Genomic DNA, 54339 nt, shown 5'->3' on the forward strand with positions numbered 1-54339 from the left:
AAATCTGATGTAAAATGATTCATAGGGAAGACCTCTTTCTTGTGAGTTGGTTGTGGTGACTTAATTCTACAAGAAAGGTCTTCCTTTTTGCTATTTATCTATTTACACAAGATATTTTACGCTCTCAGTTTAATATGGCATTCTTCATCTTAATAATGTCATCTTGCCATACACCTGTATCTTCTAAAATTAAAGAGTATAATGCACGAATTAATCTCTTAGAGTAACCTTTAATATATCTAGTTTTCATTGTGTTATCACTAGCATTAGAAAGTGAACTACGTACACGATCTACTTCCTCCTTGGTCTCTGTATTTAAGTCTAAAATGAACTCTGGAGAAATAATTATCGGTGGTACTTTTTCACCAACGTCATGACCATATATGCAAGCACAAATTATCTTAATCCAAAAACCCCACTCATTTGGTTTGCTTAATACATCGTCAATCGAGCAAATTATCGTATCAATCTTAGTTAGTAATGGATATTCTTCCAACAGCCTGTCTTTAATATTTGACAATCTTTCGTAATCAATATCATTGGGATTTACACATACAATAGTAAAGTCTGCATCTGACTTAAAAGGTTTGGCGATTGTTTCGCACACATGCGAAGTTCTTCTTGATTCTCTAAGAACTTCTGGCATGCCTCCGTTATCGTGGAGTGGGTTCCCAGCACATACGATCTCCAAGCCTCTCCACGACTTTCAATATATCTGGACTCAACAGCATCTTGAGACAAGGTTAAATGTACACAAAGTGCATTCAACCTTGATAGACGATTTTCCAGCACCTCAATTTCTGCAGAATTTATAAATGCCGCTCGATGATTTACATGGAATCTCTCTAAAAGATAAAATATACCATTTGGTGGTTTCACATGACCAAGAGAATCCATCCAATTATATTGCTGCTCAAGGTAATCAATATGACGATTTAATAGCTGAATATGTTCATCCTTGTCCATCGATCTTAAGACGCCTTGATATGAATGCAAAACTTGCGAATAGTGCTCACTTATTGCAATTATCGTTTTCTCACCATTGTATGTTTGACTATGTAGTCTCTTTATTGCAGAAAAAACTGATGTTTTCCCTGCGGTAGACACCCCTTCGATTATAACCCCTCGAATCATACTTCACCTCATCAGCTCAATTCTGTGAACATTCGTACCTAGGTGCCTAAGTACTTAGATTGCTTGCCACGCTAGCCGTAAGAACGCTTGATCGCATATCAGATATAGGGTAAGATATTCCCATACAATTGAATCTTGGGTGGGCATGGTTTCCCTTCGGAAAGGAGGGGGCCATGGAAATAGTAGATGCAATCACTATTATGATTCTTTTCGGCACATTTATCATTGCACTATTAACATACATCGCGATTAACTACAAAAGAAAGTAAAAACCCACCCCAAGGTTGCTCGCCGAAGGTGGGTTTTTGTCGCTTATTAACTTGAAGGGACATCCCATCCAAGCCAATTGTACTGGCCGAGTGTTCGCGCACTCGGTCTTTCTAATGTCATTGTAACATATGGAGCTTGGATTCAACAATATTATCGTTAAATATATTAGCGATAACTTGCGTTGGTTCCTCCGGAGGGATATTATCCTCAAACTTGTTTGCAAGTTGTTTGCAAAACGGCACAGAAAAGGCCGCAACAGCCCACCTCTCGGCAACCTGTCACAGCCCCCAAACCCGCGTCCGACGCGGTCTCTCGGCTCTTAATCTTCCCCCGTAGCCACCGGGTTCCCTTCATACGATATCCAATCGCTCCAGCTTCCCGCGTACAGCTTGACGTTGTCGTATCCGGCTTCGCTTAATGCCAGCACGTTAGGGCAGGCCGTGACGCCTGATCCACAGTAGACGATCACAGGCTGATCCTTCGGCACATCTTGAAAATGCTCCTGGAGCAGTTCGGGCTTCTTCATTCGCAGATCATCATCCAGCAGCTCCTTCCAAAACTTGTTGCGCGCCCCTGGAATATGGCCAGCCACACGATCGATCGGCTCCTCCCTGCCTTCGAAGCGCGCAGGTTCTCTGGAATCGACCAGCTGAGCAGAGCCTTCTTGGATCGCTTGCCTTACATTCTCCACCGTTGCCAGCATGTCTGGCTGCAGCTCGGGGACAAAACGCCTCGGCACCCGAATCGGGTTGTCCGTGCTAACGGGGAAACCGGCTTGCTGCCAATGGCTGAAGCCTTGATCCATCACATAGACCCGTTCATGTCCCATATACCGCAGCAGCCACCACAGCCTGGAAGCCATCGCACCTCCCTGATCGTCATAGGCAATTACTGTAACTGTTCGGTCAATTCCGGCTTTACTGAGCACAGCGCCGAGCTTGTCCGGATCCGGGAGCGGATGGCGCCCGCCATGCACTCCGACGGGAGCAGATAAATCCTGCTCCAGATCGAAATATACCGCGCCAGAAATGTGTCCCTGCTCAAAAGCCGTCCTTCCGGCGTCCGGCTGGCCCAGCTGAAAACGGCAGTCCGCAATAACGAGATCCGGTTCATACAACCTCGCTAGCAGCCACTTCATGGATACGATATGCTTCATCTTCAATCACACCTTTTATGAAATTTTGAACAAGTTTACTGATCCTGTGAAACGGCCGAAGCCGGTGAGCCGGTATTCGTCGGTTTTTCCTGCGGAGGGTCTCCTTTACCGTAGCGAATAAACAGCCAGACGCCGAGCAATATAATGCCCCCGGCGATCAGCTGCAGTACAGTCAAACGTTCGTGCAGCAGGAAGTACGCAAGGATCGAAGAAAACACCGGCTCGCCTAAGACGGCCATCGATACTGCCGTCGCATTGACGTACTTTAGCAGCCAATTGAACAAATAATGTCCGAATAATGTGGGGACGATGGCCAGCAGCAGAAATATGCCCCATTCCTGTGGGGCGTATCCGGTAAAGGGGATGCTTGCTGCGGCATTATATACGGCTAGTGCGCTGGCCGCAAACGCGAACACCCAGAAATTATAGACAAAAGCGCCGATCTGTTCTCTTAAATGCTTGCCAATAAGCATGTGGATGGCTACGGCGACGGTTCCAAGAAAGGAGAGAATATCGCCGAGAAGCGCATCATCCGATACACCGAAATCACCCCATCCAATGAGGATGGACCCGATCATCGCCATACTCATGCCGGTGATCATGACCCGATTCGTACGGGTTCGGAACAGCAAATAAGAACCCAGCATGACCAATACCGGCTCCAGTGTGAGAATGACGGTGGAGCTGGCCACTGTAGTTAGGCGCAGAGATCCCATCCACAGTAAAAAGTGCAGTCCCAGTGTTACACCGGACCACACAAGCAAATTCCATTGCTTTCCCGATAAGGAAAACAGCTCTGAGCGATATTTCCAGACCAGCGGAAGCATAAGCAAGTTCGTTAAATACAGTCGGTACATGGCGATAACCGATACGTCTGCTGATGACCAGCGGACAAAAATAGAAGAGAACGATATCGCGATGATACCGATCAAGTAGAGCAGTTCGAATGGAATGAAAGTCTTGTTGTTCAGTCTCATGTTGCATCTCCACAGATGATCAAATTTGTACGTATGAATCGTGTACCAGTGTATTATACCGAAGCCGTTGCGATCAGGAAATAGGATATTCGCCGAGACGATGAATGCTTCGGAAACACGATATCTTTTGCACTTGTATTAGAGCTCATGTGACTGCAGCACTTCCCTGATACTCTCATGTTCCTCCAGCTGCTGCTGCCGTTCAGGGGGTTGGCTGCCTTTATATACCCATTTGCCGTCTTCTTTCTCCCACGTTTCGATCGATCTCTCATACGTGGCGTCCTCGCTTGCGCGAAAGCCCACACCCGCCGTCACAATATTCGGTCTGCGATCACTCACCCAATAAACCCGTTTCAACATAACGGAAGCCTCCTTTGCATCATGCAGCTCATGCCTGCATTTCCTGTTTATATATATTAAGGAGGGTTTGGAATATGTCAGCAGACGGTCAAGGCGCTAAACAACGTCAACGATGGAAATAGAAAACGCCAGGCAAGGATTCGTTCGGGTCCGCTGCACTGGCGCCTATGTTAGAAGACGATGACTGCATTACATATGATAGCTGCCTGTCGGTTCATTCAGTACCCATTCCAGAAGCATGATTTGATCCTCCAGCTGGCCTAGCACCGGATGGCTGGACGCTTCCACTTCCGGTAAGGAATCTTTAAGCGTATTGCGCCGAACGATAAGCTCGTTTAGCTTTCGTTTGATTTGATTTTCCGTTCTCATGTATTGATGCCCCTTTCAGTCCACGTTACGGCGTAATCATAGCAAATACACGGTAGCTGAACAAGCCCTGCGTATGAACGTACCACGTTTACTGCTATTTTTATCTAATTTTCATTTTTTCTTTAAATAAATATCATACAAATTTCATGTAACAACATGGACGATATCGTATAATATATGAATTGATTAGGACTCGTCCCACAGGGACAAGATGCGGCACCTCAAATGCTGATGTACAGCTACCGGGAGGATATCCGTCAGTGTCTGGCGGAAACAGCCGTACTACAACTTTAGATATGAAGGAGAATGTGTGATGTCCGCAAAGGCTATTGTTTATTCCAGCACGCACTGCAATTACTGCGCTCAGGTTAAAAAGTATCTTGCTGATCAAGGCGTGGAGTACGAAGAAAGAAACATCGATTTGGATGACAAATTCGCTGAAGAATTGTGGAATACAGGAATGAGATCGGTGCCTGTAACCGTCATCGGCGAAAAGAAAATTCTTGGATTTAACCAGACCCAGCTGAACAAAGCGATTGCTGAACTGCAAGCTTAAGAGGGCCTTCCATATAGGAATACATGTAAGCATAGTTGTTTGGACTATGCTTTTTCATATGGTCAAGGAATAGCGGCGTTCACCACCTCTTGATAGGTATGGATGGCCTGCTGTTCTTTGGCTGCAAGCTCCGATAATTTCCGCTTCGTGCTGACGATCAGCTGCTTTTGGCCAGTAATTTCGTATTTGAGGAAGAGGTTTCGGATGATCAAGGCATCTTGATGCAGCTCCTTTAACCGTTTAAGCAAATCATCATTTTCCCCGATTCGAGAATGGCTCATAAGGTAGCTGCAGGAAGCATGCCACACCTTTTTATGTTCACTTAATATGTGCAGTGCACGTGTGAGTGTATATACTTGTTGATTTTCGAGCAGCAAGTCGAAAGCGTGATCCAAGTCCGAATAGATGTTGAAGCCAAACTTTCTTCTTGGATACGTTATCCCCAGCGATGACGCTTGCAGAGTATTTTTGGATTGGAGATAGTCCCCGATCAAGTTGGAAAATTGCCTCAAATCCAGAATGAAGGAAGCATTCGGATTGAGCTGCATCAGCGCGATACCGTTCTCGTCTTTGAAGGAAGAAATGTGCTGCAGGTCAAAGGCTTGAATGAGTTCACTTCTTGTAATGACGGCGGAGCTGTATTTTCTAAACGAAAAGAAATCTTGTATGTACAAACCTTCCGTTTCGTCATAGCCGTAAATCAATATCGGATGAAGCTTATGCTGCTTATGATAGTTTTCAAAGGCGGGTATACCATACTCATCGATTTGCAGAACCATATAATATCCCTGATCCAGCATTTGCTTCACAAAGCTGAAAATATCAGCCGAATCCTTCAATTGTTGGATCAGAAACCTTGGAATCTTCCAAGATTGTAATAGCGGTGAAGGCAGAATGAATGGATGCGGACAAAATTCGATTAGAATAACGTTTCCGGGTGTAATCGTACTCATGAGCTGGACGTGCTGACTGTAGAACCATTCCCAGAAACATTTGTGATCTGCACTGATCGATAACACATGTGTGCTGTAAGAATACGTCGTAACGAACGGTTTTTGCAAGGGTAAAATGTTTCTCATGGGTCTCCTCCGTGATCTTATAATGATGACATTGTAACGTTAAGCGCTGCTTCTGAATTCTACAAGGCATACATAAATACCTTTAACCCCGAATCGATGATATTCGATAACATCAAGCCCTGCATGCTCGGAATAGCTGTATAAGTGAATCTGCAAGAAGAAGAGCTTGCCGATTGAAAAAAACTACTGCTACAATGAAGCCATGATTAGGACCCGGGAGTTGATGCATTGTGAATCAGATCAGCATTGGATTGATTGGTCCGCAAATGATCGTGGACAAGCTCATGAACGTTGTGCAGAACTTTCCTTCATTCACACCCGTGCCGCTTGTCTATCGCAATGAGGAGGAGGTTCCTGCTCTGGCACAGCAGTTGATGGAAAGGGTCGATGTCCTGCTGCTGTCGGATCCTTTCTCTCATCGCAAGGTGAAGGAGAGCATGAATTCAAGTATCCCAGTGCATCATATTCCGATCACGGATGCGGGGATGTATAAGGCGCTGTTTCGCGCAATGAAGGCCGACAGGTTGACCGGAGGATTCTCCGTAGATACGCTGACCAAAACGATGGTCGTGCGTACACTGAAGGATTTGGGCATCAGCGAAACTTTCTTCGCGATGTATGATGGACCTGCCTACGATTTGCGGGAGAAGCTTGTACAATTTCACCAAACCCAGCATGAACGAAAGAAATGCTCCATCGCCCTGACCGGCATGGAATCGGTAGCAATCAGGCTGACAGAGCTCGGTATACCGAATGAATGGCTGCTGCCATCCGACCAAGACATGATCGTAACGTTGGAGCGTGCTTTATTGTCCACAGGTGCGCGGCAAAGCAGGGAAGCGCAAATCGTCGTCGGTTTGGTCAACGTTGACGATTTTGGAACTGTCGCTTCGAAGCGAAACAGTGAGCATGAGGTTCAGAAGCTGAAGCTGGATATTCACCGCATGATTTTGGATTACGTCGAATCGCTGGACGGGTATTTGACCCATCTGGGCGGAGATGAATATTTATTTTTTACGACACGGGGGATCTTCGAACGTGAAACCGGAGGATATAAGACGATACCGCTTGCCAAGGACATGAGCAAGACATATGGCGTCTCCCTCAGTATCGGGATGGGATTCGGAAGGTCGGCCAATGAAGCGGGCACACACGCCAGAACGGCGCTTAGAAAATCGAAGGAAGCGGGCGGAAACGCTTGTTTTATTGTACGTGAAGATCGGACGCTCATCGGTCCGCTGGAGATGGCCGAGCCGGTGCAGGGAGTACTGGCGATAACGAACGGAGAGTTGATTAAGAAGGCGGAAGATGCGGGGATGACGAGCGCTTATTTGAGCAAGCTGCTCAATCAAATGGCGCGTTTCGGCAAGAACGAGTACATGGTGCATGAGCTTGCCGCTCTGTTGGATATTACCGTGCGAAGCGCACATCGGCTGCTGCTGATGTGGATGGATCATGGATTGGTCGATGTATCGGGGATGGAAAAGGTACCGAGAGGAAGACCAAGGCAAATATTCAGATTTGCCTTCTTAGAAGATAGTGTAAGCAAATAAAAAGCTCCCAAGCGAACCTATGCGTCAGTAGGAAAGGCTTGGGAGCTTTTTATTTTGGTTTTGCTTGGTTTTGGATACCGCACGCTTCAATTGGAGGGGGAGCGTTCATCATTAGCACTTGCAGGAAGTACCCATATGCGCTCGTCCCGCGGAATGACTTCGACCGGGGTTTCGAAAAAGTCGGTCAGCTGCCCGCTCGTCAGTACATCTTGAACCTTGCCCTGCAGGAATACTTCCCCTCTTCTTAATAAGAGCGCATGGCGAAAGATGGGGAGAATCTCCTCCGTATGATGCGTCACGTAAAAGATCGTGGGCGCATCACCGCTTTTCGCAAGGCGGTCTATGGACTCCAACAATCGCTCGCGCGAAAATAGATCGAGTCCATTGCACGGTTCATCGAGAATGAGCAGCTTCGGCTTAGCCATCAGCGCCCTGGCAATAAGCAGTTTTTGCTTCTCTCCTTGGGAGCACGTTTGGAACGTTCTTCCCTTCAGGTGTGAGCAGCCAAGCTGTTCCATGAAGGAGTAGGCCAGCTCCCAATCGGACTCGCTGGGTTCCTCATATAAGCCGATCGTTGCGAATTTTCCGCTGGCTACAATGTATTCGGCCTTATCGCTCGCATAAAGCTTCTCCTGAAGCGATGAGCTGACCCAGCCAATCATTTTTCGTAATTCCCGCAAATCTATGGTACCGAAGGCATGGCCTAGCACCGAAACCGAGCCTTTCGTCGGCCAGATGTAGCCGTTAATGACATTCAGCAGGGTCGTTTTGCCAGAACCATTGAGGCCAAGGATCGCCCAATGCTCTCCTTTGTTAACCGTCCAGTTCATCTTCTTGAGCGGCTCGTTGTCTCCTCGTCGATAAGAGACCTGCTCGATACGGATCATTTCTTCCATCCTGCAAATCGCTCCTTTCCATGTTTTGTTATTTCAGCAGGAAGACGATTTTTGAATTGGATGATTTTACTATTTTAGCGGATGATATCCACGGCGCATAGATTTGGATATTTAAAGACGATTAATAGATTTGTCTTTAAATAGAATTGGTCGTTATCATAAAGATAAGACCAGAAGAAGAGAGGAGTTCTATGATGAAAACGGTAGCTAAACTGGAAGCAAAACTGGCAGAACCATCGGAGAGATTAATCGCTGATTTGAGTTCTGTAGAAGGTGACATTCTTTTATTGGGTGTAGGCGGCAAGATGGGACCGAGCTTGGCAAGACTCGCGGTGAATGCGATTGCCCAAGGCGGTTTGAACAAAAAGGTGATTGGGGTATCTCGTTTTTCGAATGATGCGGCGAGAAAAGAATTAGAGGAAGCAGGAGTTCAGACGATTTCGTGTGATTTATTGGACGACAAGGCGCTTCAAGAGCTGCCGGGTGCGGAGAATGTCATATATATGGCAGGCAATAAGTTCGGTACGACAGGCAAGGAGCATTTCACTTGGGCGATGAACGCCTATTTACCGGGACGAGTCGCTGAGAAATACAAGGATTCCCGGATTGTCGTATTTTCCTCCGGTAATGTGTATCCATTCACTCCTGTCGGCGGAGGAGGGGTGGACGAATCTCGTCCGCCGGAGCCGCTTGGTGAATATGCACAGTCCTGCCTGGGTCGTGAGCGTGTGTTCGAGCATTACTCACATAAATATGAAACTCCAATGACGATTTACCGTCTCAATTATGCGATTGACATGCGATATGGCGTGCTGCTCGAAATTGCCAAATCGATCAATGAAGGCCGTCCGATCAATTTAACGATGGGGCATGCGAATGTGATTTGGCAGGGAGACGCCAATGAGATGGCGCTGCGCTGCTTAACCGTATGCTCTTCTCCGCCGAATGTGGTGAATATTACAGGTCCAGAGACGATGTCTGTACGCTGGGCCGCGGAGCAGTTCGCTCAAAGGCTGGGCAAGGAAGCACAGTTTACAGGAAGCGAATCCGAGACGGCACTGCTCAGCAATGCGTCTAAATCCCATCAGCTGTTCGGATATCCCCGCGTTTCTTTGCTGCAAATGATCGATTGGGTTGCCGAGTGGGTGGCGGCAGGCGGAGATACATGGAATAAACCGACACACTTTCAAGAAAGGGATGGAAAATTCTAATGAGTGGACGAGGAAAAAGCTTATCAGCTGAACTGCTTCAGGCGCTTCATGAAGGTTTAGTCATTCCTGCTCACCCGCTGGCTCTGGATGAACAACGCCAGCTGGATGAGCGGCATCAGAGGGCGCTTACCCGTTACTATATGGCTTCGGGCGCAGGCGGGGTAGCCGTTGGCGTGCACTCGACGCAGTTTGAAATTCGCGATAAAGATGTGAACTTGTTCGAGCCCGTACTTCGTTTGGCTGCTGAAGAAGTGGATCGTGCCAAGCTGGAACGGCCTTTCATCAAAGTGGCTGGCATCTGCGGGCCAACGGAACAAGCGCTGGAAGAAGTGGAGATCGCGCTGCGTTATGGATATGACGCCGGGCTGCTCAGCATGGGCGGATTAACGGGCTGGAGCGAAGAGGCTATTTTGGAGCGGACACGGAAGGTAGCCGAGCGGATTCCTGTCATCGGTTTTTATCTGCAGCCATCGGTTGGAGGGAGGATCTTCAGCTTTGAGTTTTGGCGTGAATTTGCAGAGATTCCGAACGTCGTTGCGATCAAGATGGCTCCGTTCAATCGCTATCAGACCATCGATGTCGCGCGAGCCGTATGCTATTCGAGTCGCCGGGACGAAATTGCACTGTATACCGGTAATGACGACAATATCGTGAACGATCTGCTGACGACCTATCGTTTCAATGTGAACGGCCAGCCTGTAGAAAAGCAAGTGGTCGGCGGACTTCTTGGCCATTGGGCCGTATGGACACATAAGGCTGTGCAGCTGCTGGAGGAAATTAAAAAGGAGAGATCCCGCGGGGAGATTTCGCCTGAATGGCTGACACGCAACATTGAGGTGACCGATTCCAATGCCGCTTTCTTCGACCCGGCCCATCATTTTGAGGGCTGTATTCCAGGCATTCATGAAGTGCTTCGCAGACAAGGCTTGCTCCAGGGGATTTGGTGCTTGAATCCGAACGAAACGCTCTCCCCAGGTCAAGCTGAAGAAATCGATCGGGTGTATCGTGATTATCCGCATCTAAACGATGACGAATTCGTAAAAGCCCATCTGCAGCAGTGGCTGTCCGATTCATCGTTACTGTCCAGCGAGTAACATCATGGATACGCAGTGAAGTCGTGTGAGGAGGAGGTGCGGCATGCGTTTTAAAGATGTCTTTTCGATTATCGGCCCCAGTATGGTCGGACCTTCCAGTTCGCATACAGCGGGTGCTGTGCGCATAGGTCGGACGGCACGTCATATTTTCGGAGAGCAGCCGACTCAAGCTGAAATCGTGTTCTATGGATCTTTTGCCGATACGTACCGAGGGCATGGGACGGATTTAGCGGTGACCGCAGGTTTGCTGGATATGGATACAGACGACTTGCGTATTCGCGATGCACTGCAGGAAGCGAAGGCAGCTGGCATCGAGATCGTGTTCCAAACAGGCCGAAAGCCTACCCTCCATCCGAACACCGCGAAGATTACACTTCGTACCGATCTTCGTCAAGATGTGGTCATAGGCTCATCCATTGGCGGCGGGAACATTGTGATCCAAAGTGTGAATGATTTTGATGTAGGCTTTTCCGTAGTGTATCCTACCTTGCTTGTGTTCCATGATGATCGCCCAGGCATCGTGGCGAACATTACGTCGCTGTTTAGCAGCGAGGGATTGAATATCGGCTATATGGACGTCGATCGAAAGGGGAGAAGCGGAGATGCATTGACGGTAGTAGAAACCGATGAAGCCATTCCGACTTCGCTCATGGACCGTCTTCGTTCCCTGCCCTATGTTCATCGGATAAGCTTAGCGGATTTAACGTCTAGAGAGGTGAGGGAATGAGATTCTCATCATTAAATCAGATTGCCGAGCTGTGCAGGAATGAAAATGTAACGATTGCCAGTCTGATGCTGAAGGAGCAGGTGAAGGAGACGGGGCGATCGGAGAAGCAGACCTTTGATCAGATGGCAGATTATTACGGCGTAATGAAAGAGGCGGTGCGCAAAGGTTTGACGGACAATACGGTATCTCGCAGCGGTCTAACGGGAGGCGATGCACAAAGAGTGCAGTCCTATATTGGATCCGGCGTACCTTCTCTCGGAGTAGAGGCATGTACAGCGATGGCCTATGCGTTATCTGTCTCCGAAGTGAACGCTTCGATGGGACGCATTATTGCTACACCGACGGCCGGATCGTGCGGCATTATTCCGGGTGTATTTGTCAGCGCTCAGGAACGCTTCGGCTTTGAAGATGACCATATGGTGAATGGACTGTTCGCAGCTGGTGCGATCGGTTATGTCATCGCCAACAATTCCTTCGTTTCCGGTGCGGAAGGCGGCTGTCAGGCAGAAGTCGGCTCAGCGATTGGGATGGCAGCTGGAGCGCTGACGGAGCTGCGAGGGGGGAGTCCCGAGCAGGCCGTTCACGCCGTGGGCCTCGCCCTGAAGAATTCGCTCGGCTTAATTTGCGATCCGGTCGGCGGATTAGTAGAGGTTCCATGTATCGTTCGCAACGGATTCGGGGCTGTAACAGCGCTTGCGGCATCCGACATGGCACTGGCGGGTGTACGGAGTGTCATTCCGTCCGACGAAGTGATTCAGGTCATGCTGGAGGTCGGCTCGGAAATGCCCGAGAAGCATCGGGAAACAGCCAAGGGCGGCCTTGCCAGGACGCCAACTGGCAAGCAAATCATGCGCAGGCTGTATGGCAAGAGCCATGAAGAGAATCAGAAAAGCGAGGGATCGAATGCATGAGCAAACCGTCTTTGCAGCTGAATGAGAAGCAGGTCGCAGAGTGGATTGAATTCCGCAGAGATCTTCATCGTTATCCGGAGCTGAGCTTTCAAGAATCAGAAACGGCGGCGAAAGTGGCGGAGCGGTTATCCGAGATGGGAATACGATACGAAACAGGGGTCGGCGGTCACGGAATCGTAGCAGACATACCCGGAACAGAGCCGGGTCCCACGATCGCCCTTCGTGCCGATATGGACGCGCTGCCGATACAAGAAGAATCGGGACTGCCTTTTGCCTCCGCGCGTCCTGGCGTAATGCATGCGTGCGGACATGATGCGCATACGACGATACTGCTGGCCGCCGCACAGCTGCTGACGCAGCAGTCTTTTCCAGGAACGGTTCGTTTGCTGTTCCAATCGGCGGAAGAGATCAATGCCGGTGCCAAGGCGATGATCGAGGAAGGCGCATTATCAGGTGTATCGGAAATTTACGGACTTCACAATCTGCCTACATTGTCCGCTGGGAAGATCGCCGTCTGCTCCGGTGCGATGATGGGCTCCGTCGATCGGATTGAGATCACACTGGAAGGAAGAGGGGGGCATGGAGCGATTCCTGATCAGAGCATTGATCCGATCGTCTGCGCCTCTGCTGTCGTGATGGCGCTACAAACCGCAGTGAGCAGGGAAATTTCTCCGTTCCAGCCAGCGGTCATTACGATCGGCAGTCTTCAAGCCGGTGATGCCAATAACGTCATTCCACATCGAGCGGTCATGACCGGGACGATACGGACCTTTCGCCCGGATGTTCAAAGGCGCATGCCGGACATCATCCAGCGAATCGTCTCCCGGGTGGCAGACGGCTACCGCTGCAGCGCAGATATTCAGTATATTCATCAAGTGCCTGTGTTGGAGAACCATGACGAATGTGCCACACACGTTGAAGCGGCGGCGAAGCAGGTGGTTGGATCTGATGGCCTGCAGCAGGCGGAACCGACGATGGCGGGGGAAGATTTCTCTGTTTACTTGAAGCAAGTTCCCGGCTGCTTTTTTTGGATCGGTTCAGGACCGAAGGAAAATGCCGATCAAGCCTTCGGACTGCATCATCCTCGGTTTGATTTGAATGAGGAGTGTATTCCTGTTGGTGCTTCCATGCTGGCGGAAATCGCCATGCAGCGGTTATTTGCTATAACAACCCCTGAGTAAAGGAGCTGGCGTCAATGACAGATTTGAAGATAGGGATGATCGGCCTCGACACCTCTCATGCCCCCGCATTCACGGAACTGCTTCATGATCCGGGACATCGGTATCATATTCGAGGCGGGCGGGTGACTTATGGTTATTCCGGAGGATCGCCTGATTTTCCGTTAAGTATCAGCAGAGTGGAAGGGTACACAGCACAACTGCAATCGTCCTTCGGAGTGAAAATCGTTGATACGCCCGAAGAAGTAGCTGAGAACTGTGATGCTATATTGCTGGAAGCTGCGGACGGACGGGTCCATCTCGATTTGTTCAAGCGAATTGCTCCCTACCGTAAGCCGGTATTTATCGACAAGCCGCTGTCGCTGACGATGGAAGACGCAGAAGAGATCGAACGCATCGCAGCCTCCTATGGCATTCCAGTGTTCAGTTCCTCTGCGCTTAGGTATGCCGAAAGCTTGCAGCTTGGCCTGCAGCAGGGGGAAGGCGGGCGTGTATTCGGAGCTGATGTTTATGGTCCGATGGACGTTCAATCAACGCAGAGGCACTATTTTTGGTACGGTATTCATAGCGTGGAGATGCTCGTAACCATCATGGGAAGAGGCTGCGAGGAAGTCTTCGCCTTCAGCAGCGAGGAGCATGAGCTGATCACCTGCCGCTGGAACGATGGGCGGATCGGAACCGTACGGGGCAATCGCTGCGGAAATTACGGATTTGGCGCCACGATTCACCGTGAATCGGGTGATCATCTGATCGATATTGGATCCTCCAAGAAGCCGTTCTACGCTAGTTTGCTGGAGCAGGTGATGAACATGTTTACGACCGGAATAGCTCCGCTCGAGTTCTCTGAAACGATGGAGGTCATCCGAATATTGGATGCTGCGGAACAAAGCCGTCAGCAGCGTGCACCTGTTCATATGTCAAAGTGACGTAAGCTCCCCATGATCATTACACGAAAGGAGGCCGCACTCTTGAAAGCATCCATATTGCAGCTGCGGCAGCATGAAGTTTTGGATTTTGCATGTGAGGAATTGTATGAGACCGCCGCGTCTCGCGGTGTCCAACTTGCCGCCATACCTAATTCAGCAGATGAGAGATGGTTTGTAGGTACATGGCAGGATTGTATGAACGCCACGGCACTTCGCGAAATCGAAGCATGGCCTTGGCAGAATGAAGACCGTGTGTACGGCGATGATGCGTTCACGATTGTGCTTACGAGCCGAGGGACGATTGTTACAGGAAAGTCCGAACGAGCGACACTGTATGCCGTCTATCATTTTTGTAAATCACGCTGGAACTTGGAATGGATCTACCCGGGGCAGCCTCCGGTTGAAGTCATGAAAAGAAGTGATTTGTTAAAACCGGGTTATATTCATGAACCGATGATGAACAGAAGAGGCTTTGTGTTTGAAAATATTTACGATGAAGATTACATGCGTGCAATGGTCGATTGGCTCGCTAAAAACCGCGTGAATGAGCTGTTCCTTACGTTCATGCTGTATGACGCGTTGAAGGAGATGTTCCAAAGCGAGCTGAGCAAAAGAGGTTTGGATTTAACACTGGGCGGCCACAGCATGAAATTTTTTCTGAACCCATCGGAAAGCAGTTCTCAACCATCGAAGCAGCTCGATTATGAAGACGAGTCATGGCAGATTCAAGTGACAAGCGACATTGTGCGATACTGCCAAGCGGTGCCCGGATTGAAACGAGTTTCCTTATGGCCTGAGGATACAGCTGTAAGTGAAGAAGGTTCAGCCAGCAGCGAACCTTTTCTAAACCTGTACATTCGTTTCACGGAAAACTTGCAGAAGAAGCTGCATGAAGCAAAGCTGCACGTGGATGCAGAACATATCGCCTATAACGCCGGGTTATCGTGGGATATGCTTGAGCGAACAGAACGTATTTCAGGATCAAGTCTCATTCATACGCTTTATGCCTATTGGGGAAGAGATTACAGCCAAGGATGGGACGGGTACGAACGGATCGAAGAACAGCGTGCGAAGCAAGCGCTAGAAGGGTGGGGGGAGATTACGCAAGCTCATTATAAGAAGCTCACTGTATTTGAATATTACAGCGATCATTTTATGCTGAGTTGTTTGTTCCCAAGCATGCCCGAGCGAATCTGTGAAGATATGAAGTATTACCGTTCTTTAGGGATTGAGAGCATCACGAATTTGGTCGTCCCATATCCGCAGGCTGGAGCGCATTATTCTTGGAAATGGGCCCACGGGTACAACAGCTATGTGTTTGCTAGATCAGCCTGGGGGGATGAACTGGATGTGATTCGCGGCGACTACGCTCATAATGCAGACGCGTCTAACAGAGAAGAAACAATAAAGCGATTGGAACAGGTCGGATCGAAGCTGGCGAGGTTGTCCTATTACAACGTACCGCTGTTTCCAGCTAGAGTGATTGATGTTCCGAAAGGTGAGACGGCTCATAAGGAGTCTATTTTACAGCTGCTGGGTGAATTGGAGAAGGAACTAGGTGCTTATGAAGATTCGTTCATCGATGCCGTCCACAGATCTCCTTATGACTTGTATTTTTGTCATCTGCAGAAAACGCTGAACGAAATTCGAAGCCAGTGGGAAGCCGTATAAATTTTGATATAAAGACGATTTAGAGATTTGTTTTAAAAGGTTTAGATTACGTATCATGAAGTAAGAGCAAGTACATTATGAAGGAGGAAAATGAACATGTCCAAATTAAAGATTGGTGTCATTGGAGCGGGTTCGATCTCTGAAGTCCATTTGAATGCGTATAAAAGCAACCCCGAGGTAGAAATTTATGCGATTTGTGACTTGAACGAGCAGAGAGCAAAGGAAAAGGCGGAAGCTTTTGGCGCTTCACACGTGTTCACGAATTATCATGATCTCCTCGCTCTGCCGGAAATACATAGCGTGAGCATCTGCACTTGGAACAATTCGCATGCGGAAATCAGTATAGCAGCTCTAGAAGCCGGCAAGCATGTACTCGTAGAAAAACCATTATGCAAAACAGTCGAAGAAGCACTGCAGGTCGAAGAAGCTGTTCAAAAAAGCGGAAAGCTGCTGCAGGTCGGGTTTGTCAGACGATACGGAAGCAATACAAAAATACTAAAGCAGTTTTTGGATAACGGTGAATTAGGAGAAATCTATTATGCGAAAGCATCCTGTCTGCGGAGACTTGGAAACCCGGGAGGATGGTTCTCCGATAAGGAACGTTCTGGAGGCGGCCCGCTCATTGATTTGGGTGTGCACGTCATAGATATTTGCTGGTATTTGATGGGCAGACCGAAGGTGAAATCGGTAACGGGCAACGCATACAATCGATTGGGCAATCGCTCCAACATAAAGAACTTGTCTTTTTACAGAGCAGCGGATTATAACGGAGCGGTCAATACAGTTGAGGATTTGGCCAATGCGCTGATTCGCTTTGAAAACGGAGCTTCGATCATGGTTGACGTCAGCTTTACGCTGCATGCCCAAAAGGATGAGTTGTCGGTAAAAATATATGGGGATAAAGGCGGTGCTGAATTAGAACCGGAATTGGCAATCGTTACGGAAAAGCATGATACGATTCTCAATGTGCTTCCGCAGGTCGACAACCTGTCGTTTGATTTTGTAGATGCATTCAAAAACGAAATTGCTCATTTTATCGACGCAACGATGGGACGTAAAGAAACGCTTAGCCCAGTCCAGGATGGCGTAGAAATGATGAAAATGCTGTGTGCGATCTATGAATCTTCCGAGACAGGGAAGGAAATTGTTTTTGAATAAAAAATGACCTGTACAGATGTTGGTTTGCGAGGAGGTTGGATATGAACAAGAAGATCCTTCATATTACAGAAAAACCGCCTGTCATTTGCTATGATCCGCATCCTCATTCTGTCATACCGATCCATGCGGATTATATGAATTGGATATATCAGAACTATATTCAAATCAGTTCCTTCAAGAACATAACGGACAGGGTTAATTTGACGTGGATTGAATATATTTTTCTAAATGATTATTATCAGAACAATCCTTTTGTAGAGGTTGAAGTGCTGTCTGAAGGAACTGTGACAGAATCCATAGAGGAATGGATCATTGACCGTATCAACCAACATCAATATATCGGAATCTGTGTGGACCGATTTTATATTCAAGAGCATGTGAACTACCAACTTATTCATCTTCCGCACGGATTGCTAATCTATGGCTATGATTTAGAGCAAAAAGTATTCTATGCAGCAGATTTCTTCAAGCGGATTTATTCATGTAAAGCCATACCTATGAACCAAATCGTAGAAGGATATACAGCCGCTGCGAATGAACCGAAAGTCATGCAGTTTACTTATAAAGATCATGTAACCTATACACTGGATATACAGCATGTGTTCAGAGCATTGGAAGATTATTATACGTCGAGTGATCGCCATTTGAAGGTGAAATATTCATTACAGCCGAATGTTCCAAAAACATTCGGCTTAGACACGTACAGGGTGCTGAAGCAACTCTACGAGGTTACGGCTATAGAATTGATGCGATTGGATATAAGGCCGCTTCATACGTTGTATGAGCATAAGAAAAGAATGATCGGCTTATTAGAGCATCTGTCTAGATCCCAGTTGGTAGAGATTGATCCAGGCTGGATCGAGGGTTATAAAGAGATATGGAGAACGTCTGAAAGTATAAGAAATTTATTCATCAAGTATGAAATTACGAGAGACCCGCAGTATTTATCCCGAATTATTCAATTACTTGGCGTGCTTCCAGATCGGGAAAAAAGGTTGTTGGATCCTATCGTTAACCGATATGCGGGCACCTTCTAAGCAGGTCAGCATCACTCGATATATGACAAGCAATACATTGTTTATTGGATTCTTCGTGAGGCTCTCCCTCATTCGAAGAATCTTTTTTTTGTTTTCTATATCAAATCAATGTTAATTGTATGTCACATCTGTACGAGATGTCGAATGAATAAATAAACGCTGAATTGAGACGAAAGTATGGTATGATGTGAGGAATAGAAAATGAAAAAGAGATGAAATATTCGCTGGGGGCCGTAAGGTGATTGATACACAAACTGGAATTGTCATTTTATGGAACAAGGAGATGCCTATCTATTTGTGAAATTCCTTTAAAATATGATGAAATTCCACCGCTTTATGATTTTCCACACGCCGAAAACCCTTGATACATAAGGGTTTATGATCTTTGTTCATGATTTTCCGTCAGAATGAACATAGTGTTGAAAACGCTTTATTTACTTCATTTGTAACCGCTTTTATACTGTGGGAGAAATCAAGTTCAGTCACAACACAAAGGATGAAAGGGAGGTTAAGAGAAAGGCAGGTGAATCGAACGGATCACTTGATATCGATTGCAAGTATAAGGTTGGAAATGGCGATCACCCTTGAGCAACCTTCCGGATCGATCGGGGGTGAGTCGTAAGAACGAGGTAGACTATTCGTGCAAGCTATACACCAATGGAATTGTGTTATATAATTTAACATTATATGTACACTAAAATAACTTGGGGTTTTCGGTTTTCTACTTCTTTTACAATTTCCACCAAGGTAAAAACGCAATGATATCAAAGGAATATCTCTGAATTTTCAAGGGGTAAAAGGAATATACAAGGGTGAAGAAAACGCCTTGTTTACGAACAAAGACAACGTTTCTACAATTGTAATTGAATATTTCCGTGTGATGTAAAGTGACATTCGGGTCGGAAGTGTTCAAATTACAAACTTTCAGAATTAGAGGGAGGAAAAGAAATGTCAAAAAAGCTTTTGAGTCTGGTCGTAGTATTCACGATGGTCTTCACTGTACTGGCAGCATGCGGAGGCAACAATAATAATAATGGAGGCTCGAATGGCGGTAGTAATGACGGGGGCACCAACACGGGCGGAAACAAACCGACCGAAGATGTATCCGCCGATTATGGCGATACGGGTGGATTACAGCTTCCGATCGTGGATGAGCCGGTTACATTGACTTGGATGCATGCGGGGAATGTAACAATTACGGATGAGATGCTGGTTGTGAAAGAAATCGAGAAGCGTACAGGTATTAAAGTGGAGTTTCAAACTTATTCTCCACAAACTTATGAAGATAAGCTGAGAGTGACGGTCGCTTCGGGCAAACTTCCAGATATCTTCAATGGTCTGAAAGCTGCTGAATTGAAAGATATCGGTAAGCAGGGCGGGGTCGTAGCCATCAATGAATATGCGGATATGCTGCCGAACTTCTCCAAGCTTTATTTGGAAGAGAACCCATGGGTGATCAAGTCCTTTGGGGATCAGGAAGGTAATCTGTATACATGGCCTATCTATCAGTTGAATCGTGAAGTGAACCATGGATTTATGTATCGTAAAGATATTTTCGACAAGCATGGCATTGAGCCTTGGACGAATACAGAAGAATTCTATGAAGCGCTCAAGAAGCTGAAGGAGCTTTATCCAGACAGCTATCCATATGCGTCCAAGAACACGGAGTATATTTTCAGAGATTGGGCATATGGTTGGGGAATCGGCGGAGCGAATTATCCGGCTTACTATGATGAAAACGAAGGAACTTGGAAATTCGCCGCTGTGCAGGACGCTCATAAAGAGATGCTCGATTTCATGAAGAAGCTTTACAATGAAGGTTTGCTCGATCCTGAATTTTTGACCGATACGCAGGATTCCTGGACGACGAAGATGACGACGGATAAAGCGTTCGTTACATGGGATTGGATTGGTAGATTGGAATTGTTTCCGAATCAAGTGAAGGAAACGATGCCGGATTATGATCTTAGATATGCACTTCCGATTGGCCCTACAGGGAACGTAAGATCTTTGCCGGAAGTCAGCGACTACAGCCTTGCTGTTGCGAACAATAAGAACAAAGAAGTAGCTCTGAAGCTGCTCGATTACTTGACGAGTCCATCCGGAGCAGACCTGATGACGCTGGGCGTTGAAGGCGTCAACTTTGAATGGGGTGAAGATGGATATCCGGTATATCCTGAATTGTCCGATCTGCCTATTGTAGATATCAGCATTCTCGAAGATCGTTATGGAATGTGGCAGGAAGGTGCTTATTTAAGACCGAACCGCAAGAGCGTTTATTTCAAATATTCCGAAAGAGAGCAGGAAGCTCAGGATATGATCATGAGCGAGGATCGCAGGGAAGTGGAAGATCCGATTCTGAACTTTACGGATGAAGAGATTTCCTCCTTGTCGGAACTGCAAACCTCTCTGCAAAAAGCGGCAGAAGAATTCAATTCTAAGTATGTACTAGATAAGAGCTATGGCGATAAGCAGTGGGAAGAGTGGAAAGCACAGGCTGCTAAAGCGGGTGTAGATGAAATGCTGGAAATCTTCAATGCGGCGCAAGCAAGATATGATGCCGAATAATTAGGGACAATTTTGTTACGGTGCATAGGCGCCCAGAGTCTTTATTTTCTGGGTGCCTATCATTAAATAGGAGGGAAGAATGTGCAACAACCAAGTGTAGAGGCTGGCAAAGTGCGCACAAAGAAACCGTTGAAGACCCGTTTCATCGCTACACTTAAACATATCAGGCGGGATCGTCAGCTGCTCTTGCTCTTCATTCCATGTATTGTGTTCTATGCTATATTCCGTTATGGCCCTCTGTACGGGTTGGTCATTGCCTTTAAGGATTATAGTGTATATCAGGGTGTATGGGGGAGCGAATGGGTAGGACTGGAGCATTTTCAGAAATTTTTTAGCAATCAAGACTTTTGGATGCTGTTTAGGAATACGTTCCTGCTCGGATTTTTTACATTGATATTCGGCTTTCCATTTCCAATTATTTTAGCCGTATTGCTCAACGAAGTAAGGGTGAAATGGTTTAAAAAGTCCATTCAAACCTTCAGTTACTTGCCTGCATTTTTGTCAGTTGTCATTATTGCGAGTATGATCATCGATTTTTTATCGCCTACCAACGGGCTGATCAATCAATTCCTATCCTTTTTAGGATTTGAGAAAAAGTACTTTCTCATCGATTCGAACTGGTTCAGGCCGATTTATGTCATTTCCGAAATTTGGGCGACGATGGGGTATCAGGCGATCATTTATTTAGCGGCGATTGCCGGTATTAGTCCGACGCTGTATGAAGCCGCCAAAGTGGATGGCGCGAATAGGTGGCATATGATGAGACACATCACCATTCCAGGACTTATGCCTACCGTGCTTGTCATGTTCATTTTGAACACAGGCAACATGTTCCGCATCGGTTATGAAAAAGTATTGCTTCTATACAATCCAATGACATACGATGTGGCCGACGTATTCTCCACTTACGTTTACCGAAAAGGGTTATTGGAGTCCAGCTACAGCTACGCTGCAGCGGTTGGAATGTTTGAATCCGCAGTGGCATTGGTTATGCTCCTAGGGGCGAACCAGTTAAGTAAGAGGATTGGAGGCAGCGGTCTATGGTAGGAGAACGCAAGCTATCGTTTTTTAACATACTCAATACGATCATTTTGATCGGCGTTGCCATATGCACGCTATATCCGGTTTGGTATATCACCGTCATTTCATTCAGCGATACGGTTTCCGTACTGCAGGGGAAAGTGTTTTTGTGGCCCCAAGGCTTCAATTTCGATGCCTATGTGGAAGTGCTGAAGGATGATAAAATTCCGAGAGCATATATGAATACCATATATTACACCGCTTTAGGGACCTTTATCAATCTGTTGTTTACGGCGATTGCGGCTTATCCGCTGGCGCAAAGAGAATTTTTTGGCCGCAGGTTCTGGATGCTTGCGATTGTGCTCACCATGTTCTTGAACGCTGGGATCATTCCGACATATATGGTTGTACAGCAGTTAGGATTGATTGATACCGTATGGGCTTTAGTGCTGCCAAACGCGATTTGGACCTTTGAATTGATTATATTGAAGAGCTTTTACGAGAATATGTCCTCTCAAATCAGGGAGGCGGCTAAGATTGATGGGGCTTCGGAATACCGCATCTTGTTCAATATCGTCATTCCGCTCTCCAAGCCTGCGCTGGCTTCCATCGGATTGTTTTATTTTATGGGGCACTGGAACAGCTTTTTCTTGCCGCTCATCTATTTGAATGACAAGGATATGTTTCCATTGCAGATTGTACTTCGGGATATGCTGATCTTCAACTCAGAATCAGATGCCGCCTTGGTGGATAGAGCTGCACTGGCACCGCAAGCGATGAAAAATGCCACGATCGTATTGTCGATGGTTCCGGTCCTGCTGATTTATCCATTTGCTCAAAAATATTTTGCCAAAGGTGTCATGCTAGGTTCTGAGAAGGGGTAATGTCAGCCGTGTAGAATTAGTTTGGATACGCGTCATGATTAGATGACTATGACGGGGGGAAGAAATCGATGAAGAGATTAATTACGAACGTGGGACTGCTGCAGATTTTCTTTGCTCTGCTGATCGTCATGATGGTCATGTTTGTATCCAACTATATTGTACACCGGAACTCCATCGCTGGAATCTATGATAAGGTCAGTCAGAACAACACGCTGGTCGTGAAGACGATGATACAATCGTTCGACAACAGCTTTCGAACGATTGACAGCTTGATCCACTCCATCCATGCATTGCCTTATAACAATGTGATAGAGGCAGACGGGCGTACGGATATGGCAAAGATTTATGATTTGCAGAAGAATGTCACTACTCTCGTCTCTTCCATCGATTTTATCGAAGATGTGGTTGTGTTTTACGATAATATGGATCTCGCCGTTACGTCATACGGAACTTCAAGTCTAACCGAAATATTTGAAAAAAAATATAAGCACGATCTTTACGATGCTGAATACTGGAAAGAGTATATGAGGTCTCCAAGAGCGGGAAAAGTGTTTCCTGCAGAAACCTTCAGCATTCAGAATGAGACCATTAATCAGAAAAAGAAAAAGGATTTAATGGTCATCACGGGAGGGAATAAAGTTCGTCTGTCGGACAAGAACATTATGCTGCTCATTGATGCCGAGGAATGGTTGAGTTACGTGAACCAAAACGCCATGATTCCCGGGTCATCCTTCATTGTTCTGGATCCGAATCGAAATGTTATTCTAAGTACCGATCAAAGCTTCGACTTGGTAGAGGTGCTCAATGATGTGTATTTCAATGTGGAGGAACAATCGGTTACACGCAAAAATTTCGAGTATAACATTTACAGATCCGATTACAACGATTTTATATATATCGACAAGGTCCCTTACCAATTCATGAACATTGACTCGGTGAATAAAGCGAATCAGACGATCATGATTACAGCGATCATCAGTACCATTATTCTGTCTTTCTTACTAAGTATTTATCTTTACAAGCCGGTTAAGAATATCCTCCAACAGCTTGGAATTGGGAATCATCGAGGTAACGATTTTCGAAATATTCATAAAGGCATTTTGCAAATTCAAACGGAAAATAAGAGATTGAGAGATCAACTGGATACGGTTGATGAGGAGATTCGAAGAGCTGCTTTTCTTCGTGCATTGGATGAATATGCGGAGCCGAGTGAATATGAGCATTTGATTCATAAATATTTACCGGAAATGTATGTCCAAAAGCAGTTTGCCATGGTGCTTTTCCATCTGCATCCGAAGGAAGCGGAACAAGGTCATCACGTGCATGTGGAAGAGATTGAAGTGATTTTAGCAAGCGGACTGAAGCGCGAACTGCTGGATGTTCCCGTTTTCCATATTGGCAGCTTATATTTCATTGCATTGGTGGGATTGGAAAACTCCGCCGCCCGGCATACTTTGTTTAAACAATTACGATCATTTAAGAATCGAACGGATGAAGAGTTAAGGCATTATGTCATATGGGCGTGCGTAAGCAAGCTCTATGCGAGTGAAGTGGCCAATTGTAAAAGGGCATATCGGGATGTAGCGAACGGAGCCGCTTATCGCCATGTGAATGATTCGGTTTTCGTCATGGATGTCGAACAAATCGAATATACGTGCGGTATTTATTATCCGCTGGAGAAAATGGAGAAGCTGTCTAATTATTTGCTGAGCGGAAAAATGACCGATGCCGTCAAAATCGTAACGGAAACGATACAAGAAAATATCGACCGCAACATTCACAGACACCAGATGGAACATGTGGTGAAAGCGATGTTTTACGATATGTTGAGACATACGGGAAACGGCTCTGCAGACAGCAAGGCTTTGTATCAATTGGAGACGGACTTTTTACAGCAGCTTGAACAAGCTGACCATCCCAGCGATATGGAGCGGGGTTTGGTGAAGGTAGCCAAATTTTTGGCAAACCAAAGCAAAGGGGAGCAGAAAAGCAAGCTCAATCCTGCTTTCATTTCACAATATATCGATCTGCATTATATGGAAAATTTATATTTGGATCACATGGCTGAAGTGTTGGAGACTTCTCCGAAATACTTCTCGAATTATTTTAAGAAAACGTTTGGTGTTAACTATGTGGAGTATTTGAATAAAGTTAGACTCTCGCATGCAAGAGAGCTGCTTAAGGATTCGAATTTAACGATTGCAGAGGTAGGGGAAAAGACAGGGTATCAAAATTCCTCTACGTTCACGACTACCTTCAAGAAATACTTTGGTATATCTCCAAGTGATTATAGGAAAAAAACAAGTCCTTAAACGTATTGGAGTGTGATGTCATTGGAGAAGGCTCTTCCTGTTACGAACCCAGCAATTGATGCATATAACAATATTGCCAATGTGCTTTCCATTATTCAGGGAGACGACAAAGCTGCAGATTGGATTCACAGCCATTTTATTCAGCTGTACCATGATCAGTCTTTCGAGGATAGCTTTACATTAAGCTTTTACGCGCCGTATTTGATTAAAACATGCCCATGGCTGGAAACTCAAATGGTGCATAAAAGGATCGTAGAAAAAGGTTGGGACGATATTACTCGCTTTTTAATCGATTGCATCGATTCAGGCTGTTATGTGATTTTGATCGTAGACCAATTTTATATTCCCAATTCCGTCTATTACCAAAAATCACATCGGCCTCATGAATTATTTGTATACGGCTATCATTTGGGGAAAGAGGAGTTCGATATCTCTGACAATTTCGCCAGCGGGAAATATAAAAGACTTGCATGCTCGTTTGAGGATTTGAGAATAGCATATAACGAACTTTCACCCGAAATGGAATTGAATTACAACCACTATAACGGAATGATGTTTGTACTATCAAAGAAAGAGCTGGCAGAGCCGATTCCATTTCACCCGCAGCTGGTCATACGCCGGTTGGAGGATTACCTGCATTCAATAGACTCCTCGGCTTCCGATCAAGCGCTTTATGCTCATAGCAAGCCAAATTGGAGCTACGGATTGCGATGCTACAGCAATCTTATCAAGTACGTTGATCACGTATGTGATCGTCAAGAGTACTTGGACATACGTCCATTTCACGTCATTTATCTTCATAAGAAGCAGATGGTCTCCAGAATTGAGTTCATGCAGACGAAAGCGGACTTATGGAATGGAGAAGAATTGAAATCTCGTTTTTCTGAACTGGAGAAGACAAGCTTAATTACTAGGAATTTGGCTATGAAATATAATTTCTCGAATGATCCCGGTTTGAAAATGGCAATTACGGATCAATTGGAAACGATTGTAAACGCGGAGAGACATATTGTTCCTCAGCTGATCGAACAAATCAAGCTCGGTTTTAAATTGGATGCGGGAGGTGAAGGAGTTGCTGTACGTAAATAAGAACTTGTTCACTTCAGAAGATATCGCACAGGTTCAGCGCCATATTTCCCAAATGCTTCCAAAAATTCAAATAACAGGACATATCATCGCCGCCGCGCTAAGAGATCCGGTTGAAATCATTGCTCTGGTGAAGGAAGTCATTCATGCAGAAGGCTCTATTTTGTTAATGAATGGAGACACACCTAAGGAACAAGCGGTACAATCAGCGCAAGAAGCCGGCTGCCGCGTTTTATTTCACGGCTCGCTTCAAGAAGGATCTTACCCGCTGACTGGCAGAACTCAAAACGATATTCCTTCCCTTCTTCAATTTAGTTCAGGTACGACAGGAAAGCCGAAGGTGATTCGAAGATCTTGGCACCATGTTGAGAGGGAGATTGCACACTATAATGAGGCCCTGCAATCCGATTCGGCGGAACAGCCGATCGTTCTCGTGCCGGTATCCCATTCCTTCGGTTTAATTACAGGTGTTCTGTCCGCGATAGAGCGCGGAGCGGTCCCGACGGTGGTGACGGATAAGAATCCGAAGTTCGCAGCGCATCTCATACAGAACACTCCAACCTCGATCGTATATGCGGTTCCGTATTTATTTCATATTCTGCAATCCATAACGAAAAACAGCATTTCATTCCACAAGGCAGTAAGCTCGGGAGCGCCTTTAACAGGGGCACTTTTTGAAAAAATGAAAAACTGCACACAGCATGTATACCAGCAGTACGGTTGTTCGGAACTAGGATGTATTGCTATAGGGGAGGATCCAGTGTCGCATACCGATGTAGGGACTCCGCTCAAGCATTTGAAGGTTGAAGTGGATGGCAGTGAGAAGGAACCGGGCGAAATTATCGCTTATATGGACGACTATTCCGTTCATACCCGTGATGCAGGTTGGAACAATGCCGAGGGAAGATTACAGCTGGCGGGACGACTGGATGATTTGATCAATGTTACAGGCTTGAAAGTCATCCCTTACGAGATAGAACAGGTTCTATTTGGCGTAGACGGTGTTGAAGAAGCGGTAGTGTATAAGTCACGTCATAAGGTTTGGGGTGAAGCAGTGAAAGCGATGGTGGTCGCTTCTCCTCATATTTCCCCGGAAATGTTGAAGCAGCATTGTATGGAGCGGCTGCCTAACTATAAGGTTCCAAGCTCGATTGATGTGGTTAAAGAAATCCCTAAAACCGCTGCCGGGAAAATCAGCAGAAAGCTGTTGGCGGAACAATATTAATGGATGGGAGTAGATCATATGAGCAGAATAGAAGTCTTGGAAAAGCTGAAGGCGATGATCGTTGAGAATTTGGAGCATACTTTGCCGGATGAGGTACATGAGTCCGACCGAATCTATGAGGATTTAGGAATCGATTCCATAATGGTGCTGCAGTTAGTGGTGTATATGGAAGAGGAGTTCCATGTTGAGGTACCCGAGGAAGATGTAGATCCTGCCGTATTCGAGACGATGGGATCGCTAATTACATTTATTGAAGAACTTCAAGCTGGGCAAACCGCGTAGGAGGCAGGCGATGAGTCACAGCATAAAGCTTGGAATTGTAGGCTTTGGGAGAATCGTTGAACTGATTCATTTGCCGCTTATTAAGCAAGTGCCAGAAATGGAAGTGTCGGTGGTATATGACATTACCGAGCAGCGGAGAGACTTGGCAGCGAAACGAGGATTTCATACGACAGACAAGCTGGAGACTTTACTCGAATCCGATGTGGATGTCGTTCTCGTCTCTACCCCGCCAAATTCTCATTACGAAATCGCTAAGAAAGCTCTTGTTTTCGGCAAACACGTTGTTATCGAGAAGCCCGTGACCGTTCAATACAGTGAGGCCATCGATCTTCAGCAAACCTCTGAGCAAGTCGGAAAATCAGTAACCGTGTTTCATAACCGCAGATTTGATCCCGATTTCAAGCTCATTCGCCAGCTTATCGAGGATGGAACGCTTGGCAATTTGTTGTTCGTAGAGCGGCGTCACCATATGTTTGGATCGGGTGGCAGCTTCGGGGTGAAATCATTTCATCCCGGCTGGCGAAATACGAGGCAGTACGGCGGAGGAGCGCTATATGATTGGGGGATTCATCTGATTGATCAGCTGCTTCAGTTAAAAGCTGGGGTAGTTCAAGATATTTATTCCTTCATTCACTGCTATGAATGGACACAAAATCAAGTGGATGACTATGTTAGAGCCAATCTAGTGATGGATAACCATGTTGTTCTCAGCATGGAGGTGAACTTTGCTTCCCACGGTGCAGCTCCCATGTGGGTTGTGGGCGGTGATCAGCGGACAGCCGTCGTGGTCTCGCCGCAAGAAGCACTCCTTCTTGAGAAAGGGAAACCAGATCAAAAGCTGCACCTTGACCAGGCATCCAGGTCATCGGCACTCATCATTTATCAGTCGTTGGCAGAGCACGTCATGCATGGCGGTCCTTTGGCCGTAACATTAGAGGAAGCTGTTGAAAATATGCGAGTGGTGGACGCGATAATGATGAACAACAGGCAATGGACTGCTCAAAATTAGGAGGAAATGTCGATGGGCGTGTTATTCTCTAGTCCCCAGGTTGAATTTGAAATGATTCGGGATCGGTGGCTGGAAGGAGTGGCGGAATTAGGGCGAAAAGGTGTTTTTGTTGGAGGAACTTCTGTAACGTCCTTTGAATTCAAATTTGCGCAATATATCGGAACCCGTCAAGCCATTGGTGTAGGCAATGGAACAGATGCTTTATTCTTAACCTTGAAGGGGCTTGGGATAGGCCCTGGTGATGAAGTCATTACAGCTGCCAATACGTTCATTGCTACCGTGGAAGCCATTCACCATACAGGTGCTGTACCGGTGCTGGTGGATTGCGAGCCCGATACTTATCTATTGAACTTGGAGCAGGTGAAGGCGGCGGTTACGGCACAGACGAAAGCGATCATCCCTGTACATCTGTACGGTCAAATGGTGGACTTATCCGAATTGTCCTCTTGGGCGGCGGAACGAAATATTGCCATCGTGGAGGACAGTGCACAGGCTGCTGGTGCCAGAATGAACGGAAAAATGGCCGGAAGTATCGGTACTGCGGGCTGCTTCAGCTACTACCCCGACAAAAACCTTGGAGCTTTAGGCGATGGAGGCGGAATTACGACTTCATCCGATGCGCTGGCTTCCACGATTAAAAAGCTGCGCAATCACGGGGGTGAAGTCAGATATCAGCATGAGCTGCCGGGGTTCAACAGCCGATTGGATCCGATGCAGGCCATAGCACTCGAATTAAAGCTGGCCTATTTGGACAGCTGGTCTGCTAAAAGACGCGAGGTTGCGTCGATGTATGAGCATCATCTGCACCATACAGGGGGCATTGTTCTTCCAAAGCATCGTAATGACGAGAGCCATGTGTTCCATCTGTATATTGTCAGGGTAGAAAGCGGAGTTAGGGACAAGCTTCGAAAAGAGCTGCAGAAGAAAGGTGTGTTAACAGCCGTTCACTATCCGAAGCCGGTTCACAGCACAGCAGCCTTTTCACATTTGCCATACGATGAAGGGGATTTCCCGAATGCGGAAAAGTATGCCAAAGAAATTGTCTCTTTACCGATGAATATATCCGTGACCGAAGAGCAGGTTGGGCGGATCGCAGAAGAAATCCAATCCGTCTTGGGTAAAGTACAAGTTTGATAGAGGAGGATCACACCGATGGAGACGATGCAAACCGAGCAGCATATCCAAAATTTTTTGAAGGATCGTATTTGTGAATTGCTGGAACGCCCAGAATTATCAGACGATTTGATGCTAGACACTCAACTGTCCGAGGTTGGAATGGATTCTGTCATGCTTGTTAATCTAATGGTACATATTGAACAGCATTATCAAATTTTTTATGAGGACGACGAATTGTTGGAAGAGAACTTTGCTACGATTCAGGTGATTTCTGACAAGATCCAAGAAAAGCTGGGCTTGGGAGATTGATTGTTGTGCAGCAAATTCATTGCCTGCTGAATTGTTTTGCGCATTGCATAACTCCAAAGGCGGATGCGCGGCCGCTCTTTTTCGGCGCGTGGGATACCCCTTTTGCGGTAGAAGAGGATCGGTTAACGTATTTCTCTACTCTGATCACGAATGAAGCCTATGTCTCGATGTTTGAACGGCTCTATGCCCAACAATTAGAAGCGTGGTATGACTATCAATTAAGCAAACAGGACAATTACATTCGACTGAAGCAATATATAGACGCTGTCAAACCGGGTAAGCATCTATTCGTTCAGCTGGATTTATATTATTTGCGATATGAGACACGAAGCTTCGGACAGGTTCATCAGCCGCATTTTGTGATTGTCCTTCATGAACAGGATGGCAGATGGTTGATCCACGATCCTTATTTAAGCTGGGAAGGCTTCTTGACAGAGGAAGAGATGTACAGCGCATTTTGTGAGAATGCCTTGGGCGGAGGATTTGTTCTAGATACAACGAAGCTCCTTTCGCCACTGAAGAGCGCAGTTTCCGAGCATTTTGAAAAAGAGTTCGTCTTTGAACGCAATCCGCTGGCTTTTGAAACCAAGAAGATGGTTCGTCGTTTCATGGATGAGTCCAATGGGGATCGAAAAGCGCAGCTTGCCAAAGCATTCGCGCAGGTGGGCATTATTGCCAAGCGGAAATGGAGCTACATGCTAGCATTTGATTATTTCGGGGAAACCGTGAATCAGAGTCATGAGCCGGGTGCTGAGCACGTAGAGAAGCTGGTGAAAGGATGGAATGCATTCGGATATTTGGCGATTCGTGCATCGATGGGTGTTACTTCACTAAATGAACTGCTCCAAAAGGCAGAACAGCTCGATGTTCAGGAGCGCCAGCTCAAAGATAAGCTGTGGACCTTATACCAGCGATGGAAGGAGACGCAATCGTCTTGAAAAAGGTGCGGATTGGATATGTCGGCGGCCATTCGCCAAAGGTGAATGAGCGGGTAATTGATGACATGTGGACCCGTTACTTAGGGGAATATGCGGAAATGGTTAAAATTCCCCCTTTGTCATTCATGAAATTGTTCGGAGGTTCGATCGAAAAGTGGAAGAAACGCTTCCCTGACAATGTATCGGAGCTCGGAGAAGGCTTGCAGTCTCTCTGCTTGAAATATGATATTCAGGCATTTTATCTGAATCTTCCCTTCGTCATTCCTTATTTGTTGATGGCCAGAAATGCGAAGGGCATCAATCTCACCATGCTCTATATTGCCCACTCTGTGGCGACGCCGTTTTGGCTGAAGCAGTGGCTGGCGATCGCCCCGTTTGTATCGGAGAAGGATGTGCTGCTTCACAGCACGGTATCCTGCAAAAGGGCGCTGATGCGAATTTCACCGCGATTTGGATGTGCCGTGCATGTGCCGCTGTGCCTGGATGTAAGGGAAACGATCCCGAACACAGGGAGTACACAGCGGAATATCCTATCGATTAGCCGTATTGAAGATGTGAAGAATATCGACTTTCTTCTGGCCTGTTTCTCGGACATTCGCGAGCAGATTCCGGACGCTAAATTAGTGATCGCCGGGGAGTTTACCGGGACAAAACAGCAAATCGAAAGGTATAAAGGGAGATTAGAAGAGCAGATGCAGCGTTACGGATTGCACAATGCCGTGGAATGGATTGGGCCTGTCGTGGGGGAACGCAAACAAAATTTATTTGCCGAGTCGAGCATGCTGGTGAATTTTTCAACAGATCCTGGGGAAACGTTCGGATTTAATTTGCTGGAGGCGAAAGCAGCAGGGCTTCCTGTCGTATGCACGAGGTGGAATGGATTTCAGGAGATTGTGGCTGAAGGAGAAGATGGTTTGTTCGTCGATTGCAGCTGGACATCGGATACCCCCGACATTGATCGGGAGCACGCGGTCAAGCAATGTGTCAGACTGCTGACTGAATCCGAATTGCACCTAAAGCTTTCCCAAGGAGCCCTGTTGAGAGCGCAGGCTTACGATTACCAATCGATTATGCCGCGGATTGTCGATTACGTGTCTTTGGCGAAAGGCATCCAGTTGAATGCCTTCAGCAGAGAAGGAAGAGAGCGCGTATTCCGTATGGCCCGCACTCCTATAGAAGAGATGCAGGACACTTACTTGCTGGACCGTCTGAACAGGCTGGAATGGCTGAACGAAACGCCGTTCACCGTATTATCGGTTTCAGAGAAAGAACCGTTATCGGAATGGATGAACAAGGTCAAGCCGATCATTCATCATTTTGCAGGGGAGGCAGGGATTCATGCACAGCATTAAATTGTTTTTGCGATTAGTGCCACATGTGAATATTCGCTGGAAACTAACCTCGCTGGCTTATGTGTCTACCTTTATACAGCTTGCGGCCATGATGGGTCAGCCTCTCATTTTTGCTTATTTAATTGATCATGTACTCATCGATCAAAAGACGGAAATGATCGCGACGCTCTTGTTTTTATCCTTGGGATTAGCGCTGACCGCAGTGGTCTTTTCATTGATTCGCTCAGGGATTTTCAGATACCTCGGCATCATGCATACATTGGATATTCGGGAAGTGCTGATACAGCATATACGCAAAATTCCGATTCCCGAAATTGAAAAGAACGGTGCGGGCAAATTTATGGCACTGCTTGGATACGATACGGGGACGATGGGCAATTACGTCAACCATGTCATTGTTGAACTCGTTTCGCAGCTGTTTATGATGCTGCTCGCCTTTGGGGTATTGTTTTCGATGGATTGGAAGCTTGGTCTGCTTGCGGCTGCCGGACTGCCAATATTGTTTTGGCTGCCGCGCATTGTCAAAAAGCAGCTGACTCAGCATATCGATCATGTGCGCACACATAATGAGGAGATCGGTACCCATTTACTGGAATGCATTGACGGTTCGCGGGAAATTCGGGTATACGGACTTGAACAGTGGGAACGCGAGCGCAATCAAAAAATGTATAAAGGACTTGTGAGCTCCAGTACGAAGGAAACGTTATTTCGAGTGCTGTCGCATCAGTCCAGCAGTTTCGTGATCAGCTTGATTATCGTTGCAGTCTACTGGGTAGGAAGTCATCAAGTGCTGGATGAAACGCTGACGATCGGTCTATTGGTTGCTTCGGTAACTTATTTACAGAATGCATTAAATCCGGTACAGGCCATAAATAATTTTTATGCTGAGCTGCAAAGATCGGAGGTTGCACTGCAAAGAATTGAATCTTTTCTTCATACACCGCCTGAAGATTTGGCTGCTCGTAACGAGCAGGGTCGCGCCCAAGACGAGGATGACCCCATCTATGCCCAGCATCTGGTTTCTGCAGCGTCTGTGAACGAAGATACAGAAGCGTCTGTAGATGTCGAACGTTTGCAGGTTTCGTACGATGGTGTCCAAATATTGAAGGACGTGGACTTGACGGTGAAACGAAATCAAACGGCTGCCTTTGTCGGGCGCAGCGGCTCCGGGAAAACTACATTATTCAGAACCCTTACCGGCTTTATGCCGATCACCTCTGGAATAGTGAAGATCCATTCCCGTACGCTCCAAGAACTGAACAGACAGGAGCTGAATACGAAAATAGGCGTTGTGTTTCAGGAGTCTTATATTTTCAAGGGTACCATTGCCGAAAATATTAGGCTAGGCGATCTTAAGGCTTCTGATGAACAAGTATATGAGGCAGCCTGCAAGGCGAATTTAAAAGAGCTGTTGGAACAGCTTCCTGACGGCATTCATACGGTCGTGGACAATAAAGGCTTTCAATTATCAGGCGGACAGCGCCAGCGAATTGCGATTGCTAGAGTATTCCTGAAGAAGCCGGACATCCTCATCCTAGATGAACCGACATCGGCGTTAGACCGTCTGACGGAGAACGAAGTGATGGTCGCCCTAAAGGAACTGATGAGAAATAAAACTACACTGATTTCAACACATCGTCTCAATACGATTATTCATGCCGATACCATTTTTGTGATGGAACAAGGCAAAATTGTCGATCAAGGCACGCACTCGGAACTGTTAGAGCGAAGTGGGTTGTATAGAGCATTGGTCGCCGACATGGATAAGCAGGAGAATCCACAGGAACAGCTTGAATCCATTCCGGTTGCGGCAGGTGTGGAGCATGAATGAGCTGAATCGTTTTTTTCGTGAATATGCTCGCACAGACAGAGGTGTATTGGAAACTATACGTGGAAACACCCGCTACATTTCCTATGCGAAGCTTTCCGAATCTGCGTTGGAATTAGCGGCATCATGGGACCGGCTGAAGATGAGGGATCGATTTATCGCGGTACTATGGATGGAACAGTCTATAGAGTGCATGCGATCGGTGATGGCAGTTGTGTTCTCTGGCGGAATTCCAGTACCGATGCATCCATTTTCCTCTTATGAGGATATTGCACGTATTGCGGACGAAACGGAAGCGGAGATGGTGATTGTACCGAAGGACAAGTTTCTCGCAGCACAGCAGTCTAGGCATCATCCTAGCGGAATAGGCCGTGCCTGCATCATTGAATGCCATTCTGGGGAAGTGCTGATCGCTCCGCCACAGGCTGGGGCTATAAGAAAATATACACCGCCGCAAGAAACCGCCGTTATCTTTATGTCTTCAGGATCGACAGGGACACCGAAAGGGATTATGCTGAGCGATCGAAATGTGCTGTCAAATGTAGACTCCATACAGAGCTATGTGGACCTGAAGCGCGATGACCAAGTGCTGCTGTTCAAGTCGCTCGGTTATTGTTCGTCCATTACCGGAGAGTGGCTTACTGCTCTATTCGCCGGATGCAATCTGCAGCTCACTGAATCGTTCATGCATCCTTTCGAGATGCTTCGATTTATCAAGGAACACGAAACGACGTTTATGTGTACCGTTCCTTCCGTCCTGATGCCTCTCGTCAAATCAGACAAATGGGGGGAGGAAGACTTCGCCTCTCTACGCAGGATGACGATTGTAGGGGGGCCAATGCCAAGTGAAGGACTGCTTCAATTAAGCGACAGATTGCCCTTTGTTGAGCTAATGCCTTCGTACGGGCTGACGGAAGCTTCGCCTAGAGTAGCTTATCTGCCTGGCTCAGAGCTGAGAAACCGGCCGAATTCCGTAGGTATTCCGGTAAAGGACGTAGATATACGCATCGTCCGAGGAGAACAAGAGCTTCCGGCCGGAGAATCAGGAGAGATCATTGTTCGCGGCCCCAATGTAATGCTTGGCTACTACAATAATCCGGAAGGCAGTGCCCAGAAATTGGATGCGCTTGGCCTGCATACGTCGGATATCGGCTATCTCGACAGCGAAGGCTTTTTGTATGTTACAGGTCGGAAGGACAACGCGATCAATATCGGGGGACATACGATTTATCCGGAAATGACAGAGCGAGTTTTACACGATTTTGCGGGTGTAAAAGAAGCTGCGGTGACAGGAATTCCGGATGAGGTATGGGGAGAGAAGATGGTGGCGTTCATCGCTTTTCAGGACCCGTCCGCTTCTCTGGATGAATTGATTCGCTATATTAAGCTGCATCTGCAGCCCCTTTTTAGACCGAGAGAATATATTCTCGTAGAAAGGGAGCAGCTGCCCAAAACGGCGGTGGGCAAATTAAACCGAGCTGCGCTTAGAAGCATGGCAAAGGAGTGGGAAAATGGAAAGTAAAAGTCATGGGCACATAGAAGAAGCGGTGATCTCTATTATTGCGCAATGCTGTAAAAAGGAAGTTTCTGAGATTCAACTGAACCATTCATTGGCGAACGACCTGGACGTGGACTCCATTCAATTCCTTGAACTTCTTTCCGCCATAGAGGAACGGTTCGGCTTTGAGATGGAAGTGGATGATCTGCACCCTGAGAAGTTCAGGTCTGTCCAATCTGTCATTCACTTCGTAGCCGGGAAGATGGCAGCATGAAGCCGACCGTTGATATAGAACGTAAGCTGCGCCAGTTCATGGCATCGCTGAGCGATTATCCTTATTATCAGGCACTCGGAGATATTCAGCAATGGTCGGAGCTGCCCGTGACGGATAAGGCATTAATCAATGAAAAGAGAGAGCTGTTCGAGCTGCCCTATTCGGGGAAAGTCTATGAATCTTTTACATCTGGAACGACAGGGATCCCTTTTCGTTGTGTAAAGACAGCGGAAGAACGCTGGCGTCTAGCGATGGCATTATATCGTCATCGGAAAAAGTGGGGACTGCCTCCCAAGCATCATATGCTATTGATGAGTAATCGCAGCCTGTCTGAACCGCATCACCTGGATCATTACGTGAATCAGCTTCAGCAGCAGCACTTTCATATGATTCAAGGCAGGGCTTCGGCACTTGTATCGCTTGCTCAGCACATATCTCAAATGAATGCCGTAATACCGGGTTCATTATTATTCGTTCAGAACTGGGGTGAACCGGTGCACGCTTCTCAAAAGCAAGAAATCGAACGCGTTTTCCGTGTACCGCTGGTCGATTATTACGGCTTGGAAGAAATATGGTGCATTGCATTTTCCAATAGAGCGGGTCAGCTGGAAATCGATGAGGATTCTGTATTTGTGGAAGTGTTGGAGCCGGGTACGAACAAGCCTGCAGCGGATGGGATTTACGGTGAAATCGTCGTCACTTCTTTTCTGATGAGAAGTATTCCGTATGTAAGATATCGGACAGGAGATATCGGACGCACGAGGCGTAATGAATTCGGTGCGCGAATCCTTGAACTGTTTCCGATAAGGAATGAGCAGATTAAGCTGCCAGGCCGCGAAGTTCATTCTTCTATTTTTCGATATTTGGACAAGTTTTTTTACGAGCTGGCACAAAATGAGCAAATCAAACAGTTTCAAGTGGTTCAGGAATCTTACACCGGGTTTCGCCTGCTTGTTGCAGGGAATATATCGGAAGAACACAGCTTGAGGACCCATCTGGAGAAGTTTTTGCGGCAGAGCTTAAATGCAGAAGTGAATCTGACCATTGAAAGAAAGGAGCAGATTCCTCTTTCGCCGAATGGGAAGCTGCAATCCTTTGTCAGTCTTGTAAAAGAAAACGCCTAGAGATGAGGTGAAGGAATGGAACAGCCGAATCAAACCGTCGTTAAACTGGCGGCGATGGAGTGTGCCGCCTCTTGTTTATTGACGCTGCTGCGGATGAAGCAAGTCAGCTCTCGGTATTTTTTAATGAATTATTGGAGCTTGAACTACAGCTCTGGCCTCTTGATGTCAGGGAAAAATATAAGGCTGTATCAGCTCGACTATCTCTATGGCATTCAATCTGAATTAAAAAAAGGGACAGTGGATGAACTTGCTTGTTTCATCCGTGAAGGCGCTTCGGTGCTTCTCATGTGCCGTGCGGCGGATATGGACTATTTCCCTAGGGAGCTGCTGACGCACGAGGCTAACGGAATTCAGCATTTTGCATTGATTTACGGATGTGACGCTTCCGGAAGTCCGTTTCTGGCAGCCGATCCTACCGCGGATTTTATCGGCACGTTGACAAGAGAACAGTTAAGCCGCACGCGAATGCAGAAAGACGGTCTGTTATATTACTATACGCTGGTTCCTCCGAAGCAATTTTTATTACCTGATCCGAAGGATGCCTTTCGATTTACAATGAAGCAAAATTTGCAGCTGTATACGAAAGGGGACCACAATTTCGGATACCGGGCAGTGGAGCGGTTCTCCGCCGATTTGATGGAGTCCATTAATTGGAGTAAAGAGCGCAGGAATGAGTGGATTTATCAGAACAACATTACCATTTCATCCATCATCAAAACAAGAAGTGCGGTATGGAACAGCATTTGCGAACTGCAGCTGCTCAGCGCTTCTCAATTGGAGGAAGGGAAATCAGCGGTAGATATGCTAATGAAGCTGTGGACGACGGTGAACTTTCTTTTGATCAAATACAAGAAAAACTGTACCGACACGGCGCTTCTCCGTCAATTAGCGGATAAATTAACGGAAGTCGGGCAGAAGGAAATGCAATTTCTACGGCAGATGGAACAGATGGGAAGTGAGCTGATATGAGATATAGTTTATGCACCATCTCCTTTCGACACGAGTTAGTTTCTTTTGAGCATCTGATTGAATATGCCCATCGGACAGGTTTTTCCGGTATCGAGCTATGGGGCGTTCACGCGAGAGCATTGGTCCATACGTTCCATTCGCAGATTGAACCGTGGATGGTCAAGCTCAAGTCGTACGGTATGCAGATTCCAATGATTAGTGATTACGTCGGGCTTCTGGATAACCTTCAGCCATCCTCCGCTATACAAATGAAGCTCAAGGAATGGATCGAATTGGCGTGTCGATTCGAAACGAGCCACATTCGTATTTTTGCGGGTCATATGGGGAGCTCCCAGGTGGATGATGAGCAGTGGGAATTGTGTATCGATCGGCTCAGGAAGCTTTCAGAGGAGCTTTCGGAGAACGGATTGACGCTTGTTCTGGAGACGCACCCAAATACCCTCGCGGATACGTTGGATTCAACGCTGCGAATTTTGAGAGAAGTCGATCATCCGGCATTAAGGATCAATCTCGATTTTCTGCATATTTGGGAGGGGGGATCGGATCCGATCGAAGCCTATCAGGCTTTAAAACCTTGGGTTTCTCATTTTCATATGAAAAACGTAACGAATCCCGAACAATTGTCCATATTTCATCCCCATAACGTGTATTCCCCCAGCGGGCCGAGGGAGGGGATGGTCCCGCTAAAGGAAGGAATTGTGGACTTCGAACGAATCGTCGCGTATTTATCAGACGACGATGTGGATAGCTGTGCTTCTCTGGAATGGTTTGGCAAGGAGCCTTTTCAATATTTAAGCGGTGAGATGGAATGGCTCCGCAATGTATCCAATCGACCAACTCGGTATGAGGTGAGCGGATGAAGACGGATCGTTTTATTAGCGGCTTGCTTGGCATCGATCGTCCCAAACTATGGTATTCCAACATCAATTGGGAGCAGAAAAGCAATATCGGTGTACGGCTTCCTCAATTTCAAAATGCGACGACGGATTCTCTAATGAATCAGATGCATATTCATCAAATTTATCTGGCCGATTCACAGGATGAGGTGATCGTTCAGGAGAGCCCTGAGCCCGAGTTTCTAAGTTATTTGGAAGAGCGGGGGATTCACATCCCCAAATTGCTTATTGGTCATCCTGATGAATTCGCCGGCAGATTGAAAGGAACCTATACCATTCCTTATTTAATGGATACACAGCAATCGGAGTTTATAAGCTCGAACGGAGGCTTGAGGATCGGCCCGCCCCCGGAGCTGGCTTTAAAGCTCAATAATAAAATCTATACCCGATTGTTTTGCGAAAAGAATTCGATACCTGTTAGCGACGGCATTGTATGCACGCGATATGATCAGCTGGAAGAGGCTTTTCGAAAGCTGCAGGAGATGACGTATGCAGAACGTTATGTATTGAAAACGGCCTACGGCTCCTCGGGGAAAAATTTGTTTCATATTCGAAGCCGGAAGGAATTCGATTTTATTCTTACTTATTTGTCTAGACAGCGCCATTTGGAAGATTTCATGGTATCGATCGAACGCTGGCATGAAGTGGAGTACAACTTGAATGCGCAGCTGCTGCTGTGGGACGGGGAATGCCATGTGCTGGCGGTTACAGAGCAGGACAATAATGATGTAGGGGTCTATAGAGGCAGTGATTTGAATCCTCCCATTCCTAAGCACGTTATGGAGCACTATTTGCAAGAGTTGAAGTGGCTGGGACAGCTTTTGCTGCAGGAAGGTTATGAGGGATTTATGGGAGTGGATTCGATGATGGACAAGCAAGGAAGATTAATTCCAGTCATCGAAATCAATGCGAGACTCACGATGGTCACTTATACGTTATCAATTCGGAAGAAATTGCTTGCAGACGGTTTCCCTCATATCTGTGTTCAGTTTTTTGACGTGAAGTCATCGCGGCGGAAGGAATTTTCCGTACTGAGAAAGCAGGTTGAAATGATCACGGCATCGGATTCCGGGGGTTCTCTGATCTATGGTTTTCATGAGGTGTTCGAGCCGAAGCAGCAGATGTATGTATACCGAATCTTTATGATGTTCTGGGAAAAAGACAGGCATCAGCTGGAGACGATGGTTCAGCGCACCGAGCAAATCATGAATCCTAAAACATTGACGGAGATGAGGTGACTCTTTTTGGAAACGAACATTCGAGAGGCGGATACGATTTCCGAAGCGCTGAAGCGCTTCGGTACCCCTTTGTTTCTGTTCAGCGAAAAACAATTGGAAGAGGACTACGTCAGGATCCGAAGTGCCCTGCCGCAACAAGTCGGGCTGTATTATTCGATGAAAGCGAACCCGAATCCTTATATTTGCAAAGCGATTCATCGGTTGGGGTCTCCGATCGAGGTGGCTTCCATTGGAGAGTATCACCGAGCGGTTTCGATCGGGGTGCCGGCTGATCAGATCGTGTTTACCGGACCGGGGAAGAGCAGGGAAGAAATTCGTGCCTGCATCGACGGCGATGTATTTTGTATCAATGCCGAATCCGTCCAGGAGCTGACGGTCATTCAAGAAGAGGCTGCCCGATTGAAAAAGAAGGTACAGGTTACGCTTCGAATCAATCTGAAGACAACACGGCAAGGATCAAGGATGGCGTCAGTCGGCATTCCCACGCAATTCGGCATCGACGAGGAGCAGCTGGAGGATGCTGTGAAATATGCGCTAGGACATACCCAGCTCAAGCTGATTGGACTGCATACATATCAGGGGACGCAAAATTTCCATTTGGATTATTACAAGGAAAGCATTCCGGGAATGTTTGCATGGATTCGAAAACTAAAGGACATATATGCTATCCCTTTAACAACAGTGGGTCTAGGCGGGGGATTTGGGGTGCCTTATTTCAGGGGAGATGATCCGTTTCCTATTGATGAATTTGGAAAGCTCTTGTCCGAAGAAATATTGAAGAACGAGGATTTGCAATTAAAGCATATTTTCGTGGAGTCCGGCCGATATATCACCTCACGCATGGGCAGTTATGTCACACAGGTGCTGTACACGAAGCAGTCGCATGGGAAGAAATTTGTGATTGTCGATGGGGGCACGCATCATCGCGCATTCAGCTCAGTGATGGGCCGAAGCTTCAAGGCGCCACTGCCGATCCGTTATATGCTCCATGATCGCAAGGATGAAATGCTGGAAGAACCTGCAGAAGCAAGAGATGGATTTATTCAGACAAATATCGTTGGCAAACTTTGCACACCTACCGATGTGATTCAAAGCTCCGTGCTGCTGCCGGGGAATATGACGATGGGGGATACGATTGTGTTTCCCAATTCTGGAGCTTACGGTTTAAGCTGCGGGAATATGCATTTTTTATCTCATACGCTGCCTAAGGAATTGTGGGTTGCACAAAGCGGTGAACTGCATGATATTAGCTGGCTATAAATGTGTGTACGGATCTGAAACGGCCATTCAAAAGGAGGGATTCGGGTGAATATTTTGGCACTTGGTGGTTCGAGCCATGATTTTTCCGCATGTTTGATGACGGATGGAAGGTTTGCTGCTGCGATTGAAGAGGAGCGAATTACGAGAATCAAGCATTCCCTGGATTTGGATGTGAAGTCATCGGGAAATCAAGCTGTGCCATATGTTCTGCAAGGCCAAGGACTATCACTTTCAGAAATAGATCTTGTCATAGGCAATGATATTATCGATCGAAATTATTACAAGCCATACCGGGATCAAATGGTACTCATGAATCATCATCTGGCCCATGCTTCCAGCGCTTATTATCCGTCCCCGTTCGAAGAAGCGGCCATCCTCGTCGTCGATGGTGCAGGCAGTGCGATAGGTGGACTCAATGAGACAACAACGTATTACTATGCCAAGGGAACGGAAATTCAAGAACTCTTAAAAATTACGGGGAAAATGGAATGGAATCAGGTGCTGTCACCTGTGGAAAACTCGATGGGCTATTTTTACGATATTTTAAGCAACGGCATCGGGTTTCACAAGCTGACGAATGGAAAGACAATGGGATTAGCACCTTACGGCTCAACAAAGTATATCAAAGAATTCGAACGTTTCTATACGATGGATGATGAAGGGAGGTTTGTCCAGACCAAAACACATATTCAAGAAATGAAAAGATTTATTCGTCACACCGTCGGGGTGATCCGAGATGAAGAAGAACGTTTTCACGCCAAGGCGGATATCGCCTATGCCGGACAATATCATTTGGAAAGAGCGATGATCAAGGCGTGCCGGTATTTGCATGCGAGGACGAGGTCTCGTCATTTATGTCTAGCGGGCGGTGTAGCGCTGAACAGTGTAGCGAACTATAAAATTTTGGAGGAGACTCCATTCGAGCGTATTTTCGTACAGCCGGCTGCCGGAGATGCCGGAACGGCGATTGGAAGCGCGTATTACGGATATCACGTCACGATGAAACAGCCGAGGGAAGACCTATCGGTTCCATTCTCTCCTTACTTAGGGAAGGCATATACCGAGGAGGACTATGAGCAGGCACTGCAGCAATTTGCTGAACATATCATCGTGGAAGTTCCGGACGATCTGTACGGCTCGGTGGCCAGCATTTTGGATCAGGGAGAGATTATCGGATGGTTTCAAGACCGCTCCGAAATCGGTCCGCGAGCGCTTGGAAACCGTAGCATTTTGGCTGATGCCAGAAGGAAGGATATGAAGGATTCAATCAACTCCCGGATCAAGCATAGGGAGGCGTTCAGACCGTTCGCACCGATTGTGTTGGAAGAAGAGCAAACGGCATACTTTTCGATGGAGCACCCATCCTACTATATGCTGTTGGTCCCTTATATTTTGGAAGGAAAGCGAAGCGAGGTTCCTTCGATTACGCACGCAGACGGTACGGGGAGAGTTCAGACGGTGTCTAAGCACATCAATCCGAAACTGCATCGGCTGCTGTCTTCCTTTCAAAGCTTGACGGGAACACCGATCCTATTAAATACCTCATTCAACGATAATGGGGAACCGATTGTCGAAACACCAGTGGATGCCATACGCTGTTTTCTCAATATTGATCTTGATGGGCTCGTATTGGACAGGTATCTAATCCGTAAGAAGAAACGATGACTGCATTGAAAAGCTTCAGATGAACCGCGGTCACTCTTCCTTTATAGTACTTCGGTAGAAGTTTTTCTAATATGATATATAGACATTGCATAACTGAATTTTTGGAGGGAAATCAAATGAAAGCAGTAGCAGCTAGAGATGGAAAAGCAGCCGTAATTGAAGCAGATGCACCGGAATTAAAAGAAGGACATGTCCTGATACGAACCGAATTTTCCGGAATTAGTCCGGGGACAGAGATGTCTATCATTCGCGCTTCCGCTGGGAAGAGCGTCATGATGGGTTATAGTGCAGTCGGCTGGATCGAGGAGCTGGGTGAAGGAGTAACCGAATACGAAATCGGACAGCGTGTCGCTTGCTATGGCTCCCCTTTTGTAAAGCATGCGGAGAAGTTAGCCGTTCCGACGAATCTGATTGCTTCTGTACCCGAGCATGTAACTTCGCAGGAAGCCGCGTTCGCTGGTTTGGGCGCTATTGCGATTCACGCCTTGCGCATCGCGGATTTGAAATTCGGAGAATCGGTGCTTGTCGTGGGATTAGGGATTTTGGGCAACTTAGTGGCGCAGATCGCTTCGGCAGCCGCCTACCGAACAGTAGGTCTGGATGTAAGCAGCGAGCGTGTGGAACTGCTGAAGCAGCAAGGGCTGCCGCATGTTTTTGACCGTACCGAAGACTTAGAACAGCAGCTTGAGGCTTTAACGGATGGGCACGGCTTCGATTCGATTATTTTATGTGCAGGCGGTTCCGGCGAGGAATTAATCAACAATTCGTTCGAATGGCTGCGAGACCGAGGAAGTGTTGTCATCGTCGGCAATTTGACAATGGAATTTTCTCGGGCGGCGATGTTCAAGAAGGAAGCCCGCGTATTGATCTCCCGAGCAGGCGGACCGGGTCGATATGACAAACAGTATGAGAAGGAAAATCGCGATTACCCGGTTGGTTATGTGCGTTGGACTGAAGGAAGAAATGTCGGAGAATATGTTCGGCTGTTATCTGAGAGAAGGATTTCAGTACTTCCTCTCATAACGGATCAGTTCAAGCTGGACGAAGCGCACCATGCCTACGAAAAATACGAGTCGGACAGCAAAATCCTTGCTTCATTAATACAGTACTAAATGACATACAACACGGAATAGGAGTGAATGCATTGACTAAGCAACTGCAAGCAGATATCGTCATCATCGGAGGCAGCACAGGGGGCTGTTCCGCCGCTTTGGCGGCAGCTAAAGCGGGTAAGACGGTCATTATGACCGAGCAGTCCGAATGGATTGGAGGTCAATTGACAAGCCAAGCGGTACCGCCGGATGAGCATCCTTGGATCGAACAGTTCGGCTGTACGGCTAGTTACCGTTCTTTTCGAAACAAAGTTCGAAACTATTATTTGAACCATTTCCCTGTTCAAGCCGGCTCTCGAAGTGCACTCGAATTTAATCCGGGAAGCGCCATCGTGAGCAAAATTTCACATGAGCCGCGCACGGCTTTAGCGGTTCTGTATGAAATGCTCGCACCCTATATCCATAGCGGGAGACTAAACATATTATTAAAATACAAGCCGGTACAAGCAGAAATGGACCGCGATGATATTGCGGCGGTACATGTCCAGCATACGGAATCGAATGAGACGATTGTATTGACCGCACCTTATTTCCTGGATGCGACGGATGAGGGCGATTTGCTGCCGTTAGCTGGCGTAGAATACGTGACGGGATCCGAATCCGTCTCCCAGACCGGTGAACCGAGCGCACTGCCGGGAGCTCCCAATCCGATGGATATGCAGGCGATAACTTGGTGTTTTGCAATGGATCATGTGGAAGGAGAAGATTTCACCATCTCTAAACCGGAGCAGTATGACTTCTGGAGAGGGTATCGAGCCGATTTTTGGCCGGACCAGCAGCTGAGCTGGATGGGGCTCATCCCGCATACGCTAGAGCCAATTCGCTACAGTCTGTTTCCAGATGGAAAATCCTTTTCACTGTGGAAATACCGCCGAGTGATCGATCGCTCTCATTTTGCAGAAGGTACATTTGAAAGTGATATCACGATGGTTAACTGGCCGCAAAACGATTACTGGCTGGGTCCGATCATTGACGTAAGCGCAGAAGAAAGGGAGAAGCATCTAGAGAATGCGAGACAGCTAAGTTTGTCCCTGATGTATTGGATGCAGACAGAAGCCCCTCGTCCTGATGGGAAAGCGGGCTATCCTGGACTTCGCTTGCGGTATGATGTAACGGGCACGACGCATGGACTTGCGATGATGCCGTATATTCGGGAATCAAGAAGAATTCAGGCGGAGTATACGGTTGTGGAACAGGATTTAAGCCCGAGCTGCCGCCCGGATGGGCGCCCTGTAGATTACTATGATTCCGTAGGAATTGGCTGCTATCGGATTGATCTTCATCCAAGCACGGGGCTGCGCACGTATGTAGATGTTTCAAGCTTGCCATTCCAGATTCCATTAGGAAGCCTCATCCCGATTCGGGTGAACAATTTGCTGGCGGCATGTAAGAATATCGGTACGACTCATATTACGAATGGCTGCTATCGTCTTCACCCTGTGGAATGGAATATTGGAGAGGCTGCTGGATATTTAGCCGCTTATTGCGTCGATCAGAAGCTTACGCCTCGTCAAGTTCGCGGAAATCAAATGCAGCTAGAGGCTTACCAGAATCTGCTTACACAAGAGGGAATCGAGCTGAAGTGGCCGCAAATCCACGCGGTTTAAGCGGCAGTGTACGATCTGGAAGAACCGGACAATGAGGCGCTTCCGATAGAAATGCAGTCGACATCATGATGCTTAGGATGTGCTATTGAATAAAGAATAGGATGGATCGTATGAAGATTTGTATTCAGGGCGGAAATGTCGTAACTGAAACGGGAGTGCTGAATAATCAACAAGTGCTTCTAGAAGAAGGAAAGATTACGGCAATCGGGCCGCCTGACACCTATTTTGACCAAGTGGTGGATGCATCCGGCTGCTACGTCCTGCCCGGTTTTATTGACCTGCATGTGCATGGCGGAGGCGGTGCGGATGTCAGTGATGGAACGAAGGAAGCAATCCAGCAGGTGTGCCGCTTTCACGCTGCTCACGGAACAACAGGTATGCTGCTGACGACAAGGACGATGCCGAAGGATGAGGTCTCAGACGTACTGCGGACTATGGCAAGCTGCATTCATAGTCCGGATCCACAGGGCTCATTGCCGATGGGGATTCACTTGGAAGGGCCTTTCATCCATGAGGATTACAAAGGCGCTCAAAATGCAGATCATATGATTGCTCCCGACGTATCATTGATGGAGCACTGGATGGAGTTGTCCGAGCAATCCATCCGTCTCGTTACCTTAGCACCGGAGAAGACGGGAGCGGATCAATTGATACGTTGGCTTACCAGCCGCGGAATCATTGCTTCAGCCGGGCATTGCGGTCCTGACTATGATACCATGCTGAAAGCAATCGAATACGGTGTAAGCCATATCACCCACTGCTTCAACGGAATGTCCGGTTTCTCCCATAGAAACCCAGGTATGCTGGCCGCTGCACTTATGGATGAACGAGTGAGCGCTGAGCTCATCATGGATACGATTCACGTTCATCCCGCTGCCGGAAAGCTGCTGCTGTACAATAAAGGACTGCAGAATACTTTGCTCGTGACGGATGCGATACGGGCCGCGGGCTTACCGGATGGTGAGTATCGTTCAGCCGGAGGCAGGCAGATCTACGTTGAAGACGGGGCGGCCAGACTTCCATCGGGTCAATTGGCCGGCAGCACCTTAACGATGAATAAGGCCGTAGCCCATGCTGTTCAGCATATGGGAGTATCCGTGCAAGAAGCTTCTATAATGGCCAGTTTGATACCGGCAAGAAAGCTTGGCTTAAGCGATCGCAAAGGGTCGATTATGGTCGGGAAAGATGCTGATGTCGTCATTGCAGATTCGGATTTCAACGTGAGGATGACCATACGGAACGGTCGGGTAATTTATCGTTCAATCGCCTGAATATCGCGTCAGTAAGTTAAGCTTTTGCATGCCATCGTTTGCTCTATATTCGACCAGAAGAATTTTAGACGGTCACGTATGGCACTCAAGTCTGACGTACTTAGATTCAAATCGCTGTGCAGACGAAAGGTGTGCGTGATATGACGGTACATGTGATAACGAGCAGGCGCGGATAACTCAGGACGTACGGTTTGTTCCGAAATACGTTGGTTTGCGGGTATGCTGAGTGTATGCTGACGAATGACGGATTGGCCTTCCTCTGATATCAAGTAATCGACGAACGCTCTAGCTGCATCCAAACGATCCGATTGAGCACTTACGGCAGCTCCTGTAGCTAACAGCAGGGTGCTGTCGTTTTTATATGCAGGGAGCGGAGCGATATCATATTCAAAAGGAACATTCTGTAGATGGTTTAACCCAAAATAGGTCGTCATCATCATCGATATTTTTTGTTCTATAAACAAGGCATCCGTATCTTCGTCTTTCTCTGAGATGTAGAAGGGGAAACCCTGATTGTATATCAAATCCCTGCATAGACTTAAGCCGTCATAGGCATGTGAATCAGCACATAATTCACCGTTTTCGTTTCGATGAAACGAAGCCTCCGATTGCAGCAAGAAGATAGGCCAACGATTATCCGACATGAGATGAAAATAGAAACCAAAGTGGTTGGAATTGTCTTTAATTCGCATTAATAGTTCGGACAGCTTATGCCAAGTCCAGCCGCGGTCCGGTTCGGGTAGACCGAGCTGACGAAAGTGGTCTTTGTTGTAGCATAAGATCACAGGTGAAAATACAAACGGCTCAGCGTAGATATCACCCTTATGTTCAAACGCTCGGTTCAAGGTTGAAAAGGTTTGCGGATGGATCTGCAGCGGTGTGAATAGATCCAGCTGGTCATTCTCCTTGTATTTCAAGTAATCGGAATGACTCAGCGTCACTACATCAATCATTTGGTGCTGAACATATTGGGAGGTCGTTTTATAATAATCCTCGAAAGGCAGCTCAATTCCCTGCACACGAATATTCGGGTATCGTTGTTGAAACTGCTCGATCATTTGGTCCATGGCAGCGTCTGTATTCAAGGACGCATAATATCCAACACGAATAGTGTTCACAGAAGAAGTGCTGGCTGCAGGGCCGATGATTTGGTTTCCTACACGCGGGATTTTGCGTATCAGATTGTCTGCTACAAGCTGCTCTAAGCCAGTACGCACCGATTTTTTGCTGAGTCTGAATATTTCACCCAGTCGGTTTTCGGAAGGAAGGTAGTCCCCGCTTTGAAGCTCTCCGCTTTCGATTTGTGTCCGCAATGTATGGATCATTTCCTGAAGACGTGCACGGAACGTTGTCCGGCTTGGTTTATTCATTCCGATTCTCCTCTTTCATTCGTTCACAAGTATAGTTTTAGTATACATATTCTTACAGCTGACTGGCTATACATATTTGGAAATCTACCGTTTGCGTTTTTTCGCAGCAAGCTTGTGTGTCGGTAGAATATGAAAAAATATAGAAACATAAAAGGTTTCATCACTCGGCTTGTTTAAGAATAATCTATCGCATGATCGGATTCTATACCGCTGAAGATTGGTTAGGACGCACCTTGGCAGAAAGGTCCGATATTGTGATAGAAAATCATCAAGTGCGGAAATTGATCCGTTTACGTTCATTTCATCTTATTTTTACAATGAATACAGGTTGAAAAACAAAGTGAATAAGGAGGCATGTGCATTTGATGAGCCATGTTGTGAAGTATTGATCACTAACCTGAACCTCACGTACGACCACTCCAACGAAACCCGCTGTATGATTCATGTTCACACCACTTAGACAACTCACAATGGTATGAATTGACTTTACGTTCTCATCATGCTTGCAAATTGAATACAGTTCACTTCTTTTACTTGGCGGTTACCCACACGTAATCACTGGATATTTAGGGATAAACCATTGAAAATGGCATGTCTGCACGGATTCGAACCAAAAAACGGGGAGGAAAGCGAATGGGTTTAATGCGCAGAAGTAAACGTTTCTGTATATGGCTTATGATGCTGAGTATTGTCATCACACTGATTCCAACCGGAATGAAAGCGAAGGCGTCGAGTGCAGAACCAATTCCTGTCACACTGATCAATGCTGGATTTGAAGAAAGCGAGAATGGAATACCCGCAGGATGGTCCTATTGGAAATCGGGGAATCTTTCGGGGATGAGCGTAAGCGACACCGTTTACGCAGAAGGAAGCTCGAGCCTGAAACTCGATGTGAGAGAGGCTTCAACCCTCGGAGTTGAAAGCACCCCGTTCGCTGTTCTTGGTGGTGAAACCTACAGTGTAACGGCAAGTGTATACGTGGAACAGATTAATCGTGAAAGCTCGTCCGCAGGCGTGAATTTGTGGATGCGTTTTTTCGCGGCAGACGGCTCTCACTTGAGTGATCTGAGAACGAAGGTGAAAGCTTCCGAGGTTGCTGAGGGAGAATGGTTCCAGGTAACAGCAACCGGTCCGGCACCTGAAGAAGCGGTAAATGCGATCGTCTTTCCTTATGTGGATCGGTATACCGATTTTATCGGCTATTATGATGATACACGAGTAGATCGCTGGGCGGAGCAGACGGGCTTGCAAAATCCTGATTTTGAACAATCGTCTGCAGACGGCAGGATACCAGGATGGAGCCTGTATCCTGATCCGCTAAGAGAAGGGACGGCGATAACACTAACCGAAGATATAGCAGCATCGGGGGCGAAGAGCGTTCGTTTCGACGATCAAAACAGCGGCGCATCGATGGGGCTGCGAAGCGTGAATCTGGACGTCACACCGGGTCAATCTTATGCGGCGACTGTTCGTACTTACATAGAAACAGGTGCTTCAGGATTATATATTAAGTTTTATAATGATGCCGGCACTGAGGTGGGTTCCTCGTCCCAAGGCGTATCTGATCCGAAAGGACAGTGGGTGGAGCTGCGTACGGAAGCGATAGCACCTGAAACAGCGGTTCGGGCGCAAGTGTGGCTCTATTCGGGAGGCGCTACGGTGGGTACCGTATATTTTGATGATGTCCGTTTTGAGGAGCTGCAAGTGTTGGAGCTGCCTTATGAATATGCGAAGCCCGTATCTCTCGGGGATGCAACCGTCGTGGCCAAAACGCAAGGCGGCGCTGTAGGCAATGGCGAAATTTATTTCGGAGCGAGCGGCTCCCCGGCTGCGTTCTTTGCCATCGACGCGCTCACGGGCGAAGTGAATTTTAGGCAAGAGCTGCCTAACCATGATGTGGTGTGGGCTGTTACGATCGGTTCCGATAACAACGTATATATCGGAGGGACGCAAACCGGCATTTTGTTCCGTTATTTGCCGCAGGAGAAGAAGCTGGAAAACTTAGGCGTCAATCCTTCGAATCGATGGATTTGGGATTTGGACGCATCGAGTGACGGCAAAATTTATGGGTCGACTTATCCGGATTCCAAAGCCTTCGTTTATGATATCGAAACGGATACCTTCACCGATATGGGAACGATTCATCCGGGACAGGATTATGTACGAGGCAGCGGTGTAACGGATCAATATTTTTATGCCGGCATCGGTACAACTGCGTATTTGTATCGGTTTGATCGGGAGACGGGGGAAAAGTCGGAAATTCCGCTGCCGATTACTGGAACCTCCACATCCGTATCTAATATTTGGTCGCATGGTGGTAAGTTGTTCATTGCATATGGTACGTCGCTGCTGGTCATCGACGAGCAGACCTATGAAGTGCGGAAGCAGTTAGACTGGCAGGATCCAAATACGTTCGACGGTCAGATCTCTGCGCCGTCTCCTCACGATTCCAATCTGATCTATTTCCGCAACAAGAATACCTCTCAGCTCTGGACTTATCACTTGGAGACGGATGAGATTTCGTTGGCTGAACCGGAGCTGTATTTGCCGAATGTCTCTTTGAAGGCCATGAATTGGGTGGAGCTGACAGAAGGGGAGAAGGCGGGTCGTCATGTGCTTGTGATGCTGAGTGCAGAAATTGACCAAATGATCTATGATCCGGTAGAGCATACGCTGGACGTCATTCGACCTGACGTATTGAAAAGCGGTATTGACATTCAATCGCTGGAAACGGGTCCGGACGGAAATCTATATATGGGCGGATACCAAGGTGCGATGAGCGTGTACGATACCTCAAAAGGGGAATTTGTGCTTCAGGAGAAAGAACCTCACCAAATCGAGGGAATCGGCTTCTTGAACGGAAAGGTGTATTTCGGAATATACGGCGGTGCTGTCATATCCGAGTTTGATCCGACAAAGCCGTTTGAGATGGGGGCGAACCCGCGCACGGTCTATGATATTCAGGACGATCAAAGCCGTCCGTTCACCTTTACATCGGGCGAAGGAAAGCTGTTCGTGGGTACGGTGGCCGATTATGGCTATTTGGGAGGCGCCCTGACCATATATGATCAAGCCGCCGATACATGGTCCGTTCATCAGAACGTAGTCCAAAACCAGAGCGTGATTGGATTAGCCTATGATCAAGGAAAAGTGTACGGCGGTACTTCGATTTGGGGCGGACTCGGCATTGACCCGAGCGAGACTGAAGCGAAGCTGTTCGAATGGGATGTCGCAGCGGCATCGAAGACCGCTGAGTTTGTGCCGGAGGTGCCCGGATTTGTATCGCCGCAAATGATCGGTGAGCTCAGTATAGGTCCGGATGGCAACCTGTGGGGAATCATGTGGGGAACCACCAAAGATGCAAGCAGTGGTTTTGCATTATTCGCCCTCGATCTGGAGACGAAAGAAGTAGTGAAGAGCAAGGTGCTGACAACAGGTGAACGCGCGAGCTCCTGGCGGCCGTTCTTCATGCGCTGGGGAGATGACGGACTGCTGTATACGACGATCGGCCGTCAGCTGATCGCGTTCGACCCCGAAACACTCGCCTCCAAACAGCTCGTTAATGAATATGTGCATTTGATGACCTTAGGAGAGGACGGAAGCATCTATTATGCCCAAGGAGCAGAGTTAATGCGTATTCCGGTGCGTATGGAAGGTGCATCGCTCTCGGCTGGACATAGAGTGCTGGAGACAGGGCAGGAAACGGATCTAGACATCACATTGCAGTTTGTGAACGGGAAAACAGGTCATGCGGACGGGCATCATATCGCTTATCAAATCAGTGATCCATCCGTCGTAGAGATTGTGGATGGCAAGCTGATCGCGTTGAAGGAGGGAGCGGCCTCCATCACGGCTACGGTAACGCAGGACACCGTTCAAAAAACGACCAATACGGTGATGATTACTGTAGATGACAGGTCGCCGGGGGAATTGCAGCTTCACGCACCAACATCGGTGCTCCGAGGCAGCACTTTCGAAGCGGTGCTGCAGGTTGCAGGTGCAAATCAACTGTACGCTGCGGACGCTGTCATTCATTACGATCCGAATATGCTGGAGCTCGTATCTGATCCGGCCTCCTCCACATTCCGAGACCATTACTTCACTTACGATATTAGTACACCCGGTGTCATTCGCATGATAGCTTCGGCGGTGGGGGATCATGCCTTTGACGGCAGCGTCGAAGTCGCCGCCTTGAGCTTTAAAGCAGCGGATGAGATCAGCGCAACGATGCTGCGTCTGGACGCAGCTTCAGAGCTCGCTGGCGCAGATGCCGACACGTCCGGCAAAACGTATCCGCTTGGGCACGACGTAAAATTGGTAATCCAGATCACGAACATTGCCGAGGATGTCGACCAGAACGGAATTGTAAATCTGGTGGATCTCATTGCTGTTGCAAAGAAGGTGGGTCAGCCTGTGACGGAAGAGAATCGCAGGTTCGATGTGAACGGTGACGGGTTCATTGATATTATGGATGTATCACTGGTTGCGCATTATTTGCTGGGTCATTCATGAGTGCAGCCTGCTTCAGGCACAATAAGATTTATCGGCCTTTATCCTGAAAAGGATAAAGGCTTCTTTTTTTTCTTTGGGCAGCATGGGGATGATTTAAACTTGACAACTCGTTACAATCTCTTTTAACTACTAAGAAAGAAATGGTTTGCAATTTACGTAGACGAACAAAAGGAAGGAGGCATCTGATTGTACATTATTAAGAAGGTATGGAAAAAAATCAAACATGTTTCGAATGCCTGGTTGTTTATCGCCACCTTATTTTTAGTTTTTTTCAGTTCCATCATCATGAAATATATTGAACCTGAAACGTTCCCGGATTTCTTTACCGGACTGTGGTGGGTCATGACGACACTGACGACAGTCGGTTATGGTGATCTTTCCCCCGTGACGATAGCTGGGAGATTGTATGCCATGTTCCTGTTTTTAACCGGTATCGGATTGATCGGGGTTGTGATTGGCAAAGTAATCGATGCTTTCAGCAACTTTACTAAGCGGAGGGAGGAAGGAAGAGTGGCCTACAAAGGTGAAGGACATATGATCATGATTGGTTGGAATCGCAAGACGAAATTTGCGTTGGAGGAGGTTCGGCATTCCGAATTTACTAAGGATATTGTTATCGTGGATCAGCTGCCAGCATCCCCGGTTTCCGGTGAAGGTATTTATTATATACAGGGGGATCCGGCGAGTGAAGAAACACTGATGCAGGCCAATGTGAGTGCTGCGAGATCTGTCATTCTATTTGCCGATCCGCACATCGAGGATATTTCTTTAGTAGACGGGAAGAGCTTGTTGATTGTTTCGACGATCGAGCGAATTGCTCCGAATGTACATACCACGGTGGAAATTATGCTGGAGCAGCATATCAGCAACTTTAAATACGTCCATGTCAATCACTTTCTTGTTTCCAGCGAGATGGTGTCCCGTCTTGCTGTTCGTTCCGCATTGGCGGAAAGTCATGGGGATATTGTCAAGCAGCTGATTCAGAGAGAGCATGGAGATAATTTATATGAAATCAAGCCAAAAGCAGAATGGCATACTTACCGAGACGCATTTACAGCGCTGCTGGAAAAAGGAGCAACCTTGATCGCCGATCGCGGATATTTAGGCATCAACCGGAAGCTGGAACTTTCGCTTCCACGCGATGCGAAGCTTCAAATTGTTTGTGATAAAAAAGTATATCAGGAGCTTATAAACAAATAAAAGGAATGTGCCTCCGACAACATAATTGAGAGCGTAAAATATCTTGTGTAAATAGATAAATAGCAAAAAGGAAGACCTTTCTTGTAGAATTAAGTCACCACAACCAACTCACAAGAAAGAGGTCTTCCCTATGAATCATTTTACATCAGAT

The 54339-nt window shown here is 47.1% G+C and carries 46 protein-coding genes and 1 pseudogene; 38 read left to right on the plus strand and 9 right to left on the minus strand.

What is annotated here, in order from left to right; genetic code table 11:
• Nucleotides 1–127 precede the first annotated feature (127 nt).
• Both ACFPXP_RS14895 and ACFPXP_RS14900 read right to left on the minus strand, forming a co-directional pair.
• Nucleotides 128–592: pseudogene (locus tag ACFPXP_RS14895) on the minus strand (nucleotidyltransferase); the annotation flags it as partial.
• Nucleotides 547–966, minus strand: a complete 420-nt coding sequence (locus ACFPXP_RS14900) for a hypothetical protein (protein ID WP_379895108.1) — start codon at nucleotides 964–966, stop codon at nucleotides 547–549. The gene ACFPXP_RS14900 and the pseudogene ACFPXP_RS14895, both read right to left, overlap by 46 nt.
• A 341-nt stretch (nucleotides 967–1307) precedes the next feature.
• On the opposite strand from ACFPXP_RS14900, the gene ACFPXP_RS14905 reads away from it, so the two are divergent.
• A complete protein-coding gene (locus ACFPXP_RS14905) occupies nucleotides 1308–1403 on the plus strand; it encodes a putative holin-like toxin (RefSeq protein ID WP_379326960.1) in 96 nt (31 codons plus the stop codon).
• A gap of 320 nt (nucleotides 1404–1723) precedes the next feature.
• Here ACFPXP_RS14905 and ACFPXP_RS14910 read toward each other — a convergent pair whose 3' ends face one another.
• From ACFPXP_RS14910 to ACFPXP_RS14925, 4 genes are all read right to left on the minus strand, one after another.
• The gene (locus ACFPXP_RS14910) at nucleotides 1724–2560 is read right to left on the minus strand and encodes a sulfurtransferase (RefSeq protein ID WP_379895109.1); all 837 of its coding nucleotides are present in this window, start codon (nucleotides 2558–2560) and stop codon (nucleotides 1724–1726) included.
• Nucleotides 2561–2595: 35 nt separating this feature from the next.
• On the minus strand, nucleotides 2596–3537 hold the full coding sequence (locus ACFPXP_RS14915) for a DMT family transporter (RefSeq protein WP_379895110.1): 942 nt from the start codon (nucleotides 3535–3537) through the stop codon (nucleotides 2596–2598).
• 138 nt (nucleotides 3538–3675) lie between these two features.
• Nucleotides 3676–3897: a hypothetical protein gene (locus ACFPXP_RS14920; protein ID WP_379895111.1), complete on the minus strand. Its 222-nt coding sequence runs from the start codon at nucleotides 3895–3897 to the stop codon at nucleotides 3676–3678.
• Nucleotides 3898–4086: 189 nt separating this feature from the next.
• On the minus strand, nucleotides 4087–4266 hold the full coding sequence (locus tag ACFPXP_RS14925) for a hypothetical protein (protein WP_379895112.1): 180 nt from the start codon (nucleotides 4264–4266) through the stop codon (nucleotides 4087–4089).
• Between the two features lie 313 nt (nucleotides 4267–4579).
• On the opposite strand from ACFPXP_RS14925, the gene ACFPXP_RS14930 reads away from it, so the two are divergent.
• Entirely contained in the window at nucleotides 4580–4822 is a 243-nt protein-coding gene (locus tag ACFPXP_RS14930; RefSeq protein ID WP_379895113.1) for a glutaredoxin family protein, read from the plus strand.
• Between the two features lie 62 nt (nucleotides 4823–4884).
• On the opposite strand, the gene ACFPXP_RS14935 is transcribed toward ACFPXP_RS14930, so the two are convergent.
• Entirely contained in the window at nucleotides 4885–5901 is a 1017-nt protein-coding gene (locus ACFPXP_RS14935; protein WP_379895114.1) for a BtrH N-terminal domain-containing protein, read from the minus strand.
• Between the two features lie 266 nt (nucleotides 5902–6167).
• Here ACFPXP_RS14935 and ACFPXP_RS14940 point away from each other — a divergent pair, with 266 nt between their 5' ends.
• Nucleotides 6168–7454: a hypothetical protein gene (locus ACFPXP_RS14940; protein ID WP_379895154.1), complete on the plus strand. Its 1287-nt coding sequence runs from the start codon at nucleotides 6168–6170 to the stop codon at nucleotides 7452–7454.
• Between the two features lie 86 nt (nucleotides 7455–7540).
• On the opposite strand, the gene ACFPXP_RS14945 is transcribed toward ACFPXP_RS14940, so the two are convergent.
• Entirely contained in the window at nucleotides 7541–8350 is an 810-nt protein-coding gene (locus ACFPXP_RS14945) for an ABC transporter ATP-binding protein (protein WP_379895115.1), read from the minus strand.
• A gap of 194 nt (nucleotides 8351–8544) precedes the next feature.
• Between ACFPXP_RS14945 and ACFPXP_RS14950 the strand changes: the two genes are divergently transcribed.
• The 33 genes from ACFPXP_RS14950 (at nucleotide 8545) to nagA (ending at nucleotide 47106) form a co-directional block, all read left to right on the plus strand.
• Entirely contained in the window at nucleotides 8545–9561 is a 1017-nt protein-coding gene (locus tag ACFPXP_RS14950; protein WP_379895155.1) for an NAD-dependent epimerase/dehydratase family protein, read from the plus strand.
• Nucleotides 9561–10655, plus strand: coding sequence for a dihydrodipicolinate synthase family protein (locus ACFPXP_RS14955; protein ID WP_379895116.1), 1095 nt, complete (start codon nucleotides 9561–9563; stop codon nucleotides 10653–10655). Before ACFPXP_RS14950 ends, ACFPXP_RS14955 begins: the two co-directional genes overlap by 1 nt.
• Before the next feature lie 43 nt (nucleotides 10656–10698).
• Entirely contained in the window at nucleotides 10699–11382 is a 684-nt protein-coding gene (gene sdaAB / locus ACFPXP_RS14960) for an L-serine ammonia-lyase, iron-sulfur-dependent subunit beta (protein ID WP_379895117.1), read from the plus strand.
• On the plus strand, nucleotides 11379–12293 hold the full coding sequence (gene sdaAA / locus ACFPXP_RS14965) for an L-serine ammonia-lyase, iron-sulfur-dependent, subunit alpha (protein WP_379895118.1): 915 nt from the start codon (nucleotides 11379–11381) through the stop codon (nucleotides 12291–12293). The genes sdaAB and sdaAA overlap by 4 nt, the downstream gene beginning before the upstream one ends.
• A complete protein-coding gene (locus ACFPXP_RS14970; RefSeq protein ID WP_379895119.1) occupies nucleotides 12290–13474 on the plus strand; it encodes a M20 metallopeptidase family protein in 1185 nt (394 codons plus the stop codon). Before sdaAA ends, ACFPXP_RS14970 begins: the two co-directional genes overlap by 4 nt.
• Before the next feature lie 14 nt (nucleotides 13475–13488).
• Nucleotides 13489–14397, plus strand: a complete 909-nt coding sequence (locus tag ACFPXP_RS14975; RefSeq protein ID WP_379895120.1) for a Gfo/Idh/MocA family protein — start codon at nucleotides 13489–13491, stop codon at nucleotides 14395–14397.
• 42 nt (nucleotides 14398–14439) lie between these two features.
• Entirely contained in the window at nucleotides 14440–16068 is a 1629-nt protein-coding gene (locus ACFPXP_RS14980) for a hypothetical protein (RefSeq protein ID WP_379895121.1), read from the plus strand.
• A gap of 96 nt (nucleotides 16069–16164) precedes the next feature.
• A complete protein-coding gene (locus ACFPXP_RS14985) occupies nucleotides 16165–17226 on the plus strand; it encodes a Gfo/Idh/MocA family protein (protein ID WP_379895122.1) in 1062 nt (353 codons plus the stop codon).
• Nucleotides 17227–17267: 41 nt separating this feature from the next.
• The gene (locus ACFPXP_RS14990) at nucleotides 17268–18263 is read left to right on the plus strand and encodes a hypothetical protein (protein ID WP_379895123.1); all 996 of its coding nucleotides are present in this window, start codon (nucleotides 17268–17270) and stop codon (nucleotides 18261–18263) included.
• 948 nt (nucleotides 18264–19211) lie between these two features.
• The gene (locus ACFPXP_RS14995) at nucleotides 19212–20831 is read left to right on the plus strand and encodes an extracellular solute-binding protein (protein WP_379895124.1); all 1620 of its coding nucleotides are present in this window, start codon (nucleotides 19212–19214) and stop codon (nucleotides 20829–20831) included.
• Nucleotides 20832–20942: 111 nt separating this feature from the next.
• Nucleotides 20943–21878: an ABC transporter permease gene (locus tag ACFPXP_RS15000; RefSeq protein ID WP_379895156.1), complete on the plus strand. Its 936-nt coding sequence runs from the start codon at nucleotides 20943–20945 to the stop codon at nucleotides 21876–21878.
• Complete coding sequence (locus ACFPXP_RS15005) at nucleotides 21872–22735, plus strand: carbohydrate ABC transporter permease (protein ID WP_379895125.1); 864 nt, start codon at nucleotides 21872–21874, stop codon at nucleotides 22733–22735. The genes ACFPXP_RS15000 and ACFPXP_RS15005 overlap by 7 nt, the downstream gene beginning before the upstream one ends.
• A gap of 68 nt (nucleotides 22736–22803) precedes the next feature.
• Entirely contained in the window at nucleotides 22804–25047 is a 2244-nt protein-coding gene (locus ACFPXP_RS15010; RefSeq protein WP_379895126.1) for a helix-turn-helix transcriptional regulator, read from the plus strand.
• 21 nt (nucleotides 25048–25068) lie between these two features.
• The gene (locus ACFPXP_RS15015; protein WP_379895127.1) at nucleotides 25069–26136 is read left to right on the plus strand and encodes a hypothetical protein; all 1068 of its coding nucleotides are present in this window, start codon (nucleotides 25069–25071) and stop codon (nucleotides 26134–26136) included.
• Nucleotides 26120–27358 carry an AMP-binding protein gene (locus ACFPXP_RS15020; protein WP_379895128.1) on the plus strand — a complete coding sequence of 413 codons (1239 nt, stop codon included), beginning with the start codon at nucleotides 26120–26122 and terminating at the stop codon, nucleotides 27356–27358. Before ACFPXP_RS15015 ends, ACFPXP_RS15020 begins: the two co-directional genes overlap by 17 nt.
• Before the next feature lie 18 nt (nucleotides 27359–27376).
• Nucleotides 27377–27640, plus strand: a complete 264-nt coding sequence (locus tag ACFPXP_RS15025) for a phosphopantetheine-binding protein (protein ID WP_379895129.1) — start codon at nucleotides 27377–27379, stop codon at nucleotides 27638–27640.
• A gap of 10 nt (nucleotides 27641–27650) precedes the next feature.
• Nucleotides 27651–28649 (plus strand): Gfo/Idh/MocA family protein, encoded by a 999-nt coding sequence (locus ACFPXP_RS15030; protein ID WP_379895130.1) that lies wholly within the window; start codon nucleotides 27651–27653, stop codon nucleotides 28647–28649.
• A gap of 12 nt (nucleotides 28650–28661) precedes the next feature.
• Nucleotides 28662–29783, plus strand: a complete 1122-nt coding sequence (locus ACFPXP_RS15035) for a DegT/DnrJ/EryC1/StrS family aminotransferase (RefSeq protein WP_379895131.1) — start codon at nucleotides 28662–28664, stop codon at nucleotides 29781–29783.
• 18 nt (nucleotides 29784–29801) lie between these two features.
• The gene (locus ACFPXP_RS15040) at nucleotides 29802–30074 is read left to right on the plus strand and encodes an acyl carrier protein (RefSeq protein ID WP_379895133.1); all 273 of its coding nucleotides are present in this window, start codon (nucleotides 29802–29804) and stop codon (nucleotides 30072–30074) included.
• Between the two features lie 5 nt (nucleotides 30075–30079).
• Entirely contained in the window at nucleotides 30080–31012 is a 933-nt protein-coding gene (locus ACFPXP_RS15045; RefSeq protein ID WP_379895134.1) for a DUF6005 family protein, read from the plus strand.
• A 5-nt stretch (nucleotides 31013–31017) separates the two neighbouring features.
• Nucleotides 31018–32364: a glycosyltransferase family 4 protein gene (locus ACFPXP_RS15050; protein WP_379895157.1), complete on the plus strand. Its 1347-nt coding sequence runs from the start codon at nucleotides 31018–31020 to the stop codon at nucleotides 32362–32364.
• Complete coding sequence (locus ACFPXP_RS15055; protein WP_379895136.1) at nucleotides 32351–34195, plus strand: ABC transporter ATP-binding protein; 1845 nt, start codon at nucleotides 32351–32353, stop codon at nucleotides 34193–34195. Before ACFPXP_RS15050 ends, ACFPXP_RS15055 begins: the two co-directional genes overlap by 14 nt.
• Nucleotides 34188–35714, plus strand: a complete 1527-nt coding sequence (locus ACFPXP_RS15060; RefSeq protein WP_379895138.1) for a class I adenylate-forming enzyme family protein — start codon at nucleotides 34188–34190, stop codon at nucleotides 35712–35714. Before ACFPXP_RS15055 ends, ACFPXP_RS15060 begins: the two co-directional genes overlap by 8 nt.
• Nucleotides 35704–35964 carry an acyl carrier protein gene (locus ACFPXP_RS15065; protein ID WP_379895139.1) on the plus strand — a complete coding sequence of 87 codons (261 nt, stop codon included), beginning with the start codon at nucleotides 35704–35706 and terminating at the stop codon, nucleotides 35962–35964. The genes ACFPXP_RS15060 and ACFPXP_RS15065 overlap by 11 nt, the downstream gene beginning before the upstream one ends.
• Nucleotides 35961–37088 (plus strand): hypothetical protein, encoded by a 1128-nt coding sequence (locus ACFPXP_RS15070; RefSeq protein ID WP_379895140.1) that lies wholly within the window; start codon nucleotides 35961–35963, stop codon nucleotides 37086–37088. The genes ACFPXP_RS15065 and ACFPXP_RS15070 overlap by 4 nt, the downstream gene beginning before the upstream one ends.
• Before the next feature lie 15 nt (nucleotides 37089–37103).
• On the plus strand, nucleotides 37104–38057 hold the full coding sequence (locus ACFPXP_RS15075; RefSeq protein WP_379895141.1) for a hypothetical protein: 954 nt from the start codon (nucleotides 37104–37106) through the stop codon (nucleotides 38055–38057).
• On the plus strand, nucleotides 38054–38917 hold the full coding sequence (locus ACFPXP_RS15080) for a sugar phosphate isomerase/epimerase family protein (protein WP_379895142.1): 864 nt from the start codon (nucleotides 38054–38056) through the stop codon (nucleotides 38915–38917). Before ACFPXP_RS15075 ends, ACFPXP_RS15080 begins: the two co-directional genes overlap by 4 nt.
• A complete protein-coding gene (locus tag ACFPXP_RS15085; RefSeq protein ID WP_379895143.1) occupies nucleotides 38914–40191 on the plus strand; it encodes an ATP-grasp domain-containing protein in 1278 nt (425 codons plus the stop codon). Before ACFPXP_RS15080 ends, ACFPXP_RS15085 begins: the two co-directional genes overlap by 4 nt.
• A 6-nt stretch (nucleotides 40192–40197) precedes the next feature.
• Entirely contained in the window at nucleotides 40198–41451 is a 1254-nt protein-coding gene (locus ACFPXP_RS15090; RefSeq protein ID WP_379895144.1) for a hypothetical protein, read from the plus strand.
• A gap of 45 nt (nucleotides 41452–41496) precedes the next feature.
• Nucleotides 41497–43116 (plus strand): carbamoyltransferase family protein, encoded by a 1620-nt coding sequence (locus tag ACFPXP_RS15095; RefSeq protein WP_379895146.1) that lies wholly within the window; start codon nucleotides 41497–41499, stop codon nucleotides 43114–43116.
• A gap of 116 nt (nucleotides 43117–43232) precedes the next feature.
• Complete coding sequence (locus ACFPXP_RS15100) at nucleotides 43233–44228, plus strand: zinc-dependent alcohol dehydrogenase (protein ID WP_379895148.1); 996 nt, start codon at nucleotides 43233–43235, stop codon at nucleotides 44226–44228.
• Nucleotides 44229–44260: 32 nt separating this feature from the next.
• Entirely contained in the window at nucleotides 44261–45835 is a 1575-nt protein-coding gene (locus ACFPXP_RS15105) for an FAD-dependent oxidoreductase (RefSeq protein ID WP_379895149.1), read from the plus strand.
• 110 nt (nucleotides 45836–45945) lie between these two features.
• Nucleotides 45946–47106: an N-acetylglucosamine-6-phosphate deacetylase gene (gene nagA / locus ACFPXP_RS15110; protein WP_379895150.1), complete on the plus strand. Its 1161-nt coding sequence runs from the start codon at nucleotides 45946–45948 to the stop codon at nucleotides 47104–47106.
• 8 nt (nucleotides 47107–47114) lie between these two features.
• Here the strand turns inward: nagA and ACFPXP_RS15115 are convergent, their stop codons facing one another.
• Complete coding sequence (locus ACFPXP_RS15115; protein WP_379895151.1) at nucleotides 47115–48476, minus strand: extracellular solute-binding protein; 1362 nt, start codon at nucleotides 48474–48476, stop codon at nucleotides 47115–47117.
• Between the two features lie 633 nt (nucleotides 48477–49109).
• Between ACFPXP_RS15115 and ACFPXP_RS15120 the strand changes: the two genes are divergently transcribed.
• Both ACFPXP_RS15120 and ACFPXP_RS15125 read left to right on the plus strand, forming a co-directional pair.
• Nucleotides 49110–52988, plus strand: a complete 3879-nt coding sequence (locus ACFPXP_RS15120; RefSeq protein ID WP_379895152.1) for a cohesin domain-containing protein — start codon at nucleotides 49110–49112, stop codon at nucleotides 52986–52988.
• 186 nt (nucleotides 52989–53174) lie between these two features.
• On the plus strand, nucleotides 53175–54188 hold the full coding sequence (locus tag ACFPXP_RS15125; protein ID WP_379895153.1) for a potassium channel family protein: 1014 nt from the start codon (nucleotides 53175–53177) through the stop codon (nucleotides 54186–54188).
• The last annotated feature ends 151 nt before the right edge of the window (nucleotides 54189–54339 follow it).

Origin of the sequence: Marinicrinis lubricantis, from assembly GCF_042658665.1 — a bacterium.
Taxonomy (GTDB): domain Bacteria; phylum Bacillota; class Bacilli; order Paenibacillales; family KCTC-33676; genus Marinicrinis; species Marinicrinis lubricantis.

Bases quoted from the DNA above. Each gene is read 5' to 3' on its own strand.
- ACFPXP_RS14900 (WP_379895108.1), bottom strand. From the start codon at position 966: ATGGACAAGGATGAACATATTCAGCTATTAAATCGTCATATTGATTAC.
- ACFPXP_RS14905 (WP_379326960.1), top strand. From the start codon at position 1,308: ATGGAAATAGTAGATGCAATCACTATTATGATTCTTTTCGGCACATTT.
- ACFPXP_RS14910 (WP_379895109.1), bottom strand. From the start codon at position 2,560: ATGAAGCATATCGTATCCATGAAGTGGCTGCTAGCGAGGTTGTATGAA.
- ACFPXP_RS14915 (WP_379895110.1), bottom strand. From the start codon at position 3,537: ATGAGACTGAACAACAAGACTTTCATTCCATTCGAACTGCTCTACTTG.
- ACFPXP_RS14920 (WP_379895111.1), bottom strand. From the start codon at position 3,897: ATGTTGAAACGGGTTTATTGGGTGAGTGATCGCAGACCGAATATTGTG.
- ACFPXP_RS14925 (WP_379895112.1), bottom strand. From the start codon at position 4,266: ATGAGAACGGAAAATCAAATCAAACGAAAGCTAAACGAGCTTATCGTT.
- ACFPXP_RS14930 (WP_379895113.1), top strand. From the start codon at position 4,580: ATGTCCGCAAAGGCTATTGTTTATTCCAGCACGCACTGCAATTACTGC.
- ACFPXP_RS14935 (WP_379895114.1), bottom strand. From the start codon at position 5,901: ATGAGAAACATTTTACCCTTGCAAAAACCGTTCGTTACGACGTATTCT.
- ACFPXP_RS14940 (WP_379895154.1), top strand. From the start codon at position 6,168: ATGATCGTGGACAAGCTCATGAACGTTGTGCAGAACTTTCCTTCATTC.
- ACFPXP_RS14945 (WP_379895115.1), bottom strand. From the start codon at position 8,350: ATGGAAGAAATGATCCGTATCGAGCAGGTCTCTTATCGACGAGGAGAC.
- ACFPXP_RS14950 (WP_379895155.1), top strand. From the start codon at position 8,545: ATGAAAACGGTAGCTAAACTGGAAGCAAAACTGGCAGAACCATCGGAG.
- ACFPXP_RS14955 (WP_379895116.1), top strand. From the start codon at position 9,561: ATGAGTGGACGAGGAAAAAGCTTATCAGCTGAACTGCTTCAGGCGCTT.
- sdaAB (WP_379895117.1), top strand. From the start codon at position 10,699: ATGCGTTTTAAAGATGTCTTTTCGATTATCGGCCCCAGTATGGTCGGA.
- sdaAA (WP_379895118.1), top strand. From the start codon at position 11,379: ATGAGATTCTCATCATTAAATCAGATTGCCGAGCTGTGCAGGAATGAA.
- ACFPXP_RS14970 (WP_379895119.1), top strand. From the start codon at position 12,290: ATGAGCAAACCGTCTTTGCAGCTGAATGAGAAGCAGGTCGCAGAGTGG.
- ACFPXP_RS14975 (WP_379895120.1), top strand. From the start codon at position 13,489: ATGACAGATTTGAAGATAGGGATGATCGGCCTCGACACCTCTCATGCC.
- ACFPXP_RS14985 (WP_379895122.1), top strand. From the start codon at position 16,165: ATGTCCAAATTAAAGATTGGTGTCATTGGAGCGGGTTCGATCTCTGAA.
- ACFPXP_RS14990 (WP_379895123.1), top strand. From the start codon at position 17,268: ATGAACAAGAAGATCCTTCATATTACAGAAAAACCGCCTGTCATTTGC.
- ACFPXP_RS14995 (WP_379895124.1), top strand. From the start codon at position 19,212: ATGTCAAAAAAGCTTTTGAGTCTGGTCGTAGTATTCACGATGGTCTTC.
- ACFPXP_RS15005 (WP_379895125.1), top strand. From the start codon at position 21,872: ATGGTAGGAGAACGCAAGCTATCGTTTTTTAACATACTCAATACGATC.
- ACFPXP_RS15010 (WP_379895126.1), top strand. From the start codon at position 22,804: ATGAAGAGATTAATTACGAACGTGGGACTGCTGCAGATTTTCTTTGCT.
- ACFPXP_RS15025 (WP_379895129.1), top strand. From the start codon at position 27,377: ATGAGCAGAATAGAAGTCTTGGAAAAGCTGAAGGCGATGATCGTTGAG.
- ACFPXP_RS15030 (WP_379895130.1), top strand. From the start codon at position 27,651: ATGAGTCACAGCATAAAGCTTGGAATTGTAGGCTTTGGGAGAATCGTT.
- ACFPXP_RS15035 (WP_379895131.1), top strand. From the start codon at position 28,662: ATGGGCGTGTTATTCTCTAGTCCCCAGGTTGAATTTGAAATGATTCGG.
- ACFPXP_RS15040 (WP_379895133.1), top strand. From the start codon at position 29,802: ATGGAGACGATGCAAACCGAGCAGCATATCCAAAATTTTTTGAAGGAT.
- ACFPXP_RS15055 (WP_379895136.1), top strand. From the start codon at position 32,351: ATGCACAGCATTAAATTGTTTTTGCGATTAGTGCCACATGTGAATATT.
- ACFPXP_RS15060 (WP_379895138.1), top strand. From the start codon at position 34,188: ATGAATGAGCTGAATCGTTTTTTTCGTGAATATGCTCGCACAGACAGA.
- ACFPXP_RS15065 (WP_379895139.1), top strand. From the start codon at position 35,704: ATGGAAAGTAAAAGTCATGGGCACATAGAAGAAGCGGTGATCTCTATT.
- ACFPXP_RS15070 (WP_379895140.1), top strand. From the start codon at position 35,961: ATGAAGCCGACCGTTGATATAGAACGTAAGCTGCGCCAGTTCATGGCA.
- ACFPXP_RS15075 (WP_379895141.1), top strand. From the start codon at position 37,104: ATGGAACAGCCGAATCAAACCGTCGTTAAACTGGCGGCGATGGAGTGT.
- ACFPXP_RS15080 (WP_379895142.1), top strand. From the start codon at position 38,054: ATGAGATATAGTTTATGCACCATCTCCTTTCGACACGAGTTAGTTTCT.
- ACFPXP_RS15085 (WP_379895143.1), top strand. From the start codon at position 38,914: ATGAAGACGGATCGTTTTATTAGCGGCTTGCTTGGCATCGATCGTCCC.
- ACFPXP_RS15100 (WP_379895148.1), top strand. From the start codon at position 43,233: ATGAAAGCAGTAGCAGCTAGAGATGGAAAAGCAGCCGTAATTGAAGCA.
- nagA (WP_379895150.1), top strand. From the start codon at position 45,946: ATGAAGATTTGTATTCAGGGCGGAAATGTCGTAACTGAAACGGGAGTG.
- ACFPXP_RS15115 (WP_379895151.1), bottom strand. From the start codon at position 48,476: ATGAATAAACCAAGCCGGACAACGTTCCGTGCACGTCTTCAGGAAATG.
- ACFPXP_RS15120 (WP_379895152.1), top strand. From the start codon at position 49,110: ATGGGTTTAATGCGCAGAAGTAAACGTTTCTGTATATGGCTTATGATG.